The sequence below is a fragment of the Phenylobacterium sp. genome (genome assembly GCF_004299445.1).
Lineage (GTDB): Bacteria > Pseudomonadota > Alphaproteobacteria > Caulobacterales > Caulobacteraceae > Phenylobacterium.
Genome location: NZ_SCTC01000004.1, coordinates 1 through 53,500, shown reverse-complemented (window position 1 = coordinate 53,500; position 53,500 = coordinate 1). Strand labels below are relative to the sequence as shown.

At 68.6% G+C, this 53,500-nt stretch carries 63 protein-coding genes (1 of these 63 cut by a window edge); 42 read left to right on the top strand and 21 right to left on the bottom strand.

The genetic code is table 11. The features are described 5' to 3' along the window. From EPN98_RS02090 to EPN98_RS02065, 6 genes are all read left to right on the top strand, one after another. Positions 1-73, top strand: partial view of an anhydro-N-acetylmuramic acid kinase gene (locus tag EPN98_RS02090; protein WP_293359616.1) — the 3' portion only. Its footprint begins 1,052 nt before the window's first position; 73 of the gene's 1,125 nt are visible here — the last part of the coding sequence; its start codon lies beyond the left edge, outside the window; it ends in the stop codon at positions 71-73. Positions 74-84: 11 nt separating this feature from the next. Continuing rightward, the gene (locus EPN98_RS02085) at positions 85-1,377 is read left to right on the top strand and encodes an amidohydrolase (protein WP_293359613.1); all 1,293 of its coding nucleotides are present in this window, start codon (positions 85-87) and stop codon (positions 1,375-1,377) included. Between the two features lie 222 nt (positions 1,378-1,599). Next, positions 1,600-3,417: an NAD(P)/FAD-dependent oxidoreductase gene (locus tag EPN98_RS02080; protein ID WP_293359610.1), complete on the top strand. Its 1,818-nt coding sequence runs from the start codon at positions 1,600-1,602 to the stop codon at positions 3,415-3,417. 50 nt (positions 3,418-3,467) lie between these two features. Then, positions 3,468-5,009 (top strand): AbgT family transporter, encoded by a 1,542-nt coding sequence (locus tag EPN98_RS02075; RefSeq protein ID WP_293359607.1) that lies wholly within the window; start codon positions 3,468-3,470, stop codon positions 5,007-5,009. A 208-nt stretch (positions 5,010-5,217) separates the two neighbouring features. Beyond that, a complete protein-coding gene (locus tag EPN98_RS02070) occupies positions 5,218-5,940 on the top strand; it encodes a response regulator transcription factor (protein WP_293359604.1) in 723 nt (240 codons plus the stop codon). Between the two features lie 5 nt (positions 5,941-5,945). Continuing rightward, positions 5,946-7,529, top strand: a complete 1,584-nt coding sequence (locus tag EPN98_RS02065; RefSeq protein WP_293359601.1) for a HAMP domain-containing sensor histidine kinase — start codon at positions 5,946-5,948, stop codon at positions 7,527-7,529. Positions 7,530-7,788: 259 nt separating this feature from the next. Here EPN98_RS02065 and EPN98_RS02060 read toward each other — a convergent pair whose 3' ends face one another. Continuing rightward, the gene (locus tag EPN98_RS02060; protein WP_293359598.1) at positions 7,789-8,160 is read right to left on the bottom strand and encodes a nuclear transport factor 2 family protein; all 372 of its coding nucleotides are present in this window, start codon (positions 8,158-8,160) and stop codon (positions 7,789-7,791) included. A 7-nt stretch (positions 8,161-8,167) separates the two neighbouring features. Beyond that, on the bottom strand, positions 8,168-8,818 hold the full coding sequence (locus EPN98_RS02055; protein WP_293359595.1) for an alpha/beta hydrolase: 651 nt from the start codon (positions 8,816-8,818) through the stop codon (positions 8,168-8,170). A 149-nt stretch (positions 8,819-8,967) separates the two neighbouring features. Between EPN98_RS02055 and EPN98_RS02050 the strand changes: the two genes are divergently transcribed. The 11 genes from EPN98_RS02050 to EPN98_RS02000 are packed head-to-tail and all read left to right on the top strand — an operon-like array spanning position 8,968 to position 16,849. Then, positions 8,968-9,402 (top strand): Rrf2 family transcriptional regulator, encoded by a 435-nt coding sequence (locus tag EPN98_RS02050; protein WP_293359592.1) that lies wholly within the window; start codon positions 8,968-8,970, stop codon positions 9,400-9,402. Continuing rightward, on the top strand, positions 9,399-10,550 hold the full coding sequence (locus EPN98_RS02045; protein WP_293359589.1) for a cysteine desulfurase family protein: 1,152 nt from the start codon (positions 9,399-9,401) through the stop codon (positions 10,548-10,550). Before EPN98_RS02050 ends, EPN98_RS02045 begins: the two co-directional genes overlap by 4 nt. Then, complete coding sequence (gene sufB / locus EPN98_RS02040; protein ID WP_293359586.1) at positions 10,550-12,019, top strand: Fe-S cluster assembly protein SufB; 1,470 nt, start codon at positions 10,550-10,552, stop codon at positions 12,017-12,019. Before EPN98_RS02045 ends, sufB begins: the two co-directional genes overlap by 1 nt. Further along, positions 12,016-12,327: a hypothetical protein gene (locus EPN98_RS02035; RefSeq protein WP_293359583.1), complete on the top strand. Its 312-nt coding sequence runs from the start codon at positions 12,016-12,018 to the stop codon at positions 12,325-12,327. The genes sufB and EPN98_RS02035 overlap by 4 nt, the downstream gene beginning before the upstream one ends. Further along, positions 12,324-12,728 carry a hypothetical protein gene (locus tag EPN98_RS02030; protein WP_293359581.1) on the top strand — a complete coding sequence of 135 codons (405 nt, stop codon included), beginning with the start codon at positions 12,324-12,326 and terminating at the stop codon, positions 12,726-12,728. The genes EPN98_RS02035 and EPN98_RS02030 overlap by 4 nt, the downstream gene beginning before the upstream one ends. A 4-nt stretch (positions 12,729-12,732) precedes the next feature. Then, positions 12,733-13,482 carry a Fe-S cluster assembly ATPase SufC gene (gene sufC / locus EPN98_RS02025; RefSeq protein ID WP_293359579.1) on the top strand — a complete coding sequence of 250 codons (750 nt, stop codon included), beginning with the start codon at positions 12,733-12,735 and terminating at the stop codon, positions 13,480-13,482. Next, positions 13,479-14,510, top strand: a complete 1,032-nt coding sequence (gene sufD, locus EPN98_RS02020; protein ID WP_293359576.1) for a Fe-S cluster assembly protein SufD — start codon at positions 13,479-13,481, stop codon at positions 14,508-14,510. Before sufC ends, sufD begins: the two co-directional genes overlap by 4 nt. 2 nt (positions 14,511-14,512) lie before the next feature. Beyond that, entirely contained in the window at positions 14,513-15,727 is a 1,215-nt protein-coding gene (locus tag EPN98_RS02015) for a cysteine desulfurase (protein WP_293359573.1), read from the top strand. Positions 15,728-15,740: 13 nt separating this feature from the next. After that, positions 15,741-16,118 (top strand): SUF system Fe-S cluster assembly protein, encoded by a 378-nt coding sequence (locus EPN98_RS02010; protein WP_293359570.1) that lies wholly within the window; start codon positions 15,741-15,743, stop codon positions 16,116-16,118. A gap of 12 nt (positions 16,119-16,130) precedes the next feature. Further along, on the top strand, positions 16,131-16,526 hold the full coding sequence (locus EPN98_RS02005) for an iron-sulfur cluster assembly accessory protein (RefSeq protein ID WP_293359567.1): 396 nt from the start codon (positions 16,131-16,133) through the stop codon (positions 16,524-16,526). Positions 16,527-16,570: 44 nt separating this feature from the next. Continuing rightward, positions 16,571-16,849: a 2TM domain-containing protein gene (locus EPN98_RS02000; protein ID WP_293359564.1), complete on the top strand. Its 279-nt coding sequence runs from the start codon at positions 16,571-16,573 to the stop codon at positions 16,847-16,849. A 4-nt stretch (positions 16,850-16,853) separates the two neighbouring features. On the opposite strand, the gene EPN98_RS01995 is transcribed toward EPN98_RS02000, so the two are convergent. From EPN98_RS01995 to parE, 5 genes are all read right to left on the bottom strand, one after another. Continuing rightward, positions 16,854-17,519 (bottom strand): glutathione S-transferase, encoded by a 666-nt coding sequence (locus EPN98_RS01995; RefSeq protein WP_293359561.1) that lies wholly within the window; start codon positions 17,517-17,519, stop codon positions 16,854-16,856. A gap of 137 nt (positions 17,520-17,656) precedes the next feature. Next, a complete protein-coding gene (locus tag EPN98_RS01990; protein ID WP_293359559.1) occupies positions 17,657-18,463 on the bottom strand; it encodes an enoyl-CoA hydratase/isomerase in 807 nt (268 codons plus the stop codon). A gap of 68 nt (positions 18,464-18,531) precedes the next feature. Beyond that, on the bottom strand, positions 18,532-19,596 hold the full coding sequence (locus EPN98_RS01985; protein WP_293359557.1) for a GGDEF domain-containing protein: 1,065 nt from the start codon (positions 19,594-19,596) through the stop codon (positions 18,532-18,534). 49 nt (positions 19,597-19,645) lie between these two features. Further along, the gene (locus EPN98_RS01980) at positions 19,646-21,238 is read right to left on the bottom strand and encodes a DEAD/DEAH box helicase (RefSeq protein WP_293359554.1); all 1,593 of its coding nucleotides are present in this window, start codon (positions 21,236-21,238) and stop codon (positions 19,646-19,648) included. 166 nt (positions 21,239-21,404) lie between these two features. Continuing rightward, positions 21,405-23,456, bottom strand: coding sequence for a DNA topoisomerase IV subunit B (gene parE, locus EPN98_RS01975; RefSeq protein WP_293359551.1), 2,052 nt, complete (start codon positions 23,454-23,456; stop codon positions 21,405-21,407). 280 nt (positions 23,457-23,736) lie between these two features. On the opposite strand from parE, the gene EPN98_RS01970 reads away from it, so the two are divergent. Next, positions 23,737-24,645 (top strand): alpha/beta hydrolase, encoded by a 909-nt coding sequence (locus EPN98_RS01970; protein WP_293359548.1) that lies wholly within the window; start codon positions 23,737-23,739, stop codon positions 24,643-24,645. 6 nt (positions 24,646-24,651) lie between these two features. On the opposite strand, the gene EPN98_RS01965 is transcribed toward EPN98_RS01970, so the two are convergent. The 3 genes from EPN98_RS01965 to EPN98_RS01955 all read right to left on the bottom strand — a co-directional run bounded on the left by EPN98_RS01965 (position 24,652) and on the right by EPN98_RS01955 (position 28,517). Beyond that, a complete protein-coding gene (locus EPN98_RS01965) occupies positions 24,652-26,583 on the bottom strand; it encodes a peptidase M61 (protein WP_366558448.1) in 1,932 nt (643 codons plus the stop codon). Positions 26,584-26,736: 153 nt separating this feature from the next. Next, positions 26,737-28,146, bottom strand: a complete 1,410-nt coding sequence (glnA, locus tag EPN98_RS01960; RefSeq protein ID WP_293359542.1) for a type I glutamate--ammonia ligase — start codon at positions 28,144-28,146, stop codon at positions 26,737-26,739. A 32-nt stretch (positions 28,147-28,178) separates the two neighbouring features. Then, positions 28,179-28,517, bottom strand: coding sequence for a P-II family nitrogen regulator (locus tag EPN98_RS01955; RefSeq protein ID WP_293359540.1), 339 nt, complete (start codon positions 28,515-28,517; stop codon positions 28,179-28,181). A gap of 240 nt (positions 28,518-28,757) precedes the next feature. Between EPN98_RS01955 and EPN98_RS01950 the strand changes: the two genes are divergently transcribed. Beyond that, a complete protein-coding gene (locus tag EPN98_RS01950) occupies positions 28,758-30,299 on the top strand; it encodes an acetyl-CoA acetyltransferase (RefSeq protein ID WP_293359537.1) in 1,542 nt (513 codons plus the stop codon). A gap of 6 nt (positions 30,300-30,305) precedes the next feature. Further along, positions 30,306-30,875 (top strand): histidine phosphatase family protein, encoded by a 570-nt coding sequence (locus EPN98_RS01945; protein WP_293359534.1) that lies wholly within the window; start codon positions 30,306-30,308, stop codon positions 30,873-30,875. Here the strand turns inward: EPN98_RS01945 and EPN98_RS01940 are convergent. Continuing rightward, positions 30,872-31,672, bottom strand: a complete 801-nt coding sequence (locus EPN98_RS01940) for a phytanoyl-CoA dioxygenase family protein (RefSeq protein WP_293359531.1) — start codon at positions 31,670-31,672, stop codon at positions 30,872-30,874. The genes EPN98_RS01945 and EPN98_RS01940 overlap by 4 nt on opposite strands. A gap of 112 nt (positions 31,673-31,784) precedes the next feature. Here EPN98_RS01940 and EPN98_RS01935 point away from each other — a divergent pair, with 112 nt between their 5' ends. Both EPN98_RS01935 and EPN98_RS01930 read left to right on the top strand, forming a co-directional pair. Next, a complete protein-coding gene (locus EPN98_RS01935; RefSeq protein WP_293359528.1) occupies positions 31,785-33,230 on the top strand; it encodes an NAD(P)H-hydrate dehydratase in 1,446 nt (481 codons plus the stop codon). A gap of 2 nt (positions 33,231-33,232) precedes the next feature. Continuing rightward, complete coding sequence (locus tag EPN98_RS01930; RefSeq protein ID WP_293359526.1) at positions 33,233-33,523, top strand: DUF1330 domain-containing protein; 291 nt, start codon at positions 33,233-33,235, stop codon at positions 33,521-33,523. A gap of 10 nt (positions 33,524-33,533) precedes the next feature. On the opposite strand, the gene EPN98_RS01925 is transcribed toward EPN98_RS01930, so the two are convergent. Continuing rightward, on the bottom strand, positions 33,534-34,364 hold the full coding sequence (locus EPN98_RS01925) for an HAD family hydrolase (RefSeq protein WP_293359524.1): 831 nt from the start codon (positions 34,362-34,364) through the stop codon (positions 33,534-33,536). Positions 34,365-34,689: 325 nt separating this feature from the next. Next, the gene (locus tag EPN98_RS01920) at positions 34,690-35,721 is read right to left on the bottom strand and encodes a lysylphosphatidylglycerol synthase domain-containing protein (protein WP_293359521.1); all 1,032 of its coding nucleotides are present in this window, start codon (positions 35,719-35,721) and stop codon (positions 34,690-34,692) included. Positions 35,722-35,831: 110 nt separating this feature from the next. On the opposite strand from EPN98_RS01920, the gene EPN98_RS01915 reads away from it, so the two are divergent. The 3 genes from EPN98_RS01915 to EPN98_RS01905 are packed head-to-tail and all read left to right on the top strand — an operon-like array spanning position 35,832 to position 37,031. Then, complete coding sequence (locus EPN98_RS01915; RefSeq protein ID WP_293359518.1) at positions 35,832-36,323, top strand: BON domain-containing protein; 492 nt, start codon at positions 35,832-35,834, stop codon at positions 36,321-36,323. Between the two features lie 55 nt (positions 36,324-36,378). Next, positions 36,379-36,696: a polyhydroxyalkanoic acid system family protein gene (locus tag EPN98_RS01910; RefSeq protein ID WP_293359516.1), complete on the top strand. Its 318-nt coding sequence runs from the start codon at positions 36,379-36,381 to the stop codon at positions 36,694-36,696. Positions 36,697-36,755: 59 nt separating this feature from the next. After that, positions 36,756-37,031 (top strand): hypothetical protein, encoded by a 276-nt coding sequence (locus EPN98_RS01905; RefSeq protein ID WP_293359513.1) that lies wholly within the window; start codon positions 36,756-36,758, stop codon positions 37,029-37,031. A 4-nt stretch (positions 37,032-37,035) separates the two neighbouring features. On the opposite strand, the gene EPN98_RS01900 is transcribed toward EPN98_RS01905, so the two are convergent. Further along, the gene (locus tag EPN98_RS01900; protein WP_293359510.1) at positions 37,036-38,913 is read right to left on the bottom strand and encodes an ABC-F family ATP-binding cassette domain-containing protein; all 1,878 of its coding nucleotides are present in this window, start codon (positions 38,911-38,913) and stop codon (positions 37,036-37,038) included. A gap of 240 nt (positions 38,914-39,153) precedes the next feature. Between EPN98_RS01900 and ndk the strand changes: the two genes are divergently transcribed. Both ndk and EPN98_RS01890 read left to right on the top strand, forming a co-directional pair. After that, complete coding sequence (gene ndk / locus EPN98_RS01895) at positions 39,154-39,573, top strand: nucleoside-diphosphate kinase (RefSeq protein ID WP_293359507.1); 420 nt, start codon at positions 39,154-39,156, stop codon at positions 39,571-39,573. A gap of 75 nt (positions 39,574-39,648) precedes the next feature. Further along, positions 39,649-40,014, top strand: coding sequence for a DUF6481 family protein (locus EPN98_RS01890; RefSeq protein ID WP_293359504.1), 366 nt, complete (start codon positions 39,649-39,651; stop codon positions 40,012-40,014). On the opposite strand, the gene EPN98_RS01885 is transcribed toward EPN98_RS01890, so the two are convergent. The 4 genes from EPN98_RS01885 to nthA form a co-directional block, all read right to left on the bottom strand. Then, on the bottom strand, positions 40,011-40,223 hold the full coding sequence (locus tag EPN98_RS01885; RefSeq protein WP_293359501.1) for a hypothetical protein: 213 nt from the start codon (positions 40,221-40,223) through the stop codon (positions 40,011-40,013). The genes EPN98_RS01890 and EPN98_RS01885 overlap by 4 nt on opposite strands. 65 nt (positions 40,224-40,288) lie before the next feature. Next, on the bottom strand, positions 40,289-40,624 hold the full coding sequence (locus EPN98_RS01880) for a nitrile hydratase accessory protein (protein WP_293359498.1): 336 nt from the start codon (positions 40,622-40,624) through the stop codon (positions 40,289-40,291). Next, positions 40,611-41,261 (bottom strand): nitrile hydratase subunit beta, encoded by a 651-nt coding sequence (gene nthB, locus EPN98_RS01875; protein ID WP_293359495.1) that lies wholly within the window; start codon positions 41,259-41,261, stop codon positions 40,611-40,613. The genes EPN98_RS01880 and nthB overlap by 14 nt, the downstream gene beginning before the upstream one ends. After that, on the bottom strand, positions 41,258-41,869 hold the full coding sequence (nthA, locus tag EPN98_RS01870; protein ID WP_293359492.1) for a nitrile hydratase subunit alpha: 612 nt from the start codon (positions 41,867-41,869) through the stop codon (positions 41,258-41,260). Before nthA ends, nthB begins: the two co-directional genes overlap by 4 nt. 92 nt (positions 41,870-41,961) lie before the next feature. On the opposite strand from nthA, the gene EPN98_RS01865 reads away from it, so the two are divergent. The 4 genes from EPN98_RS01865 (at position 41,962) to EPN98_RS01850 (ending at position 44,547) form a co-directional block, all read left to right on the top strand. After that, the gene (locus EPN98_RS01865; RefSeq protein WP_293359490.1) at positions 41,962-42,600 is read left to right on the top strand and encodes a DsbA family protein; all 639 of its coding nucleotides are present in this window, start codon (positions 41,962-41,964) and stop codon (positions 42,598-42,600) included. 16 nt (positions 42,601-42,616) lie between these two features. Then, positions 42,617-42,757, top strand: a complete 141-nt coding sequence (locus EPN98_RS01860; RefSeq protein ID WP_293359488.1) for a hypothetical protein — start codon at positions 42,617-42,619, stop codon at positions 42,755-42,757. A gap of 122 nt (positions 42,758-42,879) precedes the next feature. After that, a complete protein-coding gene (locus EPN98_RS01855) occupies positions 42,880-43,500 on the top strand; it encodes an ATP-dependent Clp protease proteolytic subunit (RefSeq protein WP_293359485.1) in 621 nt (206 codons plus the stop codon). 105 nt (positions 43,501-43,605) lie between these two features. Next, positions 43,606-44,547: a glycosyltransferase gene (locus EPN98_RS01850; protein ID WP_293359482.1), complete on the top strand. Its 942-nt coding sequence runs from the start codon at positions 43,606-43,608 to the stop codon at positions 44,545-44,547. A 24-nt stretch (positions 44,548-44,571) separates the two neighbouring features. Here EPN98_RS01850 and EPN98_RS01845 read toward each other — a convergent pair whose 3' ends face one another. Continuing rightward, positions 44,572-45,213, bottom strand: a complete 642-nt coding sequence (locus EPN98_RS01845) for an HAD-IB family hydrolase (protein WP_293359479.1) — start codon at positions 45,211-45,213, stop codon at positions 44,572-44,574. Between the two features lie 222 nt (positions 45,214-45,435). Between EPN98_RS01845 and clpX the strand changes: the two genes are divergently transcribed. From clpX to EPN98_RS01830, 3 genes are all read left to right on the top strand, one after another. Next, positions 45,436-46,698 (top strand): ATP-dependent Clp protease ATP-binding subunit ClpX, encoded by a 1,263-nt coding sequence (gene clpX / locus EPN98_RS01840; RefSeq protein ID WP_293359476.1) that lies wholly within the window; start codon positions 45,436-45,438, stop codon positions 46,696-46,698. A gap of 82 nt (positions 46,699-46,780) precedes the next feature. Beyond that, positions 46,781-47,245: a hypothetical protein gene (locus EPN98_RS01835; RefSeq protein ID WP_293359474.1), complete on the top strand. Its 465-nt coding sequence runs from the start codon at positions 46,781-46,783 to the stop codon at positions 47,243-47,245. Between the two features lie 6 nt (positions 47,246-47,251). After that, complete coding sequence (locus EPN98_RS01830; protein ID WP_293359472.1) at positions 47,252-47,638, top strand: VOC family protein; 387 nt, start codon at positions 47,252-47,254, stop codon at positions 47,636-47,638. Between the two features lie 52 nt (positions 47,639-47,690). Here the strand turns inward: EPN98_RS01830 and EPN98_RS01825 are convergent, their stop codons facing one another. Next, positions 47,691-47,945: a DUF2164 domain-containing protein gene (locus EPN98_RS01825; RefSeq protein ID WP_293359469.1), complete on the bottom strand. Its 255-nt coding sequence runs from the start codon at positions 47,943-47,945 to the stop codon at positions 47,691-47,693. 12 nt (positions 47,946-47,957) lie between these two features. Here EPN98_RS01825 and EPN98_RS01820 point away from each other — a divergent pair, with 12 nt between their 5' ends. Continuing rightward, positions 47,958-48,305, top strand: coding sequence for an ArsC family reductase (locus EPN98_RS01820; RefSeq protein WP_293359466.1), 348 nt, complete (start codon positions 47,958-47,960; stop codon positions 48,303-48,305). Here EPN98_RS01820 and EPN98_RS01815 read toward each other — a convergent pair. Then, a complete protein-coding gene (locus EPN98_RS01815) occupies positions 48,302-49,387 on the bottom strand; it encodes an alkene reductase (RefSeq protein ID WP_293359463.1) in 1,086 nt (361 codons plus the stop codon). The two genes, EPN98_RS01820 and EPN98_RS01815, sit on opposite strands and share 4 nt — an antisense overlap. Before the next feature lie 151 nt (positions 49,388-49,538). Between EPN98_RS01815 and EPN98_RS01810 the strand changes: the two genes are divergently transcribed. The 7 genes from EPN98_RS01810 to panB all read left to right on the top strand — a co-directional run bounded on the left by EPN98_RS01810 (position 49,539) and on the right by panB (position 53,104). Further along, a complete protein-coding gene (locus EPN98_RS01810; protein WP_293359460.1) occupies positions 49,539-49,988 on the top strand; it encodes a hypothetical protein in 450 nt (149 codons plus the stop codon). Then, positions 49,985-50,524 (top strand): RNA polymerase sigma factor, encoded by a 540-nt coding sequence (locus tag EPN98_RS01805; protein WP_293359458.1) that lies wholly within the window; start codon positions 49,985-49,987, stop codon positions 50,522-50,524. The genes EPN98_RS01810 and EPN98_RS01805 overlap by 4 nt, the downstream gene beginning before the upstream one ends. Continuing rightward, complete coding sequence (locus EPN98_RS01800) at positions 50,511-50,822, top strand: hypothetical protein (RefSeq protein WP_293359455.1); 312 nt, start codon at positions 50,511-50,513, stop codon at positions 50,820-50,822. Before EPN98_RS01805 ends, EPN98_RS01800 begins: the two co-directional genes overlap by 14 nt. 96 nt (positions 50,823-50,918) lie before the next feature. After that, positions 50,919-51,299 (top strand): DUF6249 domain-containing protein, encoded by a 381-nt coding sequence (locus EPN98_RS01795; RefSeq protein WP_293359452.1) that lies wholly within the window; start codon positions 50,919-50,921, stop codon positions 51,297-51,299. A 24-nt stretch (positions 51,300-51,323) separates the two neighbouring features. Further along, positions 51,324-51,908: a sigma-70 family RNA polymerase sigma factor gene (locus EPN98_RS01790; RefSeq protein WP_293359450.1), complete on the top strand. Its 585-nt coding sequence runs from the start codon at positions 51,324-51,326 to the stop codon at positions 51,906-51,908. Continuing rightward, positions 51,901-52,275, top strand: a complete 375-nt coding sequence (locus EPN98_RS01785) for a hypothetical protein (RefSeq protein WP_293359448.1) — start codon at positions 51,901-51,903, stop codon at positions 52,273-52,275. The genes EPN98_RS01790 and EPN98_RS01785 overlap by 8 nt, the downstream gene beginning before the upstream one ends. A 1-nt stretch (position 52,276) precedes the next feature. Beyond that, positions 52,277-53,104 (top strand): 3-methyl-2-oxobutanoate hydroxymethyltransferase, encoded by an 828-nt coding sequence (gene panB / locus EPN98_RS01780; protein ID WP_293359445.1) that lies wholly within the window; start codon positions 52,277-52,279, stop codon positions 53,102-53,104. Positions 53,105-53,500: the final 396 nt, after the last annotated feature.

The following is a 53,500-nucleotide window of genomic DNA, read 5'->3' as shown; positions in this document are numbered from 1 at the left end:
CCTTCCGATCACCTTCCCGAACACCACCGGCGTGGCCAGCCCCACGACCGGCGGGCGCATCATCAGACCTTGAGGGGCAAGACCATGGGCAAGCGAATGTGGATGGCGGCGGTCGCCGTCGTAGCGATGGCCGCTGCGGCGCCCGCGGGCGCGCAGTCGTTCGACAAGCCCGTGTTCGACGCGGCCAAGGCGCTGCAGCCCAAGGTCGTCGCGTGGCGGCGCGATATCCACGAGCACCCCGAGTTGGGCAACAGCGAGGTGCGGACCGCAAAGCTGGTCGCCGACCACCTGCGCAGCCTGGGGATCGAGGTGCGCACCGGTGTCGCCAAGACTGGCGTTGTGGGCGTCCTGAAGGGCGGCAAGCCCGGCGGCGTGGTGGCCCTTCGCGCCGACATGGACGGGCTGCCGGTGAAGGAGGACACGGGCGTCCCCTTCGCCTCCAAGGTCACCGCGACCTACAACGGCGCGACCGTCTCGGTGGCGCACGCCTGCGGCCATGACGCGCACGTCGCGATTCTGATGGGCGCGGCCGAAGTGCTCGCCAAGATGAAGGACCAGATCCCCGGGACAGTGGTCTTCCTCTTCCAGCCCGCCGAGGAGGGCCCGCCGGTCGGCGAGGAGGGCGGCGCCCCGCTGATGATCAAGGAGGGCGCCCTCGACAATCCGAAAGTCGACGCCGTCTTCGGCCTGCACGTGGTGCCCGGCGAGCCGGGCTCCCTCATGTGGCGGCCGGGCCCGATGATGGCGGCGTCGGACCGCTGGCAGATCAAGCTGAAGGGCCGGCAGACCCACGGCGCCAATCCCTGGTCCGGCATCGACATCGCCTCGATGCAGGCTGAGATCGTGCTGGCCTTCAACCAGATCGCCGCGCGCCAGATCAACGTCACGCGCACGCCCACCATCCTGACGGTGGCCACGGTGCACGGCGGAGTCCGCTACAACATCATTCCTGACGACTTTGAGCTGTCGGGAACGCTGCGCACCTTCGATCCCGAGCTGCGCAAGGACATCATCGCCCGCGCCGAGAAGGCCGTGGAGAGCATCGCCGCCCGCTACGGCGGCTCGGGCCGGATGGAATGGGGCAATCCCAATCCGGTGACCAGCAACGACCCGGCGCTGACGGCGAAGATGAAGCCTACCCTCAGCCGCGCAGCCAAGGGCCGGATCAAGGACGACATCGACTTCATCACCGGCGCCGAGGACTTCTCGTACTACCAGTTGAAGGTCCCGGGCGTGTTCTACGATCTTGGCATCGGCTTCCCCAAGGGCGTGAACCACTCGCCGTTCTTCAATGTGATGGACGAAGGCGCCCTGGAGGTCGGTGTCCGGGCCCAGGCCCTGACCGCGCTGGACTACCTCGCCAGCCGCAAGAGGTGATTTCCCTCCCCTTCATGGGGAGGGACAGACCGCGCGGCGGTCAGGGTGGGGAAGTGGAGGCCGGAGTGCTGATGTTGGGGAGGATCGTGACTTGCCCACCCGTCTCGGCTTCGCCTCGCCACCCTCCCCATGAAGGGGAGGGAAAAGTGACCCAAGGTCATACTTGTCGGTCAAACGGATGTTCGGCACGCTGAACGCCGATAATGAATGCGGGAGGACGCTATGGCCGACGACAAGCCGGAGATCTCGGGCGCTGACGACCTGGGCTTCGATCCGAAGGCGCTCCTCGAGAAGTATCGCGCCGAACGGGACCGCCGGGTCCGTAGCGAAGGCAACGAGCAGTACGTCGAGATCGCCGGGCAGTTCGCGCACTACCTGGAAGACCCCTACGTCGCGAAGATCGAGCGCGCCCCCATCACCGACGATACTGAGGTGGTGATCATCGGCGGCGGGTTCGGCGGGCTCCTGGCCGGCGCGCGGCTGCGCGAGGCCGGCGTGCAAGACCTGCGTGTGATCGAGAAGGGCGGCGATTTCGGCGGCACCTGGTACTGGAACCGCTATCCTGGCGCGGCCTGCGACATCGAGAGCTACGTCTACCTGCCGCTGCTGGAAGAAGTGGGCTTCATGCCCGAGCGGAAGTACTCCCGCGCGCCCGAGATCATGCAGTACAGCCGCAAGATCGCCGAGAAGTACGACCTCTATCGCAACGCCTGTCTCCAGACCGAGGTGAAGGCCGTCCGCTGGGACGCCGATGCGGCGCGCTGGATCATCGAGACCAACCGCGGCGACGCCATGAAGGCGAAGTTCGTGATCATGGCCAACGGCCCGCTGCACCGGCCCAAGCTGCCGGGCATCCCGGGTGTCGAGAGCTTCAAGCGCCACAGCTTCCACACCAGCCGCTGGGACTACGACTACACCGGCGGCGACTCGCTGGGCGGTCTGGTCAACCTGAAGGACAAGCGGGTTGGCATCATCGGCACCGGCGCGACCGCCGTTCAGTGCGTGCCGCACCTGGGTGAATGGGCCAAGGAACTCTACGTCTTCCAGCGCACGCCGTCGTCGATCGACGTGCGCAACGATCGTCCCACCGACCCCAACTGGGCCGCCAGCCTGCAGCCGGGCTGGCATCAGCACCGGATGGACAACTTCAACATCCTGGTGTCGGGCGGTTTCGCCGAAGAGGACCTGGTCAACGACGGCTGGACCGACATCATCGGCAACATCCTGCTGCTAGCGCGCCGCAAGGCCGAGCGGGGCGAGCCGGTGGACAACCCGGCGGCCCTGATGCAACTGGCCGACTTTAAGAAGATGGAGCAGGTCCGCGCCCGCGTGGACCAGGAGGTCAAGGACCCTGCCGTCGCCGAGGCGCTGAAGCCCTGGTACAACCAGTTCTGCAAGCGGCCGTGCTTCCACGACGAGTATCTGGCGACGTTCAATCGCCCGAACGTCCACCTCGTCGACACGCAGGGTCGTGGCGTCGACCGGATCACCGAAACCGGGATCGTGGCCAACGGCCAGGAGTTCGAAGTCGACTGCCTGATCTACGCCACCGGCTTCGAGGTGGGCACCGACTACGCCCGCCGCGCGGGCTATCAGGTCTACGGCAAGGATGGGCAGACCCTGTCGGGCAAGTGGGCGAACGGCATGGAGACCTTCCATGGCTTCCACGTTCGCGGTTTCCCCAACCTGTTCGTCGTCTCGACCGGACAGTCCGGCTTCTCGGCCAATTTCCCGCACATGCTGAACGAGCAGTCCCAGCACCTGGCCTACATCGTTCGCCATGCCCTGGATCGCCAGGTTCGGACCCTGGAGGCGTCGGCAGAGGCCGAGAGCGCCTGGGTCGACACGATCGTGAAGCTGTCGGTGATGCGCGACGCGTTCCTGAAGGAATGCACCCCCGGATATTACAACAACGAGGGGAAGGTCGAGCTGATGAACAAGAAGAACACCTCGTACGGCGCGGGCCCGGTGGCCTTCGCCAAGGTGCTCGAGGATTGGCGCGCCGAAGGCTCGCTAAAGGGGCTCGAACTCAACACCTAAAGCCCAGCTTGCGCATGGACGCCCGTGACCGGGCGTGCTGACATGCAGGCATGGGGGATGTACCGGCGGGGACGAGGCGTCGAGGCCTGCTCGACGTGGTCGAGCGGGTCGGCAATGCGTTGCCGGATCCGGTCTTTATCTTCATCGGGCTGATCGTCGCCCTCGCGGCCGTCTCAGCCCTCGGCGCGGCGCAGGGATGGTCGGCGGTCAACCCCGCCACCGGCGAGACGCTGGTCGCGCAGAGCCTCTTCAGCGCCGCGAACATCGAGCGCCTTTTTGTCGAGATGCCACGGACCTACACCGGGTTCGCGCCGTTCGGGATCGCGCTGACCATCATGCTGGGCGCGACCGTGGCCGAGCGGAGCGGGCTGATGGCCGCGTTGATCCGCGCCAGCCTGCTCGGGGTCAGTCGGCCCGTGCTCGTTCCGGTCATCTTCCTGGTCGGCTGCATGACCTGCCACACGGTGGATGCGGGCTTCCTGGTCTATGTGCCGCTGGCCGGCCTGGTGTTCGCCGCCGCCGGACGCCATCCGGTGCTGGGCCTGCTGGTGGGTTTCGCGGGCGTCGCCGTGGGCCTGGCGGGCAACCTGTTGCCGGGACAGGTCGACGTGCTGCTGCTCACCATCACCGAGGTCGGCGCGCGTCTCCTCGTGCCCGACTACACGATGAACCCTCTGGGCAACTGGTGGTTCGCCGCGGTCCTGACGCTGATCTGCACGGGCCTGGTCTGGATTGTGGGCGAGCGGGTGATGGCTCCGCGCCTGGGCGAATGGACGGGGGAGGGTGAGCAGTTGAGCGCCGGCCCGCTCGCGCCGGACGAACGCCGCGGCCTGATCGCGGCCGGCCTCGCGGCTCTGGCTGTGGTCGGCCTCATGGTGAGCCTTGCCGTCTGGCCCGGCTTTACGCCGCTCTATGACGAAAACGCCGCGGGATCGGCCCGGATGACGCCGCTGTTCCGCAGTCTGGCGGGCGGACTGGCGCTGCTGTTTTTCGCGACTGGCTGGGCCTACGGGACCGCCGTCGGGGCGATCCGCTCGCACCGGGACGTGGTCACATCGATGGTGGAGGGGCTCGAGCCGCTGTTGCCCTACATCGTGCTGATGTTCTTTGCGGCGCACTTCGTCGCCATGTTCGGCTGGTCCAATCTCGGGCCCATCACCGCGATCCGCGGCGCCGAACAGCTTCGTGCGCTCAACGCGCCGCCGATGCTGCTGCTGCCGATCCTCACGACCATGTCGGCCTGGCTGGACTTCCTGATCGCGTCGGCGTCGGCGAAGTGGAGCGCGGTGGCGCCGGTGGTCGTGCCGATGCTGATGCTGCTGGACGTCTCGCCCGAGATGACCACCGCCGCCTACCGGATCGGCGACGTGGTGACGAACCTGATCTCGCCGATGAACCCCTACTTCGTCCTCACCCTGACGTTCTGCCGCCGCTGGGTTCCGGGCTTCGGGCAGGGGACGATGCTGGCGCTAATGCTGCCGCTGGCCGCGTCATTCTACATCGGCGGCATGGCGCTCACCGCCGCCTGGGTGGCGCTCGACCTGCCGGTGGGTCCGGGCGCATCGGTCGGCTACAGTCTGCCGCAGCGCTGAGCCTGCACGAAATCTGCACATGATCAGCTTCGCCTCAGCGCGCCAGTCACCTATTGCCGACACCGCCTGGGCCTGAAAGTCGCCTCGAACAGGGGACTTCCGCGGATGCGCGCGCGACGGCCGATACTCTGGACGATGGCGGTGGCCGCTGACGCGACGGGCGCCTGTTCGCAACCCTTCCATTGACCCCAGCTGCGAACCCCGGAACATGACCTTCATGCCTCAGGTCCTCGTCGTCGACGACGATCCCCATATCCGCCAGCTCCTGGTTTTTGCGCTGGAGAAGGCCGGCCTCAGCGCCCGCGAGGCCGAGGACGGGGAGGCGGCGCTGAGCGCCGTCGCCGAGCTGGCCCCCGACCTCGTGGTCCTCGACATCAACATGCCCAAGCTGGACGGACTGGAGGTCTGCCGGCGGCTGCGCGCAAAGGGTGATCTGCCGATCCTGTTCCTGTCGTCGCGCGACGACGAGATCGACCGGGTGCTGGGGATCGAACTGGGCGGCGACGACTATGTCGTGAAGCCCTTCAGCCCGCGCGAGGTGGTGGCGCGGGTCCAGGCCATCCTGCGGCGCGCCCGGGCGTCCAAGCCCGCCGAGCCCGCCGCCGCGGCGCTCACTCATGGCCGCCTCACGCTGGACGGCGACAGCTGGATCGCCCGCTGGTCGGGCGTCGAGGTCCCGCTGACCGTGACTGAGTTCGGCATCCTCAAGATCCTGATGAGCGGGCCCTCCCGGGTGTTCAGCCGCGATGCGATCATCGACCGGCTGCACGGCCCCGGGTTTGCGATCACTGACCGCACCATCGATAGCCACGTCCGCAACCTGCGAGGCAAGTTCGCCGCGCTTGGCGGCCACGACGTCGTCGAGACCCGCGCGGGGGTCGGCTACCGCCTGGGGCCCTGCCAGGGGCAGCCCGCGCCGCCGACCAACTGAAGCGCGTGATCGAGCGGCTCAAGGACCTGATCGCGCCGTTCTGGCCGAAGCTGCGCCTGCAGGTGATCCTGTTCGGCGTCCTGCTCTTTGCCGCCGTGATGCCGGCGATCGGGGCCATCGCGCTGCGGGTTTTCGAGAACACCCTGGTGCGCCAGACCGAGGCTGAGCTGGTCGCGCAGGGCGCCGCGCTGGCCGCGGTCGCCTCGGTGGAGTGGCCGGGTGCGCCGCCGCCGGTCCCGCGCCCGGTGAAGCCGCCCGATGGTTACTACCGGCCCGAGTTCACCACGATCGACCTCAGCCGCGGGCCGGTGCTGGGTGAGCGCCCGCCGCCCCGCCCTGCGCGCCGGGCGCCCGATCCGGACGCCCTGGTGGTTGCGCGCCGGATCACGCCCATCATCGACCGCACCACGCGCACGACCCTGGCCTCGGTGATCATGCTGGACCGGCAGGGAATCGCCGTGGCCGGGCCGGGGCGAGGGGGCGATTTCTCGCGACTGCCCGAGGTGCAGACGGCGCTGACGGGGCGTCCGCGCACCGTGTTGCGCGTCAATGGCGACTACCGCCCGGTGGCCAGCTTCGAGTGGCTGAGCAAGGCCTCTGGCATCCGGCTGCACCACGCGCGGCCCATCGTCGTCGCGGGACGGACGCAGGGCGTACTGCTGCTCTCGCGCTCGCCCCGCGCGCTGTTCCGGGGGCTGTATGAGGATCGCGGGAAGTACGCCCTGGCCGGCGCGGTGATCCTCGGCATGGTGATGATCATGGCAGGCCTCATCGCGCGCGGCGTGACCGGGCCGATCCTGACGCTCAGCGCCGCCACGCGCCGGGTGGCCCAGGGCGACGGCCGCATACCCCGCACGCCGCGCACCGCCGCCATCGAGATCCGCGATCTTTACGCCGACTTCCGGGTGATGGCCGAGGCGATCGACCGGCGCTCGGGCTATCTGCGCGACTTCGCCGCCGCCGTGAGCCACGAGTTCAAGACGCCGCTGGCGGGGATCACCGGAGCGGTCGAGCTGTTGCAGGACCACTACGAGACCATGTCGCCGGATGAGCGGCAGCGGTTCCTGGACAACATCGCCGGCGACTCCGAGCGGCTGTCGCAGCTGGTGACCCGCCTGCTGGACCTGGCCCGGGCCGACATGGCCACGCCGGAAGCGGGCGTCGCCACAGACCTGGCCGAGCCGATCCGTCGCGCGGTCGATGGCCAGACCCGGCCCGACTTCGCGGTCGAGGTGCAGGCGCCGCGCGACGTGCCGCCGGTAGCGGCCCCGGCCACCACGATCGAGAGCGTGCTTACGATCCTCCTGCAGAATGCCCGTCAGGCGGGCGCGACCCGTGCCTGGCTCACCAGCGCGCTGGAGGGCGACGAGGTCGTTCTGACCGTGTCCGACAACGGCCCAGGTGTGCCCGAGGCCGATCGCGAGCGCCTGTTCGAACCGTTCTTCACCAGCCGCAGGGCCTCGGGCGGCACCGGTCTGGGCCTGCCGATCGCCCGGTCGCTGCTGCAGGCCAGCCTGGGGCGCGTTGAGCTGGTTGATGCCGGCGCAGGGGCGGCCTTCCGGGTCAGCCTGCCTAGGGCAGAGCGCTAGCGTCTGCACGAAATCTCGACACAGGCCGCCGGACCGGCTGCATGGCCGGGCGGCATGATGGTCGAATGGACAGGCCGCTTCTCCCCACCCCAGACGGTCTCCGCCTCGCTCTAGAAGGCGAGGCCTGGTCCTGGCGGCTGACCACTCCAGAGGGCGCGAGCGTTGCGGGCCTTGCCCCCGACCCCAATGCAGCGCGCCGGTCAGCCGCCTTCGCCGGGCTTGTTGTCTCGGCCCTGCATCGGACCCACCGGCGCCGGTTCTAGGTCAGGGTGACGTAGAGCTCGCTCTCGATCACCCATTGGCCGGTGACCTTGCGCCAGACGGCTAGATAGGCGCCGCCCATCTCGCGATCCTTCCAGCGCCCGGTCCAGCGGCCGTGTTCGGCCGCGCGCGCGGCGTCTGCGTCCGCCTCGACCGATGCGGTCTCGCGCACGTAGGTGACGAAGTCCGGCTCCGCGAACTGGGCGGCGAACGCCTGGATCACCGCGGCGACGCCCAGGATCAGCTCCCCGTCGCCCACGATCAGCTTCACGTCCGGCGCGAAGAACGGGCGCAGGCGCGCCGCGTCGTGGGCTGCGATCAGCTTGTTGGTCAGGCGCCGGCGGGCGCGGACGGCGGCGTCGGGCGCCATCGCGCGGCTAGGCCGGGTTGGCTTCCAGACGCTTGTCGAGATAGTCGCCGACCCGCTTTTCCACGTCGGGCAGGTTCTCCATCCAGAAGTGGCTGGCGCCATCGACAACGTCGTAGTCGATCACGATGCCCTTCTGGGTCCGCAGTTTGGAGACGACGCGTTCCACATCGATCGGCGGGACCACGGTGTCGTTCTGGCCGTGCAGGATCAGGCCCGAGGCCGGGCACGGCGCCAGGAAGCTGAAGTCGTAGGCGTTGGTCGGGGGCGAGACCGAGATGAACCCGTCCGTTTCCGGGCGCCGCATCAGGAGCTGCATGCCCACCCAGGCGCCGAAGGAGTAGCCGGCGACCCAGCACTGCGAGGCGGCGGGATTGGTCGACTGGAGCCAGTCCAGCGCGGTGGCCGCGTCGGCCAGCTCGCCGATGCCGCCGTCGAACTCGCCCTGCGAACGGCCCACGCCGCGGAAGTTGAATCGCAGGACCGAGAAGCCGCGCTTCATGAACAGGTGGAAGAGCTGAACCGCCACCGGATTGTTCATCTGGCCGCCGGCCTTGGGATGGGGATGCAGGATCAGCGCGACCGGTGCGGTCTCGCTTTTGCCCTGGGAATAGCGTCCCTCGATCCGCCCGGCTGCACCGGTCAGAACCACCTCTGGCATTCGAACCCTCTTCTCAGCCCAGAATACTTGACTGCTGTACTCGGTCTTCCTAAGTCGCAGCCATCCGGCGCGACCCCGCTTCGAGCGAGGCCGGGCTCATAACATAGGACGCTCCGGATGCGCGCGAAAACTGCATTGGGCATCTGACCATGCGACTCTCCACGAAAGGCCGCTACGCCGTGATGGCCATGGCCGACCTCGCGCGCCGTGAGCACGAGGCGTCGCGCGCGGTCGCCCTGGCCGATATCGCCGCCCGGCAGGAGATCTCGCTGTCGTATCTGGAGCAGCTGTTCGCCCGCCTGCGTCGCAAGGGGCTGGTGAAGAGCGCCCGGGGCCCCGGCGGCGGCTATCGCCTGGCCCGCACCGCCGACACCACGACCATCGCGGAAATCGTGCACGCCGTGGACGAGCCGCTGCGCGCCACCCGCTGCACCTCGGGCAATGGCTGCATGATCAAGGGCGAGCGCTGCCTGACCCACGACCTGTGGGCCGACCTGGGTGACCGGATCGAGGACTACCTGGCTTCGGTCAGCCTGGCTGACGTCGTCGGCGGGCGCCTCCGGCAAAATCGGCAGGCGGCATGAGCGTCTATCTGGACCATAACGCCACCGCCAAGGTGCGCCCCGAAGCCATCGCAGCGATGACGCAGGTGCTGGAGAACGTCGGCAATCCGTCGTCCATCCACGCCGCCGGCCGCACCGCACGCGCGGTGATGGAGCAGGCTCGCGCCGACGTGGCCGCCCTGATCGCCGCGCCCGCCTCGACCGTCATCTTCCTGAGCGGCGGCACCGAGGCCAATGCGTTGGCTATGGAGAGCGCGATCGCCGGCGGGACGCGCCGCCTCATCGTCTCGGCGATCGAGCACGACAGCATCCGCGAGACCGCCGCGGCCAGTGGCGTCGCGGTCGAGATCCTCCCGGTGGATGCGAACGGCGTGGCCGACATGGCCTGGCTGAAGGACCGTCTGGCCCGCTGGGACGCCGCCGACGGCCGCCCGTTCGTGGCGCTGATGCTGGCCAACAACGAGACCGGCGTGGTCCAGCCGGTGGCCGAGGCGGCGGAGGCCGTGCGCGCCGCCGATGGCTGGCTGCATGTCGACGCCATCCAGGCCGCCGGCAAGATCGCCGTCGACAGCCGCGCGCTGGGCGCCGACACCCTCAGCGTCTCGGCCCACAAGATCGGCGGCCCGCAGGGCATCGGCGCGCTGACCTTCGGCCCGCGCGCCAACCTGTTCCGGCGTCAGCACGGCGGCGGGCAGGAGCGCGGCCGGCGTGGCGGCACCGAGAACCTGCCGGGCATCGCGGGCTTCGGGGCGGCGGCGCGCCAGGCGCTTGCGGGCCTCGACAGCTATCAGGCGCAGGCGGCGTTCCGCGACGCGGCGGCCGAACGGATGAAGTCTGAAGGCTGCGTCGTCATGGGCGAGGCCGCCCCGCGGCTACCGAACACCCTTTGCATCGCCGCGCCGGGCTGGACGTCGGACCTCCAGGTCATGGGCCTGGATCTGGCCGGGGTCATGGTCAGCGCCGGCGCTGCCTGCTCCTCGGGCAAGGTCAAGGCGTCGCCGGTCCTGGAGGCCATGGGTCAGGGCGATCTGGCGGCCTGCGCCATCCGCGTCAGCGGCGGGTGGTGCTCGACGCAAGCCGACTGGGAGGCATTCACCACGGCGTGGCTGCAGGCCTACGCCCGTCATTCCGCGCGCCGGCCAAACTCTTCACTGGGACAAGTCGCCTGATGGCCGCCGTCAAACAGACCGTCGAACACGTCGCCTCGCTTGAAAAGTACAAGCACGGCTTCGTCACCGACATCGAACAGGACTTCGCGCCCAAGGGCCTGAACGCCGACACGGTGCGCTTCATCTCGGCCAAGAAGAACGAACCCGAGTGGATGCTGCAGTGGCGCCTCGAGGCCTTCGAGCGCTGGCTGGCGCTGGACGAGCCCGACTGGGCCAAGGTCAGCTTCCCGCCCATCGACTACCAGGACAGCTACTACTACGCCGCGCCCAAGGAGAAGACGGGCCCCAAGAGCCTGGACGAGGTCGATCCGGACCTGCTGGAGACCTACAAGAAACTGGGCATCCCGCTGCGCGAGCAGGAGGTCCTGGCCGGCGTCGTGGGCGCACCCAAGTACGCCGTCGACGCCGTGTTCGACAGCGTCAGCGTGGTCACGACCTTCAAGAAGGAACTGGCCCAGGTGGGCGTGATCTTCTGCTCGATGAGCGAGGCGATCCGCGAATACCCCGAGCTGGTGAAGCAGTACCTGGGCACCGTCGTGCCGGTCAGCGACAACTACTTCGCCTGCCTCAATGCCGCGGTCTTCTCGGACGGCAGCTTCGTCTATGTCCCGCCAGGCGTCCGCTGCCCGATGGAGCTGTCGACCTACTTCCGGATCAACGCCGAGAATTCTGGCCAGTTCGAACGCACCCTGATCATCGCCGACAAGGGCGCTTACGTCTCATACCTGGAGGGCTGCACGGCCCCGATGCGCGACGAGAACCAGCTGCACGCCGCCGTCGTCGAGCTGGTCGTCCTGGACGACGCCGAGATCAAATACTCGACCGTCCAGAACTGGTACCCGGGCGATCCCGAGACCGGGAAGGGCGGCATCTACAACTTCGTCACCAAGCGCGCCGACTGCCGGGGCGACCGTTCGAAGGTGAGCTGGACCCAGGTCGAGACCGGTTCGTCGATCACCTGGAAGTACCCGTCCTGCGTCCTGCGCGGCGAGGGGAGTTCAGGCGAGTTCTACTCGATCGCCATCACCAACGGCCGCCAGCAGGCCGACACCGGCACCAAGATGATCCATCTGGGGGCGAACACCCGCTCGCGGATCATCTCGAAGGGCATCTCGGCGGGGAGGAGCAGCAACACCTACCGTGGCCTGGTTTCGGCCCACCCGAAGGCCAAGGGCGCGCGCAACTTCACCCAGTGCGACAGCCTGCTGATCGGCAAGCACTGCGCCGCCCACACAGTGCCCTACATCGAGGCCCGCAACGGCCAGTCCAAGTTCGAGCACGAGGCGACGACAACGCGGTTGTCCGAAGATCAACTCTTCTATGCGATGCAGCGTGGACTCACCCAGGAGGAAGCTGTGCAGCTCCTCGTGAACGGGTTCGTGAAAGACGTACTGCAGGAGCTCCCCATGGAATTCGCTGTCGAGGCTCAGAAGCTGGTGGCGATCAGCCTCGAAGGGAGCGTCGGATGAGCCGACCGACCTACGACGGCGAGCAGACGGCGCTGGATGCCGACGGGGCGATGCTCCGCGAGTGGGACGGCGTGGTTCTGGTGCGCGAGCTGGCGGCCACGGCGCAAGGCAACTGCGAGGCCATGCCGGCCACGATCCCGGCCGGCACGCGAGCGACGGCCATCACCCTGCTCGACCCCGAAAAGGGCGTCTTCGATCTCGAGTGCTACCTCGACGCCACCGGCGACCTTTATGCGTTCGCGCACGGGGTCGGCGCCGATGTCCGGGTGGTCGAGAGGATCGAGGACAAGAAGGCGGTGGAGATTTGAGCGTACGCGCCCAGACGCCGAAGGTTTTGACGCTGCGCGACGCGTTCGAGACGGAATTCGCGCGCCGCGAGGCGGAACGCCGCGCCCGCGAGGACGCCGAGCGCCGCCAGCAGGAGCAGGACCTGGCCAGCGCCGAGGCGCTGCTCGCGGCGGTCAGCGCGGACCGCGGCTTCCTGGAGGAGCGCGGCCTAATCGCCGACCTGCGCCGGTATACGGTTTCGCTCGATCACACGAACTACCGGGTGGCGGCCTACTTCGAGGCCGGCAAGGTCAACATCACCCTATCCGACAAGCGCACGACCAGCCCCGGTTCGGCCGCGCCCCGTAAACAAGAGACCGTCGAGACCGTCGAAGACGCGCTCAAGGTCATGGCCCAGTTCCTCGCCGACGAGACCCGATAACCGAATGCTGTCCGTTTCCAATCTGCACGCCACCGTCGACGAGAAGGAGATCCTGAAAGGGCTCTCGCTGGAGGTTCCGGCGGGCGAAGTGCACGCGATCATGGGCCCGAACGGGGCGGGCAAGTCGACGCTCTCGTACGTGCTCACCGGCCGTTCTGGCTACGAGGTGACCGCCGGCTCGGCGACGCTGGACGGCGAGGACCTGCTGGCTCTCGAACCCAACGAACGGGCGGCCAAGGGCGTCTTCCTGTCGTTCCAGTATCCGCTGGAAATTCCGGGCGTTCCGGCGCTGACCTTCATCCGCACCGCGCTCAACGCCCAGCGCAAAGCGCGCGGCGAGGCCGAGATCACCGCGCCCGAGTTCCTGAAGCTGGCGCGCCAGAAGGCGGGCGAGCTGAAGATCGACTTCGAGATGCTGAAGCGCGCGCTCAACGTCGGCTTCTCCGGCGGCGAGAAGAAGCGGATGGAAATCCTTCAGATGGCGATGCTTTCGCCCCGCTTCCTCATTCTGGACGAGACGGACTCCGGCCTCGACATCGATGCCCTGCGCATCGTGGCCGACGGCGTGAACGCCCTGCGCTCGCCCGACCGAGGCATGTTGGTGATCACGCACTATCAGCGTCTTCTGGACTACATCAAACCCGACCGCGTTCACGTGCTGTCGGCTGGTCGCATCGTCGCTTCGGGTGGTCCCGAGCTGGCGTTGGAGCTGGAGCGGGAAGGTTACGACAAGTACGCGAGGGCGGCGGCTTGACCGTCGCCGCCGCCATCCGTGAGCGCGACGTCTCGCAGCTCCCCGGCAAGCGCGACGAGGACTGGCGCTGGACCGACCTGCGCGGCCTGATCCGTCAGGCGCCCGAGCCGTCGGCCGTGATCGATCCGGGGTCCCTGGGCTCCGGCCCCTTCGATGCCTTGGCCGAGGACGTCATCGTCGTCGCCAACGGCCGTGGCGCGGCGCACATCGGCGTCGAGCCCGGCGAGACCAAGGTCGTGGCCTTGCGGGTCGTCTCGCGCGGCGACGGCGCGCATGCGGCCCGGGTCTCGATTGACGTCGAGACGGGCGGCCGGCTGGTCCTGCTGGAAACCTACGAGGGCGATGCCGGCGGCTACCTGGGGCAGGTGGGTCTCCTGATCAGCGTCGCGGAGAATGCGGCGATCGAACGGGTCGTCCTGGCGTCGGACGGCGCCGAGGGCGTGACCGTCAGCGAGGCGCTGGTGGAGCTCTCGCCCGGCGCGGCGTTCGCCCAGACCGTTCTGACCAGTGGGGCGCGTCGCCAGCGGCTGCAGACCACGGTCCGCCATCCCGGCGGGCACGCGGCCCTTCGCCTCGACGGTGTGTACCTGCTGGCCGACAAGCGGCATGCCGACCTCACGACCGTGGTCACCCACGCCGCACTCCACGGCGCCACCGAGCAGCTCACCAAGGGCGTCGTGCGCGATCAGGCCCGTGGCGTGTTCCAGGGCAGGATCGTCGTGGCCGAGGGCGCCGATCACACCGATGCGCGTATGGGCCATCACGCCCTGATCCTGTCCGATCGCGCCGAGGTCGACGCCAAGCCCGAGCTGGAGATCTACGCCGACGACGTCTCGTGCGCGCATGGCAATACGGTCGGCGCGCTGGACGACGAGGCGCTGTTCTACGCCCGGCAACGCGGCATCCCCGAGCCTGAGGCCCGGGCGATGCTGACCGAGGCCTTCATCGGCGAGGTCGTGGACCGCATCGTCCACGAGCCGGCCCGTGAGATCGCCCGGGCCTGGGCCGCCGAACAGCTGAGGGCCTGAACATGGCCTTTGACGTCGAAGCGGTCCGGGCCGAGTTCCCGATCCTGCAACGGCAAGTCCACGGGAAGCCTTTGATCTATCTGGACTCGGCGGCATCCGCGCAGAAGCCGCGGGCCGTGATCGCGGCGATGACGCACGCGATGGAGCACAGTTACGCCAACGTCCACCGCGGCCTGCACACCCTGGCCAACGAGACGACCGACGCGTACGAGGCCGCCCGCAAGACGGTGGCGGCCTTCATCAACGCCGATCCGACCGAGATCGTGTTCACCAAGGGCGCCACCGAGGCGGTTAACCTGGTCGCCCACGGGATCGGAGCCTCACTGCAGGCCGGCGACGAGGTGGTGATCTCCCAGATGGAGCACCACGCCAACATCGTGCCCTGGCACTTTCTGCGCGAGCAGAAGGGCGTCGTGCTGAAGTGGGTTCCGGTGACCGACGACGGCCGGCTGGATCTTGAGGCGTACCAGCGCCTTCTGGGCCCGAAGACTCGGATGGTGGCGCTCAGCCACATGTCGAACGTGCTGGGCACGATCAACGACGCCAAGGCGCTGGCGCGGATGGCCCATGATGCCGGCGCGCTGGTTCTGTTCGATGGCTGCCAGGCGATCGTCCACAAGCCGGTGGACGTGAAGGACCTCGACGCCGACTTCTACGTCTTCTCGGGCCACAAGCTGTACGGCCCCACGGGCATCGGAATTCTCTACGGCAAGGCCGACAGGCTGGCCGCGCTGCCCCCGTACCAGGGCGGAGGAGAGATGATCGGCTCGGTCTCGGAGGACGAGATCACATACGCCGACCCGCCGCATCGCTTCGAGGCCGGCACACCGCCGATCCTGGAGGCCATCGGCCTGGGCGCCGCCATCGACTGGATCACGAGCCTCGACCGCCAGGCTGCGGCTGAGCACGAGCACGCGCTCTACGCCCACGTTCGCGAGCGGCTCAAGGGCTTCAACTGGCTGCGCGTCATCGGCGACGCGCCAGGGAAGGGGGCCATCCTGTCGTTCACGATGGAGGGCGCCCACGCCCACGACGTGGCCCAGATCCTGGATCGCTACGGTGTGGCCGTCCGCGCCGGAACCCACTGCGCCGAGCCTCTGATGCGGCGTTTCGGCGTGACGTCGAGCGCTCGGGCCTCCTTCGCCCTATATAATACGATCGAGGAGGCGGACGCTTTCGTGGACGCCTTGACCAAGACCCAAGCCTTTTTCGCTTAAGCCCATGAGCCCGATGGACGACGCAACCGCCCCGAACCCTGTCGTAGGGGAGCCCACCCAGACGCCGCCGCTGAGCCAGGCGGAACTGGATGCGATCACCGATCAGCTCATCGAGAAGCTGAAGACGGTCTTCGACCCGGAAATCCCGGTCGACATCTACGAGCTCGGCCTCATCTACAAAGTCGACGTGTCGGACGACAAGGATGTCGCCATCGACATGACCCTGACCGCGCCCGGTTGTCCGGTGGCCGGCGAAATGCCCGGCTGGGTCGAGGATGCCGTCCGCGAGATCGAAGGCGTCCGCAACGTGACCGTCGATCTCGTGTTCGATCCCCCGTGGGACCCCTCGCGCATGAGCGACGAGGCCAAACTCGCCCTGAATATGTTCTAGGGTCCGACCCTGATGACGCACCTCGACATCACCCCCACGCCCCGCGCCCGACGCCCCCGGCCCAAGGTGGTCACGCTCAGCGACGCCGCCGCCCAGCGGGTGCGCGAGATCATGGGCAAGGCCGAGAAGCCTTACGCCGGCCTGCGCGTCGGAGTTAAGAACGGCGGCTGCGCGGGTCAGGAATACGTCCTGGAGTATGCGGACGCGGCGAATCCCCTCGACGAGGTCGTCGAGGACAAGGGCGTGACCATCCTGATTGACCCCAAGGCGGTGTTGTTCCTGATCGGCACCGTGATCGACTATGAGGTGAGCCGGCTCTCGGCGAAGTTTGTCTTCCGCAACCCCAACGAGACTGACGCGTGCGGCTGCGGCGAGTCCGTAACCATTACACCAGCGAAACTCGACTGACGGATCGAACGGGGTATCCTGTGGCCAGCAACTCGGGACCGGACATGACCGACGACGTCGAACTGCGCCGACTGGCGACCCGCCGGGCGGATATGAAGCTGGCCTTCCGCAGCCACCTGATGGCTTACGTCATCGTCAACGCCGGTCTCGTGGCCATCTATCTGATGACCGGTGGCTTCGGAGACTACTTCTGGCCCATCTGGCCGATGCTGGGCTGGGGCGTCGGCCTCGCGGCTCATGCGTTCACGGTCTACATGGACGGCGAGGGCATGCGCGACCGACTGATCGAGCAGGAGCTCGAGAAACTGCGCCGCAAGAACTAGCTAGCTAGTCGCCGGCGTAGGCGTAGGGCCCGCCGCGCTCCAGGGCGCGACGGTAGGCGGGCCGCTGGTGGATCTTCTTCAGGAAGGCCGCGAGCTTCGGGCGGCCCACCCGCGCCGCGCCGCGTTCGGCCGCCGCCTCCGCGGGGAAGCTCATCATGATATCGGCCGCGCTGAACTCTGCGCCGGCGAACCACTCGGCCTTCTCCAGTTCGGCTTCCCAGTAGTCGAAGTGCAGCTTGAGCTGCGGGTCGATGAAGCCGCTCTGGGCGCGCTTGGCGATGGCGTTCACGAACGGACGCATCAGCGACGGCGCCCGCTCGGGGAGGGCGCCGAACACCAGCTTGAGCAGCAGCGGCGGCATGGCCGAGCCCTCGGCGTAGTGCAGCCAGTAGCGGAGGCGCTGTCGGTCGCCTGGACCCGCGCCGAGCCGGCCCTGGCCATAGCGCTCCAGGATGTACTCGACGATCGCCCCGGTCTCGGCGATCGCCTCGCCGTCCTCCGTGATCACCGGCGACTTGCCCAGCGGATGGATGGCGCGCAGCGACTCGGGCGCCAGCATGGTCTGCGGGTCGCGGTCGTAGCGGATCATCTCGTAAGGGACCTCGAGCTCCTCCAGCAGCCAGAGCACGCGCTGCGACCGGGAGTTCTCGAGATGGTGGACGGTGAGCACGAAAGGACCCTCGCAAGCTGTCTTGCGAGGGTCCTTACACTGTGAAGCCGGAATCGTATCGGGTGAGAGCGCATTGAGCGCTCTCTTCTGACGCTCGCGAGCCGGCTTGATCGGGTTCGACGCGAACCCGGAGGATTCTAGCGGCCCTTGAACTCGGCCTGGCGCTTCTGGACGAAGGCCATGATGCCTTCCCGGGCGTCCTCGGTGCGGCCGGCTTCGCCCTGAGCGTAGGCTTCGGCCTCGACCTGATCGTGCCAGGCCGCGTCCAGCGAGTCCCAAACCAGGTTACGGGTGAGGCCCAGCGACTTGGGCCCGGTCGCCAGCGCCTTGGCCAGCTCGGTGGCCTTGGCCAGGACTTCGCCGTCGGGGACGCAGCGGTTGATCAGACCCCACTGTTCGGCGGTCGCCGCCGGCAGCTTCTCGCCCAGCAGCATCAGCTCCATGGCCCGGGCCTTGCCCACCAGCCGGGGCAGCAGCCAGGTCGCGCCGCCGTCGGGCACCAGGCCGATGCGGCGGAACGCCAGCAGGAAGTAGGCGCTCTCGCCGGCCACCACGAGGTCGCAGGCCAGCGCCAGCGACACGCCGACGCCCGCGGCCACGCCGTTCACCGCCGCCACCAGCGGCTTGGGCGACTTGCGGATGCGGCTCACGAAGGGATTGTAGACGTTGAGCAGGGCCTGGTTCGGACCCTCGCCGCTGTCGGTGGCGCGACCGGCCGACCCGCCGCCCGAGAGGTTGGCGCCCGAGCAGAAGCCGCGGCCTTCGCCGGTCAGGATGATGGCCCGGACGTCCTTGTTGGCGATCGCCGCGCTGACGGCGGCGTCAAGGTCGGCCATCAGTTCCAGGCCGGCGGCGTTCAGGGTGCCGGGATCGTTCAGGGTGATGGTCGCGACGCCGTCTGCGACGCTCGTCTTCACCTTGGCGGGGGCTTGTGCGCCGTCCATGGCGTCCTCCTTCAAACTCTCGGGAGAGAGTGAAGGCCAGATACCCCGGCGTCAGCCAAGACGAATGATCAGGCCGCCCGGGTCTGCTCGTTGGCCGGGGCGATCGAGGTCTGGTTGCGCCCGCCATTCTTCGAGGCGTAGAGCGCGCCGTCGGCCCGATCGAGCAGGCTGGTGGTGTGCTCGTTGCCGAGATGGTCGGCGATCCCGATCGAGATCGTGATGGCGCCCAGGTCCTCGTTGGTCGAGCGGCGCTTCAGGATGCGCGAGCTGATCTCTTCGCGGACGGTCTCCAGGATCGTCATCGCCGAGCGGCTGGTCTCGCCCGGGAAGATCACCGCGAACTCCTCGCCGCCATAGCGGGCCGAGAAGCGGCGCCCCTCGCTGGCGGCGCGGCCGATCACGCTGGCGACGAAACGGATCACCTGGTCGCCCGTCTGGTGGCCCCAGGTGTCGTTGAACTTCTTGAAGTGGTCGATGTCGAGGATGGCCAGGGCCAGAGGCTCGCCGGTCGCCACCGCATGGGCGCAGGCGGACTCGAACGTCTCGTCGAACGCCTTGCGGTTGGCGAGCATCGTGAGCGAGTCGGTCATGGCCTCCCGGCGGGCCTGCTCGAGGTGCTGCTTCAGGCGGCCCAGTTCGTCGTTGGTGTCGGCAAGTTGGCTCTCGAGGGTCTTGTTCTCGTCGCGGACCTTGGCGGTGGCGACGCTCAGGGTCTCGACCATGGCCCGGACGGCGTCGGAATTCTCGTCGTGCTCCAGCGAGGCGGACGCGCTGGCCAGTTGCTGGCCGTAGGCCTCGCTGCTCTCGCGCGCCGACTCCAACGCCCGGCTGACGCTTTCCAGTTCCTGGGTCAGGCTCTTCCCGGCGTCGAGGATCTCGCCCGACAGCTTGGCGTGAGGCAGATGCTTCTCCGCGATCTTCTCCGCCACCTGCTCGGTGAAGTGCTGGCCCGAGGACAGCACGGAGTCGATCTCGTTCGCGACTTCGCCGTCCTTGGCCGCAACGTAGTGCAACCACAGCTCGAAATTGAGCGTGGTGGGCCAGACGCGATTCGACTCCATGGCTTCGATGGCCTTGCGGGCCCAATCGTACGCCCTGGGGCTGCGTAGGATAGTATCGAGGTCCTTCGACATGCGGCCGAAAATATCGGCCCGACCCCAAACGACGGGTTAAAGCGCCAGATTAATCTTGAGAGGTTTTCGGGGTGGCGCGCGTCAGGAATGCGGGCGTGTCGCCGCCGAAGCCGACGACGCGCTCGTTGTCCTCCTGGTCACGACCGCGGGCGCCTCGATCGTCCCGCGGGCGATCGCTGCGCGCAGGGCGTTCGTCGCGGCGCGGCCGCGATTCGCGGTCCGGACGGGGCTCGCGCGCTTCGGCTTCGGGGCGGGCTTCCCGGGGTGCGCGCTCCTCGCGCTCACGACGGGGGCGTTCACGACGGACGCGGGCAGGGGCCTCTTCGGCGGCGGGGACGGGCGCCTCGGCCTGAACCTCGGCGGGCGCTTCGGCCTGCGGCGGGCGGGTGTCCCGTGGCGGACGTTCGCGGTCGCGGCCTCGGGGACCGCCCGGACCACGGTCGCGGCCGCTGCTGCGCTCACGGCCGCCGCTGCGCCCGGCGCGCGGCTCGTCCTTGATGCTGCCCCAGTCGATCCCCTCGATGACGATCTCTTCCGGAACCTTGCCGATCAGCTTGAGCACCTTGTCCAGGTTCCGGCTGTCGGCGGGCGTCACGATCATGAACGCCTGACCCAGGCGGCCCGCGCGGCCCGTCCGGCCGATGCGGTGCACATAGTCGTCGGCGTGGTGCGGCACGTCGTAATTGAAAACGTGGCTGACGGCCGGGATGTCCAGGCCGCGGGCCGCGACGTCCGAGGCGCACAACAGGCGCAGCGCGCCGCTGCGGAAGCTCTCCAGCGTGCGCATCCGGGTGGCCTGGTCCAGGTCACCGTGGATCGGCGCGGCGTCCAGGCCGTGCTTCTTCAGCGACTTGGCGACGATGTCGACCTCGGACTTGCGATTGCAGAAGACGATGCCGTTCTTCACGTCCGCCCGGCCGATCAGCTCGCGCAGCGCCGTGCGCTTGGCCTTGGGGTCAGCGGTCGGGATCCGCACCAGGTTCTGGGTGATCGTGTCGGCCGTCGTCGCTGGCTTCGAGGCCTCGACGCGGATCGGATCGTTCAGGAACTGCTTGGTGAGCCGCGTGATCTCGGGCGGCATGGTCGCCGAGAAGAACAGCGTCTGCTTCTTGGGCGGCGTCAGCTTGAAGATGCGCTCGAGGTCGGGAATGAAGCCCATGTCCAGCATGCGGTCGGCTTCATCGACCACCATGATCTGCACGCCCGTCATCAAGAGCTTGCCGCGCTCGAAGTGGTCCAGCAGGCGGCCGGGCGTGGCGATCAGCACGTCGACGCCGCGATCCAGCTTCTGCTCCTGGTCCTTGAACGACACGCCGCCGATCAGCAGGGCCCACGAGAGCTTCTGGTCCTTGGCGTACTTTTCGAACGAGGCGGCGACCTGGTCGGCCAGTTCGCGGGTCGGCGCGATCACCAGGGCGCGCGGCATCCGCGCCTTCGCGCGGCCGGCGGCCAGCCGATCGATCATGGGCAGGGTGAAGGCGGCGGTCTTGCCGGTGCCCGTCTGGGCGATGCCCAGAACGTCGCGCCCGTGCAGGGCATAGGGGATCGCCTCGGCCTGGATCGGCGTGGCGGTGGTGTAGCCGGTGTCGGCGACGGCCTTCAGGGTCGCAGGCGACAGGCCAAGATCGGAGAATTCGGTCATTCGTGTCCGGGTGGGCGGCGCCCACTCAAGTGAGGCTGGCGCAACGCGGCTGCGCAGGCGGAGATCGCCACGCGCGCGGAACATACGGTCAACCTGCGTCAAGTCAACGCGTGCTGAACAGTGAAGTTCACGGCGCCTCTCGGCGCAGCCCCCCGGCCCGGGTGTTCTAGATGTCCAGATCGGCCACGGCGAACTCGGCGTTCTCCTGGATGAACTGGAAGCGCGCCTCGGGCTTGCGGCCCATCAGGCGCTCCACCAGGTCCTCCACCAGTTCTTCCGCCCGGGGCAGGGTGACCCGCGCGAGCGTGCGGGTCTTGGGGTCCATGGTGGTTTCCTTGAGCTGGCCCGGCATCATCTCGCCCAGGCCCTTGAAGCGGCTGATCTCGGGCTTCTTGCCCTTGAAGTCGCTGGCCAGCAGCTGGTCGCGGTGCTCGTTGTCACGGGCATAGACCGCCTTGCCGCCATGGCTCAGCCGATAGAGCGGCGGGAGCGCGAGATAGAGCCGGCCCGTCCGGATCAGGTCGGGCATCGTGCGGTAGAAGAAGGTGATCAACAGGCTCGCGATGTGGGCGCCGTCGACGTCGGCGTCCGTCATGATGATGATGCGATCGTAGCGCAGGTCTTCGTCCCTGAACTTCGACCCCGTCTGCGCGCCCAGCGCCAGCAACAGGTCCGACAGCTCCTTGTTGCCGCCGAACTTGTCGGCTGTAGCGGATGCGACGTTCAGGATCTTGCCCCGCAGAGGGAGGATCGCCTGGGTCTTGCGGTCGCGGGCCTGCTTGGCCGAGCCGCCGGCCGAGTCACCCTCGACCAGGAACAGCTCGGTGCCCGTGGTGGACGAACCCGCGCAGTCCGCCAGCTTGCCGGGCAGCCGCAGCTTGCGGGTCGCTGAGGCGCGGGCGACTTCCTTGTCCTTGCGCCGCTTCAGCCGCTCCTCGGCGCGTTCGACCACGAACTGGAGTAGCGCGCTGGCGGCCTTGGGCTGGGCGGTCAGCCAATGGTCGAACGGGTCGGCCAGGGCCTTCTCGACCAGGCGCTGGGCCTCGGATGACGACAGCTTTTCCTTGGTCTGGCCCTGGAATTCGGGGTCGCGGATGAACACGCTGACCAGAGCGCCGGCCTGGGAGACCACGTCGTCGGCGGTGATCAGGGCGCCGCGCTTCTCGCCCACCAGTTCGGCGTATTGCTTGAGCCCGCGCGTCATCGCCGCCCGCAGGCCGCTCTCGTGCGTTCCGCCTTCGGGCGTGGGAACCGTGTTGCAGTACGACTGCATGAAGCTGTCGGCCTCGCCGAATCCGGCCGGCGTCCAGGCCACGGCCCACTCGACCTTGCCGGCCTCGCCGGGGCGTTCATAGCGGCCGGTGAAGGGCTCGGGCGTCACCGTCTCCAGCCCCTTGATCCGCTCGGCCAGGAAGTCGGCCAGGCCGTTGGGGAAGCGGAAGACGGCCTCAGGCGGCGTCTGGTCCTGGATCCGTGACTGATCGCATTTCCAGCGGATCTCGACCCCGCCGAACAGATAGGCCTTGGAGCGCGCCATCCGGTAGAGCCTGGCCGGCTTGAACGCCACGCCGTCGCCGAAGATCACCGGGTCGGGCGTGAAGCTGATCTGGGTGCCCTTCTTGCGCGTCGGCCCCAGCTTCTCGATCGGAGCGACCGACTTGCCCCGCGTGAAGGCCTGGCGCCACTCGAAGCCGTCCTTCCAGGCGGTGACCTCGACGCGCTCGGACAGGGCGTTCACGACCGAGACGCCGACGCCGTGCAGGCCGCCGGAGGTCTCGTAAGCCTTGCCCGAGAATTTCCCGCCCGAGTGCAGGACGGTCATGATGACTTCCAGGGCCGACTTGCCCGGGTACTTGGGGTGCGGGTCGACCGGGATGCCGCGGCCGTCATCGGTGACAGTGAGGGCGCCGTCAGCGTCCAGGCTCACCGTGATCACCTTGGCGTGGCCGGCGACGGCCTCGTCCATGGCGTTGTCCAGGACTTCGGCGAACAGGTGGTGCAGCGCGCGTTCGTCGGTGCCGCCGATATACATGCCCGGCCGCTTGCGGACCGGCTCCAGCCCCTCGAGGACCTCGATATCCTTGGCGGAATAGCCGCCCTTGCTCGTGGCCACGTCCGGGCGTGGCTCGTGGCTCTCGGCCAGCGGCGCGGCTGGCACGGGATTGAGGGCGTCGTCGCCGAACAGATCTGATGCGGGCTGGGAAGAGGACTTGGACATCTTGGACTGAAGTTGCGTCGATTCTCGGCGGGCCACCCTATGGGCGCGTGGGGGTGGTCGGGTCAAAGGAAAGCGAAATTCTCCCAAGGGGCGAGCGCGGGTCGCCTCCTGCGCCGGGTGCGTCGAGGTCACCAGCGCGGCGCCCGACGATCTGCGGACTTACGATGCCCGCTCGGTGGAGTCGGGACGCTGGACACCGTCGCCTGGGCGGCCGCGCGCGGGGGCTGTCCCAACCCGATGATTCTAGGGCACGATCCGGGTGCGGCTGTCGGAGGGCGTCTTGGCGAGCTGGCGGGATCCGGAGATTGCGGGTGTTCGCGCGCTGATGGCGGCCCGCCGCCCTGATCCCGGCGCACCACCCCCCAGCCACGCGGAGCGCCGCGCCGCGATGGACGCCATGGGCGAGGCGGGCGCGCTCCCCACCGGTTGCTGGCACGAGCCGCTGACGCTTGGCGGCGTCCGGTGCGAGCGGGTCACGCCCGAGGGCGCGTTGGGCGAGCGACGCATGCTCTACCTCCACGGCGGCGCCTACACGGCCGGCAGCCCGCGCAGCCACAGGCCGCTGGTGGCCCGTCTGGCGGCGGCGGCGCGCACACGCGCGATCGCCGCCGACTATCGGCTGGCGCCCGAGCATCGCTTCCCCGCCGCGGTGGACGATGCCGAGGCGGTCTACCGCGCCTTGCTGGAGGAAGGCGTGGCCCCGGCGAGCATCGTCGTGGCCGGCGACTCGGCCGGAGGCGGCCTCACCATGGCGCTCGCGCTGCGCCTCAAGGCTCAGAGCCTGCCACAGCCCGCCGGGTTCTTCGTAATCAGTCCCTGGGTCGACCTCAGCCAGTCCGGCGCCAGCTATCGCACCAAGGCCGACACGGATCCGATGATCAGCAAGCCGGGCCTGGACGCCAGCGCACGCGACTATCTCGGCGGCCTGGAGGCGTCCGACCCGCTGGCCTCGCCGATCCTGGGCGACTTCGAAGGCGTCGCCCCGGTGCTGATTCAGACCGGCTCGGAAGAGGCGCTGCTCAGCGACAGCGTCACCCTGGCGGACGTCCTGGCCCACGCCCGCGTCGACGTACGCCTCGAGGTCTGGCCCGAGATGATCCACGTCTTCCACGCCTGGGGCGCCGCCCTGCAGGCCGCCCGCCGGGCCATCCATGTGGCGGGCGGCTGGATGGACGAACGGTTCGCCTGACCCGGCCTACTTCGCCCGGTAGATCTCGCTCAGCAGGTCCGGCGCGCCGGGGATGCGCTCCAGGCGCGGGTAGCGCAGGCCGCCCTTGTAGGTGATGGCGATGGTCTGGAAGTGGTCGCCGTTCTTGACGAGCAGGCTGATCGGCCGTCCGTCCTTGGCCGCCGTGATCGCGGTCTTCAGGCGTTCGGCGTCATACGCGATGCCGTCGACCGCCAGAATCCGGGTCGAGACCGTCAGACCGGCCTCGAACGCCGGGCTGTCCCACAGCACGCTCGTGATCTCGCCCTCACGGTTCAGCACCACGCCCAGCGAGTAGGTGAGATTGGTCTGCTTGTTGGCGGTCTCGCCCGCCTTGAAGAAGCTCGTCGGCGTCTCGGTGTAGACGAGCTTCCAGCCCCCGCGGGTGATGCCGTCCAGGGGCGGCTTCACGGCCACGTCCTTGACGCGCACCTTGAGGAACTCGGCCCAGTCGTAGGGCTCGACCGCGGTCAGGGTGGCGACCACGTCGTCGAAGGTATAGGGCCGCACCGTACGGTCGCCGTCCTTGCCGCCGAAGAAGGCGCGGGCGAAGTCGTCCAGCGAACGCTTCCCGCCCGACCGCTCGCGGATGAGGGTGTCGGCGTCCAGCCAGATCAGCTGGCCCTCGGAGTAGTAGTCCTCGCTGCGCTGCCAGCTCACCCACGGCTGCGGGCGGCGGGCCGACATCACCGGGTCCTGGCCGGTGTCCTCCATCTGCCGCCAGCGGCGCCCGATGCGGGTCTCGAAGGTGGCGGCCGTGGCGGCCAGCGCTTCCAGGCTCTCGTCCTTCGAGAACATCCCCGAGCGGCCGCCCAGGACATAGCCCCAGTACTGGTCCTGACCCTCGTAGACCCACAGCAGCTGGCCGCGCATCGGCACGTTGAAGTTGGGCGTCCACAGCTCGGCCGGGCGGCGGGACTTGCCGTCCCACGTGTGGGTGTACTCGTGCGGCAGCAGGTTGCGGTCGGTCACCGCCTTGTCGAAGTCGGTGAAATAGCCGGGCTCGACCTGATTTTCGCTGGACCGGTGATGCTCCAGCCCGATGCTGCCGAGGCGATCCGATATGGCCACCAGGAATTCGTAGCGGTCGAACGGCCGCGAGCCGAACAGCTTGTCGGCCTGGCGGATCAGGTTCCTGTGCCGCTCGACGACCTGGGCGCTGACCTCGAGTTCGCCCGCGGTGTCGCCCACCACGTTCAGGCGGACGGGAAATCTGGCGCCGGGGTCGAGGTCGATCTGACGGAAGTAGCGGCCGGCGAACATCGGGCTGTCCACCAGGGTCTCGAAGTCCACCGGCTTGAAACGCACCGAGTCCGCCTCACGGCTCACAGTGTCCAGCGCGACGCCGTAGCCCCAGCCGGCCGGCAGCTTGATGCGCGGCTCCACCATCACCCGGCGGCTGAAGTGACCGGCCGGATAGAGGGCCACCGCCTCCCACTGCAGGTTCAGCATCTCGGGCGTCACCATCACCCGCCCCTGGTTCGGCGCCGTGGGGGTGAGGAACTGGAACTCGGCCGTGATCTCGCGCACGCCCGCGGGCACGTTCAGGTGGAAGGCGTAGACGTCGACGGTGTCTCGCACCCACGGAATGACCTTGCCGTCGGCCTTGATGACCAGCCCGGCCAGCTTGTCGATGGCGCCGCGCGGGGCGTGCTTGCCCGGGAGCCACTGCGGATAGAGCAGGGTGAGGGGCCCCGACTGAGCGACGGGGATCGTCTGCTTCACGCGCCAGATGCGTCGCGCCGTGTCGGTGAGGTCGACATCCAGCCTGATCGTCCCCGGATAGGCCACGTCACGCGGCGCGGGGATCGCGGGCGGCATCGGGGCGGGCTGGGGCCCTTCGGACGGCTGTGCGACGGCAGGCGCGGCGACCGCCAGCACCACGGCGGCGGCAAGGAACGCAGATTTCAAGACGACCACTCGATGACGGATTTCCGGACGTTCTAGAGCGGTATGGCGGTGGGCCTCAACTGCCGCACGCCGCATCGTTGCGCTCGCGTGACGGGCCGGATCGCCGCAAACGAAAAGGGCCGCGGATCTCTCCGCGGCCCCACTCACATCAGCTTTCGCTGATTAGCACTTGTAGTACATATCGAATTCCACCGGGTGCGGATGGAGCTGGAGGCGCATGACCTCTTCCATCTTCAGCTCGATGTAGCTGTCGATGAAGTCGTCATCCATGACGCCGCCCTTCTTGAGGAAGGCCCGGTCCTTGTCGAGGTTCTCGAGGGCTTCGCGCAGCGAGCCGCACACTTCCGGGATCTTCTTCTGTTCGCGCGGCGGCAGGTCGTAGAGGTTCTTGTCGGCGGGCGCGCCCGGATCGATCTTGTTCTCGATGCCGTCGAGGCCGGCCATCAGCAGGGCCACGAACGTCAGGTAGGGGTTGCCCATCGGGTCGGGGAAGCGGGCTTCCAGGCGCTTGGCCTTAGGGCTGTCCACGTGCGGGATGCGGATCGAGGCCGAGCGGTTGCGGGCCGAGTAGGCCAGCTTCACGGGGGCTTCGTAGCCGGGCACCAGGCGCTTGTACGAGTTCGTCGTCGAGTTCGAGAACGCGTTGATCGCCTTGGCGTGCTTGATGATGCCGCCGATGTACCACAGGCACAGGTCCGACAGGCCCGCGTACTTGTCGCCCGCGAACAGCGGCTTGCCGTTGGCCCAGATCGACTGGTGCACGTGCATGCCCGAGCCGTTGTCGCCGAACATCGGCTTGGCCATGAAGGTGGCGGTCTTGCCGTAGGCGTGCGCCACGTTGTGGATCACGTACTTATAGAGCTGAAGGCGGTCGGCCATGGTGATCATGGTGTCGAACTTCAGGCCGAGCTCGTGCTGGGCCGGCGCCACTTCGTGGTGGTGCTTCTCGGGCTTCATGCCCAGCTCGCCCATGACGGCCAGCATTTCGCCGCGCAGGTCCTGGCCCGAGTCGACCGGGTTCACGGGGAAGTAGCCGCCCTTCGGGCCCGGGCGGTGGCCCATGTTGCCCTCGGGGTAGGTCTTGCCGCTGTTCACCGGCAGCTCGACCGAGTCGAACGAGTAGCGGGTGTCCTGCGGCGAGGTGTTCCACTGCACGTCGTCGAAGATGAAGAACTCGGCCTCGGGGCCGAAGTAGACCGTGTCGCCGATCCCCGCCGACTTCACGTAGTTGAGCGCCGCCTTGGCGATCGAGCGCGGGTCACGGTTGTAGGGCGTGTTGGTATCGGGGTTCACGATGTCGCAGAACAGCGCCAGCGTGGTCTGCTGGTAGAACGGGTCGATGATCGCCGTGTCCAGGTCGGGACGCAGCTTCATGTCGCTCTCGTTGATGGCCTTCCAGCCGGCGATCGAGGAGCCGTCGAACATGGTGCCGTCGGTGAGGAAGTCCTCGTCGACCAGGTCGATGTCGAAGGTCACGTGCTGCATCTTGCCGCGCACGTCGGTGAAGCGGACGTCGACGTATTTGACGTCTTTCTCCTTGATCATGTTCAGGATGTCTTTGGCGGAAGCCATGGCGGTTATCCCCTTCTTGAAACGCTCGATGATCAGATAGCGATGGTTCCGGTCTCGCCGGTGCGGATCCGCACCACGTCGAGGACCTCGGAAATGAAGATCTTGCCGTCGCCGATGCGGCCCGTGCGGGCGGCGCCCGCGATCGCCTCGACGGCGCGATCGACCTGGTCGTCGGCCAGGACGACCTCGATCTTGATCTTGGGCAGGAAGTCCACGACGTACTCGGCGCCGCGGTAGAGTTCGGTCTGGCCCTTCTGGCGACCGTAGCCCTTGGCCTCGACCACGGTCATGCCCTGCACGCCGAGTTCCTGCAGGGCCTCTTTCACCTCGTCCAGCTTGAACGGCTTGATGATGGCTTCGATCTTTTTCATGGACCCAACTTCAGGAACCGGTGGGAAGACGCCCCGGCGATCGCCGGCGACCCAGCACGCACCGGCCACGGGCGACAAGCAGGCTTTGGTTGCCTGCCGTTGCGGCTGCCTGGGAAACTGATCGGGCGCCTAGAAAATAGGCGCCATAAGGTCAGAAAATGATCACGTCGGAAATCGCCTTGTTGGGGCGGGTTCGGCGCCTAGGATCGCGTTGAAACAAGGTTTGGGAGACGGGTTGAGATGGATGAACGGACCCCGGTGCTCATCGGAGCGGGCCAATTCACATACCGGGGCGATCCGGCCGCTTCCCCGTCGCCGACCACGTTGCTGAAGATTGCAGCGGAAAGGGCGGCCGCCGACGCCGGAATAGGCGCCGAAGGGCTGGCCGCGATCGACACCCTTGCCGTCGTGGGCTTCACGATCGATGCGCCCGGCTCGAAGCGCGGGATGATCCCGCACTCCACCAACCCGCCCGCGCTGCTGTCGTCGATGATCGGCGCCAGCCCGCGCTGGAGCGTCTATTCCGAGATGGGCGGCAACACGCCCCAGTACCTGATCAACATGCTGGCCGAGCGTGTCGCCAAGGGCGAGGCCGAGCTGGCGCTGACCGTCGGCTGCGAGTTTCTGGGCTCGGCGATGAAGCGGGCCGGCAAGGGCCTGTCGTTCGACGACTGGAAGGCGGTCGAGGACGAGACCCTCGAGCTGCCCAAGCGCGTCGGCGATCCGCGGCCGGGCAACACGGCCTACGAGGCGCGCCACGGCCTGAACCGGCCGATCAACATCTACCCGCTTTTCGAGAACGCGCTGCGGGCGCGCGACAAGCGCTCGCTGGCCGACCACCAGAAGCAGATGGGCCGGCTGTTCTCGTCGTTCAGCAAGGTGGCGGCGCAGAACCCCGAGTACGCCTGGTTCCCGACCGAGCGGACGCCCGAGGAGCTGGTCGAGGTCTCCGATAAGAACCGGATGATCGGCTATCCGTACCCCAAACTGTTGAACGCGATCATGGAGGTCGACCAATCGGCCGCCGTCTTCGTCTGCAGCGTCAGGAAGGCGCGCGAGCTGGGCGTGCCGGAATCGAAATGGCTCTACCTGCACGGCTGCGCCGACGCGGCCGACCTTTGGCATCCCCTGGACCGCCAGAACTTCCACTCCAGCCCCGCCATGCGGCTCACGGGCAAGCGGGCGTTCGAGATGGCGGGGATCGGCCTGGATAAGGTCGACTTCATCGACCTCTATTCGTGCTTCCCCGTGGCGGTCGAGGTCGGCGCCGAGGAGCTGGGCCTTTCGCTGGACGACCCGCGCGGCCTGACGATCACCGGCGGGCTGCCCTACATGGGCGGGCCGGGAAACAACTACGTCATGCACTCGGTGGCGGCGATGCACCGCAAGCTCACTGAGAACCCCGGCAAGTACGGCCTGATCACCGGCAACGGCTGGTACCTGACCAAGCAGTCGACCGGCGTCTATTCCACGAAGGCGCCGGACAAGCCGTTCGAGCGCGAAGACCCAGCGGTGCTCCAGCGCGAGATCGACGCCCTGCCGCATCCCGAGATCACGGAATCGCCGCAAGGCCCGGCTACGATCGAGACCTACACGGTCGTCCACAAGCGCGAGGGACCGTTCATGGCGATCGTGGTCGGCCGGGACGCCAACGGCCGCCGCTTCGCCGCCAACACGCCCGACGATCCGGCCCTGCTGGCCGGCATGGAAACGTCGGAACAGGTTGGCCGGACGGGCACGGTGGTCCAGAAGGGCGACCTCAACATCTTCACTCCGGACTGATCCCTCATGGCGCGTCTCTACCTGATCCGGCACGGCCGGCCGTCCTCCACCTGGGGTGGCCACGACGACGATCCGGGTCTCGACGAGACGGGCCAGGAACAGGCGAGGGCGGCCCGCGACTGGCTGCTCTCGCGTCCGGAGGCCGAGCGTCCGACCCTGGTCGTGAGCTCGCCGCTCCGCCGCTGCCGCGAGACCGCCGAGCCGACCGCCCAGACCCTGGGCGTCGCCGCCGAGATCGATCCGGTGGTGGGCGAAATCCCGACGCCCAGGGCGCTGTCGGCCGAGGCCCGGCCGGGTTGGCTGCGCGAGGCGTTCCAGGGGACGTGGGGGGCGATTCAGGGCGACATGGACTACGACGCCTGGCGCGGCGAGATCATCGCCTCGCTGGCGCGACGCGGAAACACGGCGGTCTTTTCGCACTACGTCGCGATCAACGCGGCGGTCTCCAAGCTGCTGGGCGTGGACCAGGTGCTGGCCTTCCGGCCCGACCACTGCTCGATCACCATCCTGGAGACCGACGGCGAGACGGTCCGGCTGGTCGAAAAGGGCGCCGAGGCGGCGACCAGCGTCCTCTAGCGGTCCCAGATCGATCGGAACGATCCGCCGCCGTTCAGGCGTTGCGCGGGGCTCGACTTGTCGATGTGGCCGATCAGGCCCTGGTAGACGCCGTAGCCCACCAGCTCCTGGAGACGCGGGGAGAAGCCGCGCACCAAGTCGGGCGACAGGCCCAGCTGCTGGTTCTCCTGCTGGCGGATGAAGCCCGCGCAGTAGTTCATGGCGATGCCCGTCCGGCGCGTGTCGGTTCGGTTGGCCCCGCCGCCGTGCCAGAGCGACCCCTCCCAGATCAGCACGCTGCCCTTCGCCATCTCGGCGGGAATGGTGTCATAGGCGCCGCCGTACTCGGGGTTGCCCTTCAGGTGACTGCCGGGGACCAGCCGGGTCGCGCCGTTTTCCTCGGTGAAGTCGGTGAGCGCCCACATCGAATTGCAGACGATCGGCCGGTGCGGCTTGTCCAGGGGGATCACCATGTCGTCCGCATGGATCGGCTGGGCCGTCTCGCCGGGATCGATGGCGATGGACGAGAGCGACGAGATCAGACAGCCAGGGTCGAGCACGCCCTCGATCACGGGCAGCACCGCCTCATGGGTCGGGATCTGGTCGAACGGGGCTCCGTGGGCCAGCAGGTTGTAGATGCGCACCGTGCGGTGGCCCTCGAAGGCGTTCATCGCGGGCTTGGCGTCCAGGTCGCGTTCCAGGCGGGCCAGCGCGTCGTTCAACGCCTCGATCAGGTCGGGTGCGATGGCGTTCTCGACGATCGTGTAGCCGTCGCGTCGGACGCGTCCGATGTGGTCAGCGCGGGCGGCGTCGTCCATCCGGTCATACTCCTGTCCAGAGGGCATGCTAGCCGAGGCGCAGCGCAGGTGCGAAGGGCTTGAACCGGCGCGCCCGGCGTTGGAAGACAGGCCGTTGGCCCAGGAGTTCAGCTTGACCGCCCGTCCCATCCTCACCGTCGCCGAGATGGGCGCGGCCGATAAGGCCGCCATCGCGGCCGGAACGCCCGGCGTCGAGTTGATGGAACGCGCCGGCCTGGCCGTGGCCGACGCGGTCACCCAGCGCTTCGATGTCCAGCCCGTGCTTGTGCTCTGCGGCCCCGGGAACAATGGCGGCGACGGCTATGTCGTGGCCCGGCTGCTGAAGGCGCGGGGATGGCCCGTGTCGGTCCGCGCGCTGGGCGAGCCCGCGACCCCTGACGCCCAGGCCATGCGCGCCCGCTGGGATGGCGAGACCCTGCCGCTGGACGGCGCCCTCGGCGAGGCCCTGGTCATCGACGCGCTGTTCGGCGCCGGCCTGTCGCGGGCCCTGGACGGCGCGGCCGCCCACGCCGCCGCCCTGCTGGCCAGCCGTCCCGAGACGGTGGTCGCCATCGACACGCCCAGCGGCCTGCCGGGCGACACCGGCCAGCCGTTGGGGCCATCGTTCATCGCCGGCCTGACCGTGACGTTCCACGCCCGCAAGCCGGCCCATGTGCTGGAGCCTGGCCGCAGCCGCTGCGGCGAGATCGTGGTCGCCGATATCGGCCTGGGCGCGACGCCGTCCACGCTGTTCGAGAACGGCCCCGAACTCTGGCGCGCCCGGTTTCCCTGGCCCTCGGCGTCCTCGCACAAGCACCAGCGTGGCCGCTTGATCGTGGTCAGCGGCGACGCCTGGAGCACGGGGGCGGCCCGGCTCTCCGCCCGCGCGGGCCTGCGCATCGGCGCCGGGCTGGTCACGATCTACGCCCGGGAAGAGGCCCTGGCCGCCAACGCCGCCCATCTCGAGGCGGTGATGCTGAAGCCCTACGCCAACGACCTGGAGCTGGAACAGGCCGCCGACCAGGCCGACGCCGCGGTCATTGGCCCGGCCGCCGGCGTCACCGAGACCACGCTGCTGAACGTCCTGGCGCTCGCCCGCACCGGCGCGGCGCTGGTCCTGGACGCCGACGCGATCACCGTCTTCCGCGACGATCCGGGCGAACTGTTCTCGGTGCTGGACCGCGACGACGTCCTGACCCCGCACCAGGGCGAATTCGAGCGCCTGTTCCCCGGCCTGCTCAAGGCCGCCCCAGAACGCATCACCGCCGCCCGTCGCGCCGCAGCCAAGGCCGGCGCCGTCGTGCTGCTCAAGGGCGCCGACACCGTGATCGCCGCACCCGACGGCCGCTGCGCGGTGAACATCAACGGCTCGCCTTGGCTGGCCACCGCGGGCTCAGGCGACGTGCTGGCCGGCTTCATCGGCGGCCTCGTCAGCCAGGGCATGGACAGCTTCGAAGCCGCCTGCGCCGCCGCCTGGATCCACGCGGAGGCGGCGGAACTACATGGCCCGGGCCTGATCTCGGAGGACCTGCCGGGTCTCGCGCCGACGGTGCTACGGCGGCTGTACGAGGAGCGGTGACGATGAAGGCCTACCTCGTGCTGGATTTCGCCGTCCACAACTTGCGGGGCTTCCTTCCCTACGTCTCGGCCATCCCGGCGTTCATCGAGAAGCACGGCGGCCGCTATATCGTTCGCGGCGTCGAGCCGACCGTGATTGAGGGCAATTGGTCGCCCCAGCGGCTGGTTATCCTGGAGTTCCCGTCGCAGGACAACGCGAGGGCGTTCCTGGACGACCCGGAGGCGCAGGGTCTCTTCGCGGTCCGGCACGGGACCACCGACAGTAAACTGATCCTGGTCGACGGTTGCGACTGAGGTCGCGGCCCTACCCGAACATATCGCTGGTCACGCCCCGCGCCATCTCGCGCAGGATCTCGTCGGCCAGGGTGTCCAGCGGCGAGCCCTCGCGGTAGTCGCCGCCGGCCGCCAGGCGCGCGCGGCCGTCCTTCAGCAGCTTCTCGGCCGCGGCCTCGGTGATCTCCTTGTCGGGGTCGTAGACCGCCACCGGGTGGCCGCCGTGGTCGGTCATCACCCGCATCACCGGGATGTCCGTCAGCCCGTCGCCGAAGAAGGCGATGCGGTCGAAGGGCACCGGGCGGTCGCGGTCGGCCTGGACGGCGTTGATGCCGTCGTTGTCCCACTCGTCCAGCGTCCACTTGTTGATGCGGAACAGGTACTGGGTCTTGCCCGTGTAGTTGATCGCCAGCGCGATCCCCATCGCGTCGTCGTCCTCGTCGAACATGAAGCCGGAGGCGTAAATCCGGTCAAACCACTTGGCGATCGGCGAGCCCTCGATCAGCTCGCGATTGCCCGACGAGATGATGAAGTGGCGCAGGTCCAGGCCCAGCGCCTCGGCCCGCGCATTCTGGCGGGCGAACCAGTCCTCGACGCCGGGAAACAGGGGCAGGGCGGCGCCTCTGCGGCGCCAGCTGTCGTGGCTGAGCTCCAGGCCCTTCTCGCGGGCCTTGGCCAGCATCAGGTGCATGTAGGCCAGGATGCCGTCGCCGCGCTGCTCGCGCGCCAGCTTGCCCGCCTCGGCCCAGAAATCAGCGTGCGCCATCCCCAGCTCGTCGGGGATGAAGGCGTGTTCCTGCATGTTGCCGGGCGCAAGGGTGCCGTCGAAATCGTAGGCGAAGACGGCGAGAGGGCGGCTCATGGCCGGTTCCAGTAGCAGTGTTGGGGGAGCCCGACGAGGGTGGCGCTTGTTCCGGTCAAGCGCAGCCCAGTCTGTAAGGGTCACCCCCCAACCTAAGCAAACAGACCGGGGCGACCTGTAAGGGTCGCCCCGGTCCCGCGACGGGAGGCGGGGACCGGGGCGCACGGTGGCGGTTGTCGGGGAACAGGGCCGCCGCCGCGTTTCTGGTGTCCGATGCTTGTGGGAGATGCGCGGACAGGGGAGTTACGTCGGCGGATCCCCCCCGGATGCGGAAAGATGCACCTCTGCGTAGAATTTTTTTCGGGAGCCCGAATTTTCTTCGACGTCAGGCCGGGCGGCGCGCGCGCTCGCGCACCGTGTCGATCGCGAGGGCCAGGCCGGCGATCATCAGCGGCAGCACGAAGAAGAACAGCCGATAGCCGAGGAAGGCGGCGGCCAGGGCGGCGCTGTCGATCCCCTTCAGCAGGGTCGAGACCGAGCTCTCGAACACCCCCACGCCGCCGGGAACATGGCTGATCAGGCCTACAACCACCGATGGCGCGTACGCCCCTACGAAGGTGAAATAGCCGACGGCGCCGGCCGGCAGCAGGATCCAGAGGATGGCCGCGGCCACCGCGTTGTCGACCGTGCCGATGGCCAGCTGCGCCAGCGCGACGCGGACAGAGGGCAGCTTCACGCTGTGGCCGAACGCCCGCAGCGGCTTGTGCAGCACAGCGCAGAGAACGACGTAGCCGACGACGCCGGTGATCAGGAGGCCGCCCAGGACATCGGCCACCGGATTTGCGATCCGGCTGACGGCGGCGATCTCCTTGCTGCCGGCCAGCAGCAGGCTGGCGCCCGCCAGGGTGCAGATGCCCACGGCGAAGGTGAAGCTGTTGAAGACCGTCGCGGCCGCCACCTGGCGCAGGGTGATACCGTGCTTGCCGTAGAACCGGGCCCGCACCGCGCCAGCCACCAGCAGGTTGGCGCCCAGGCTGTGCGAGATGGCGCAGGCGATGAACCCGCCCGCCAGGGCTTGCCCGGCGCCGATCTTTGCCCCCGCCCAGCGGAGGCCCATCAGCTCGACCACGCCCATCAGCAGGAAGCTCAGCGCCGAGAAGACGATCGCCAGCAGAGTGGAATCCCAGCCCCAGGCCCGGATCGCCGCCGCAAGGTCCTGCGGACTGAGGTCATGGAACTCGCGCCACAGGATGAACGCCGCCGCCGCCAGCAGCAGGACGGCCACGAAGTGCCACACCGCGCTCCGCAGGAACCGGCCGAAGCGCGAGCCCTGCGTCTCTGGGAGCACCGCAGCCAGCTCCTCTTCCACATCCTCGGGGAGGGGCTCGGGCCTGGCGGTAGGGTCGGGCGTCAGCAAGGGCCGGATATCCGCAGGGAATCGAGGGCGCGCCCATGGTCCCTTCCTGGAACCGAAGTGCAAGGCGGAGGTTCTTTCCCCACTTCCCGACGAAATTGAGGAGATGGCCGATGGAACGCGAAGACTGGCGCAATCGGGAGGCCGATCGTCTGCGGCGTCTGCGCGACCCGGCGCGCGACGACTACGGCCAGGCCGACTATTCCAACCTCTATGGCTACGACCCCCGGACCCGCTCGGGTTACCGGGCCTACGACGACGGCCGGCCGCACCCGGGCGAACCGCCGCTGCCGCCCGTCGATGAACCGCGGCGCTACCGCGATGACGGGGCCGCCCATGACCGCGACCCTCGGACCGTCCGCCGCGACGGCCCTTCGGACCGCGTGCTGTGGGCGGTGATCATGGAGCGGTTGGAGGACGAACGCCGCCTGGACCTGCGCGAGGTGAAGGTCGAGGTGCACGACCGCGAGGTCACCCTCTTCGGCACGGTTCGCCACAAGGGCGACAAGCGGCGCATCGAGGACGTCGCCGACATCGACGGCGTCCGCAACGTGCAGAACAACCTCCGCGTCCGCGAGCGCGGACGATGGACGTTCTTCTCGTGAATGACGAGCCAGGGGGCTGCGGAACCGCGCCGGGCATCCCAACTGTTGTCGCATCATGAGCAAACCTGTCGTCGTCAACATTCCCCATGAACTCGGTCGCGCCGAGGCCCGCCGCCGGATCGACGAGGGCGCCGCCCGGCTGACCGGCCAGATCGGCGCGGTGGGCGACCTCGAGAAGACCTGGGACGGCGACACGCTGCATTTCTCGCTGGTCGCGATCGGCCAGACCGTGTCGGGCAAGATCCTCGTGCAGGAGCGCGAGGTCTGCCTGGAGGTGAACCTGCCGGGCATTTTCGCGATGATCGCCGGCAAGGTGAAGGGCCGGTTGCGGGAGCAGGGTCAGATCCTGCTGGAGGGGCCCAAGCGGGGCTGATCCGAGCAACCTAAACCGCAGGCGGACGTTCTTCGGGGGACAGTTTTCAGGAGCCCCACATGCCCGACAACCAGACCCGCCCCGACGCCGACGAGGCCCCGATCCGCAACCCAACCGACGCGCCCTCGACCGAGGCTGCGAAGGCGCTGGAAGAGCACCGCAACTTCGAGGCGGCGCACGTCCGCGCGGTCGAGCCGCCGCCCGAAGGCGAGAAGATCGACCACATGGCCGAGCGCGAAGCCAAGGCCGAGGACCGTCAGGAGGCCCTGGTCGACGAGGCGCTGGAAGAAACCTTCCCGGGCTCGGATCCGATCAGCCCCAAGCACATCACCTGACGCCTTACTGGATGAGCGCCTCGTAGGCTTCCTGGGCCTCGATCCATTCGAGCTCGGCGGCCTCCAGGGCGCTCTGGGCGGCCTCACGCCGGCGGCCCAGGTCGGCGGCCTTCGCGGGGTCGCCGGCAAAGGTCGCCGGGTCGCTCAGCGCCCGGTCGATCGACGCGACCAGTTCGTTCGCCTTCGCCAGAGCCGCTTCCGCCGTCTCGGCGCGGCGGCGCGCCGTGCCGGTGGGAACCTTCACCCGCGGCGCTGGCGGGGGCGGCGCGACGACCGGCTCAGGTTCGGCCTTCACCTGCGTCGGACTGCGCGCGGCCACGCGGGCGCGCTCCAGCACGAACGCCGCATAGTCCTCCATGTCGCCATCGAACGGCTCGATCTTGCCGTCTGCCGCCAGCCACAGGCGGTCGGCCACAAGCTCCATCAGCGAACGGTCGTGGGTGATGAGGATCACCGCGCCCTCGTAATCGTTCAGGGCGTCCAGCAGGGCGCGGCGCGAGTCGATGTCGAGGTGGTTGGTCGGCTCGTCGAGGATCAGCAGGTGCGGCGCCTCCATGGCCACCATGTTCAGCAGCAGGCGCGCGCGCTCGCCGCCCGACAGGTTGGCGACCGTCGTCTCGCACTTCTCGAAGCTGATCCCGAACTGCGCCAGGCGCGACCGGCGCGAGGCCTCGGTGGACCCGGGCATCAGCCGCCGGATGATGTCCAGCGGCGTGTCTGTCGGATCCATCGCCTCGATCTGGTGCTGGTGGAACCAGCCCACCTTCAGCCTCGGACTGCGATGCAGCGCGCCGGCCCCGGTGGTCAGCGCGCCCGCCACCAGCTTGGCGAAGGTCGACTTGCCGGCCCCGTTCACGCCGAGGAGGCCGATGCGGTCGTCGATATCGAGTCGCAGGTTCAGCTTCTTCAGGATCGGCGCGCCGCCGTAGCCGACCGAGGCGTCCTCCAGCCGCAGCAGGGGCGGGGCCAGGGGGCGCTCGGGCGAGGGCAGCGAGAACGGGGTCACCCGCTCCTCGATCACCGCCGAGACCGGCGGCAGCTTGGCGATCATCTTCAGGCGCGACTGGGCCTGGGTGGCCTTCGAGGCCTTGGCGCGGAAGCGATCGACGAACGACTGCAGGTGGGCCCGGTGGGCCTCGACCTTCGCTCGGGTCGCTTCCTGCAGGCGCAGCTTCTCGGCAAGCTGGCGCTCGAAGTTGTCGTAGCCGCCGGGGTACAGGTTCAGCTTGCCGTCCTTCAGATGAAGGATGTGGTCGCAGGAGTTGTTCAGCAGCTCGCGGTCGTGGCTGATGACGATGGCCGTGTGCGGGTACTTCTTGAGCCGCGCCTCCAGCCAAAGGGCGCCTTCCAGGTCCAGGTAGTTGGTAGGCTCGTCCAGCAGCAGCAGATCTGGTTCGGAGAACAGGCTGGCCGCCAGCGCCACGCGCATCCGCCAGCCGCCCGAGAACTCCGCCATCGGCCGCGCCAGATCCTCTTGCGAGAAACCCAGGCCGGCCAGGATTTCCGCGGCGCGCGAGGGCGCGCGGTCGGCGTCGATCTCGATCAGCCGCGCATAGATTTCGCCCAGCTCCTCCGGCGGGGCGGTATCCAGGTTTGAGAGCAGGGTGTGTCGCTCGACATCCGCCTCGAGCACCGTGTCCAGCAGGGTGACCGGCGTGGCGGGATGCTCCTGGTCCACTGAGCCGATCCGGGCATGCCGGGGCAGGCCGATCTCGCCGCCGCCCGCATGGAGCTGGCCCAGGATCACCTTGAACAGCGTCGACTTGCCCACGCCGTTGCGGCCCACGAGGCCGACCTTGGCGTCCTTGGGCAGGGTGACCGTGGCCTGGTCGAAGAAGCGGCGTCCCCAGGCGTCGAGGACAAGGTCTTTGATTTGCAGCATGGGAGGATCCGTGGGCGCCGCGTCTAGCAGACATGGTGCGCTGCGTCATGGGCGGGCCGCGCATCGGCGGAAATCGGCCCGGTTCGGCGCCGGGAAGCACGGGGCGAAACGTCGCGAGCCTGTGCAGGCCGGCTCTAGCGGGTTGATCCGCGACGGCGGTTGGCGATATAGACCGCGCCGACGCGCGAAGGGTCCGCCCTTGCGCACCTCCCCATTTCCATCAGAGCCCCAACGGAGCCCATGACCGAACGCACCTTCTCGATCATCAAGCCGGACGCCACGCGTCGTAACCTGACCGGCAAGGTCAACGCGGTGATCGAGGATGCCGGCCTGCGCATCGTGGCCCAGCGTCGCATCAAGATGACCGAGGCCCAGGCGAAGAAGTTCTACGAGGTTCACGCCGAGCGCCCGTTCTACGGCGAACTGGTCGAGTTCATGACCTCCGCCCCGGTGGTCGTGCAGGTGCTGGAAGGCGAGAACGCCGTGGCCCGCTACCGCGAAGTCATGGGCGCGACCAACCCGGCCCAGGCCGCCGACGGCACGATCCGCAAGCTGTACGCCGAGAGCGTCGGCGAGAACTCGGTGCACGGCTCGGACAGCATCGAGAACGCCAAGATCGAGATCGCCCAGTTCTTCACGGACGCCGATATCGTCGGCTGAGCCTCAGGGCGCATCGTCAGGCTCCGCGGGGATCGCTCCGCGGAGTTGTTCGTTTCCACCTTTGCACAAGTGAACATGAGAGAATCCAAGGTCATGCCTGGCTTCTCCGATCGCCTCGCCGCTCAGGCCGAGGCCCGGAAAGCCCTCCTGGCGAAGTTCAAGCCGAAGCCCGCGGTGCCCGCCGCAGAAGGCGCATTCGAAACCACCGCCCAGAAAAAGGCCCGCGAACTCGAGGAAGTGCGTGCGAAGCGCGCCGCCGAGAAGGAAGCCGCCCGCCTCGCCAAGGAGAAGGCCGAGGAAGAGCGCCGCCTCGCAATCGAGAACGACGAAGAGCTGATGCTTCAGCTGAAGCGCGAAGAGCGCAAGGCCCGCAAGGCCGCCGAGAAGGAAGCTGCTCGCCTCAAGCGTGAGATGAAGGCCCAGATGCGGCGGACCGGCTAATCCCCGGTCGAGCCGGTCACGCGCCGGCTCAATTCGCCGTAGTAGCCCTGGATCAACAGCTCGACGGCCTCGCCACGCGCCTCGGCCTCGAAGGCCAGGTCCTTGGCCATCTGCACCGCGGCAGACCTTGAGAGGTCGCCGGCGAGAGGCTGTCCGTCCCTGAAGACGGTCCAGTCCCGGTCCTTCTGCGCCACAGCGTACTGCACCATGTCGGCCTCCCGCACCCGCTCAGCGCGTCAGTACGGTGAAGGTTCCCGAGGCCCGCCAGATCCGGTCACAATTCGACGGGGCGACCGTGCGGCGTGTGCAGGTAGGCGTTCTTCCAAGCCGCCTTGCGCGAGATGAGCTCATCGGTGGCGGCCAGCTTGCGCCCTGTCACCAGACCCTCCAGCGCCGCGACCCAGTGTTCGTAGTAGCGTGAGCCGTCGTCCTCGGGATCGCGCTTGAGCTCCGTCGACAGCGCGTCGGCCCATTCCGTCCAGGTGAAGGCGCCGCCCTCATGCAGTTTCAGGGTCAGGGCGAAGGCCTGCGCCTGCCAGGGCTCGGCGAAGACCGGCCCCTCGGCGTCGCGCGGCAGCCGCGGAAGGTTCAGGACGTCAGGCGCGCTCAAGGTAGGGCTCCCACAGATCGAGCCGGACGCTGTCGCGGGCCGGAGCCTCGGGGCCCCACAGCTCGCGCGCCTCGAACCGGACGCAATAGAGGTGGTGCGGATCCTCTCCGTGGCCGTGGGCGTGGCGATCGGGGAAGACGTGGCCGCCATGCAGCCGGTCGATCACGCCGACGCGGCCGCGCACGTACCGGGGCAGGCGGGTGTGGCCGGGCGGGTTCATCACCCTGGCGCGGACACGGTCGCCCACGGCGAACGCCGCGGGCGGCACGTCGCGAACGTACGAATAGGGGCTGGTGAGAGCGGCGTGGACGCTGGCGGCCGGCCGGAACGGCGTCGACTTCGGCGCGCCCGGCGCCGCGCGGCCCGACGCCAGCTCGTCTGCGGTGATGTAGCCCGCTTCCAGCAGCAACTGCTCCACCCGGGCCAGCCACTTCTCGTAGTAGCTCATGCGCAGGTAGTCGGCCGGAGGCATCCGTTCGATCTTGTGCCGTCCGGCGTCGATGTTGCCGCGGGTCGGCGAGGCGAGGTTCAGAGCGTGGACGCGCCCCTCCCAGGCATGATGGAAGGCGATCCCCTCGGGCTCGGGCGTGATGGGACCCATGCCGTGCATCCCGCCCATGTCGTGCACGCCGTTCACAGCCGCGCCGTCCCGATCATGCCGTCGCGGGTCACCAGGTCGGCGAGCTCGGCCTCCGACAGCCCCTCGGTCCCGGCCGGCCGCTCGGGGATCACCAGGTAGCGGACCTCGGCGGTGGAATCCCAGACGCTGACCTCGACGTCGTCAGGCAGTTCGGTCCCGAAGTCCGCCAGCACGCCGCGCGGATCGATGACGGCGCGCGCGCGGTAGGGCGCCGACTTGTACCAGACCGGCGGCAGCCCCAGCACTGGCCACGGGTAGCAGGAGCACAGGGTGCAGACGACGAGGTTGTGGGTTGTCGGCGTGTTCTCGACCGCGATCATGTGCTCGCCCTGCCGGCCGGTGAATCCGAGCTCGGCGATGGCTGCGGTGGCGTCGGCGCGCAGCCGTTCCAGGTAGGCCTGGTCGCTCCAGGCCTTGGCGACCACCCGGGCGCCGTTTCGCGGGCCCACCTTGTGCTCGTAGTGATCGACGATCGCATCCAGCGCCGCCGGGTCGACAAGCCCCTTCTCGATCAGGAGGGACTCCAGCGCCTTCACCCGCAGCGCGATGTCCGAGGGCGGCTCCTGCTCATGGTCGTGGTCGTGGTCGTGATGATCGTGCGCCATGACCGACAAGGTGGCCCAACCCGGCGCTGGGGTGAAGACCGCGCGTGACCCCGATGCGATCCGCTGCAATGCTGGCCGGGCAGGAGGCGTGCATGGTCGAACCCCACCTCATCTACTTCGCCGACCCGATGTGCTCGTGGTGCTACGGCTTCTCGCCGGTCATCGAGCAGGTGCGTCAGGCCTACGGCCGCGCTCTGCCGATCCGCGTGGTGATGGGCGGCCTGCGCCCGGGAACCGACAAGCCGATGACCGACAAGGCCAAGACCGAGATCGCCGGGCACTGGTATCACGTCCACGAGGCCTCGGGCCTGCCGTTCGATGCGGCGGTCCTCCAGCGCGAGGGCTTCATCTACGACACCGACCCGGCCGCCCGCGCCGTGGTCGTGGTCCGCCGCGAGGGCGAGGAACTGGCCCTTCGCTACCTGGCCGCCGCCCAGCGCGCGTTCTACGCCGAGAACCGCGACGTGACCTCGGGCGAGGTGCTGGCTGACCTGGCCGCCGAGTTCGGGCTGGACCGCGCAGCGTTCCTGGCGGCTTGGTCCACCGAAGAGGCCAAGAGCGAGACCTGGCGCGACTACGCCATGTCCCAACGCGCCGGGGTCACGGGCTTTCCGACCCTGGTGGGCGGTCCCAACGATCAAGGCGTCTACGGCGTCGTGACCCGCGGCTATGCCCCGCCCGAGCAGGTGCTGGCGGTGCTGCGCGACTGGATATCGGGCATCGCCGCCTAGGTTCGCAGCGAACGATATGCTCGTCACCGACACGAAGGCCGTCGGCGCGAAGAGGCTGCTCTCTCTATCGGCGACGGCGATGGGCGCGATGGTCCAGATCCTGGGCTTTGCGGGCGTCGGGGCGGCTCTGCGCCGCCGCGCCGTCGTGGTCGCCTGATCGGTTCGGGTGGTGTTCCTGGCGGGAGCGCCACCCTGCCGCCTTGCGCCGGGGCGCGGGGCACGCGATATCGGGAGGGAGAGCGCGGGCCTGTTGTCGCCCGCCACGAAAGAGGACTTCCCATGCGCGATCCCGTGACCACCGCCCTTGGCCTCGTGCCGATGGTCGTCGAGCAGACGAGCCGTGGCGAGCGCGCCTACGATATCTTCTCGCGCCTGCTGAAGGACCGGATCATCTTCCTGGCCGGTCCCGTCGAAGACGGCATGGCCAGCCTGATCTGCGCCCAGCTGCTGCACCTCGAGGCCGAGAACCCCAAGAAAGAGATCCAGATGTACATCAACTCGCCGGGCGGCGTGGTGACGTCGGGCCTCGCGATCTACGACACCATGCAATACATCAAGAGCCCGGTGATCACGCTCTGCCTGGGCATGGCGGCCTCGATGGGCTCGTTCCTGTTGATGGCGGGCGAGAAGGGCCAGCGCATCGCCCTGCCGAACAGCCGCATCATGGTTCACCAGCCCTCGGGCGGTTACTCGGGCAAGGCGCAGGACATCCGTCGCCACGCCGAGGACATCCTGAAGACCAAGCGCCGGCTCAACGAGATCTACGCCAAGCACACCGGCCAGCCGATCGAAGTGGTCGAAGAGACCCTCGACCGCGACCACTTCATGACCGCCGCCGAGGCCCGCGACTGGGGCCTGGTGGACCACGTCTGGGAAAAGCGCGACGGCGACGACGAATAGTCACAGGTTTCGCATCCGCGAATTCAGGGCGTCGGCGAGAGCCGGCGCCCTTTTCGTTTGCGCCGGATCGTTTCACGTTCGGCCCGGGGAGTATGGGGTCGGGGCTTGCGGATATTCTACGTCACCCAGGGCGTGCACCGGACGGGCGGACAGCTGGTCAACCTGGATCACGTCGCGGCGCTGCGCGTGCGGGGCTACGACGCCCGCTTCCTGTTCGTCCGGACGGACGGGACGCCACCCGAGACGTTTCCGGCAGGCTATGACGCGCCCTGGCAGGCCGGGGTCGATGGGCTGACTTCGGAGGACGTCGTCGTCGTGGGCGAGATGTTCGGCGCCGGGGCCCAGGCGGTGATGTCCACGCCGGCCCGCAAACTCATTCACAACCAGGGCCCGTACTACAGCTTCATGGCCTTCTCCGATCTGGACGCCATGCGTCGCTGGGGGGCCGAGGCGATGATCCTGCCCAGCCATTTCGCAGCCGGAATGTTGATGCAGATGGGCTGGGACCGTCCGGCCCATGTGGTGCGTCCGGCGCTCGATCCGGTCTTTGCCGCCGCAGCGGGCGGGCCGCGTGAGCTGCGAATCGCCATGATCCCCAATCGACGCCCACAGGAGTGGCGTCTGATCCGCGGCGCGCTGCGGTCCCGGCGTCCCGATCTCGCCGGGATCCCGTGGATCGAGATCAAGGGCCTGCCGCGCGCCGAGGTCGCCCGGGTCATGGCCGGCAGCGAGATCTTCCTGGCCACCGGCCTGCTGGAGGGACTGGGCCTGCCGCCGCTCGAGGCGATGGCGACCCGCGCCCTGGTGGTCGGCTTCCACGGCGGGGGCGGGCGCGAGTACGCCACGCCGGAGAATGGCGACTGGTTCGATGACGATGGTCACCTGGATGTCGCCGAGACCCTGGCCCGCCGGATTGACGAGCTGAGGGCCGGCGAGACGTTCGAGACCCGGCGGGCGGCGGGTCAGGCGACCGCGTCGGCCTTCAGCCGGGCTGCGTTCGAGGCGGACCTTGCGGCGGCCTGGGCCGCGATCGCCGGCCCGCCCTGAGCGGCCTTCAAGGCCGCGTCTCCGTCAGGGCCGGCCGGTGAACACGCGATAGTAGGGCTCGTCGGCCATCGCCAGCATCTCGGTGTCGCCCGAGGTGTCGCCATAGGCGGCCCGCACCCGCAGATCGCCATAGGCCGCGCGAATCCGCGCCACCTTCTCATCCGCCCGGCAGTTGGGAGAGGCGAAGACTCCGGTCACCCGGTCGCGATCGTCGAACGCCAGCTGGGTGCCCAGGAGGTCGTCGGCGCCCAGGCCCCGGGCGAACGGCGCCACCACGATGTCGGGCGACGCGGTGACGATGATCAGCCGCACCCGCTCCTTGCGCCACCGCTTCCAGGCGATCACGGCGTCGGGCCGCAGCAGGCTGCGCGAAAGTTCGGCGAATCGGCGCGCGTCGGTCTCCAGCTGGGCGCGCGACACGCCGCCCAGGTAGATCCTCGTGGCCGCCGCCTTGATACGCCCACGATCGTGGTCGACCAGGTAGCGGACGCTCGCGGGGATCAGTCGCAGCAGGCCCAGCCACCATTTTACAGCTGGCGTCCGCCATTTGAGGAACGCCGTGTAGCTGTCGCGCACTGTAAGGGTGCCATCGAAATCGAAGGCGACGATGGGCCGTTCGGGACCGTCCGGAATGTCCGTGTCGTCGACGTCACGCTCTTGTGCCATTTCGGCGTGTTTCCCATTTGGTAAGGCGAGGCGCCCAAGGTTCCGGCTCCGCGCCACACATTGTCGCTCCGGTGAGCGAAGGCTTGTGATCCCGGCGCGGATCGGGGAATGTCAAGACTTGGACAACCCGCGGCGCGTATCCTGCAAGGCTAGGGCGCCACATGCCCGGGTCGAGGCGATCCAGAACACCGGCCCGCCTCGTCGAAAGAGTGAGATGAGACCATGACCAAGGCCGCCAGCGGAGATTCGAAGAGCACCCTGTATTGCTCTTTCTGCGGCAAGAGCCAGCACGAAGTCCGCAAGCTGATTGCGGGTCCGACCGTGTTCATCTGCGATGAATGCGTGGAACTGTGCATGGACATCATCCGCGAGGAGCACAAGATCTCCTTCGTGAAGTCCAAGGACGGCGTGCCGACTCCCAAGGAGATCCGCGAGGTCCTCGACGATTACGTGATCGGCCAGGACCACGCCAAGAAGGTCCTCTCGGTTGCGGTCCACAACCACTACAAGCGGCTGAACCACGCGACGAAGAACAACGACGTCGAACTGGGCAAGGCCAACATCCTGCTGATCGGCCCTACCGGCACCGGCAAGACGCTGCTGGCCCAGACGCTGGCCCGAATCATCGACGTGCCGTTCACCGTCGCCGATGCGACGACGCTCACCGAAGCCGGTTATGTCGGCGAGGACGTCGAGAACATCATCCTCAAGCTGCTCCAGTCGGCCGACTACAATGTCGAGCGGGCCCAGCGCGGCATCGTCTACATCGACGAAGTCGACAAGATCAGCCGCAAGTCGGACAACCCGTCCATCACTCGCGATGTGTCGGGCGAGGGCGTCCAGCAGGCGCTGCTGAAGATCATGGAAGGCACCGTCGCCTCCGTGCCGCCGCAGGGCGGGCGCAAGCATCCGCAGCAGGAGTTCCTGCAGGTCGACACCACCAACATCCTCTTCATCTGCGGCGGCGCGTTCGCGGGACTGGAGAAGATCATCTCGGCGCGCGGCCAGGGCACGTCCGTGGGCTTCGGCGCCAAGGTCTCCGACCCGGACGCTCGCCGGACGGGCGAGATCTTCCGTCAGGTGGAGCCCGATGACCTGCTCCGCTTCGGCCTGATCCCCGAGTTCATCGGCCGTCTGCCGGTGATCGCCACCCTGGACGACCTGGACGAGAAGGCCCTGGTGAAGATCCTCACCGAGCCCAAGAACGCCTTCGTGAAGCAGTACGTCCGGCTCTTCGAGATGGAGAACGTGGGCCTCACCTTCACCGACGACGCGCTGAACGCGGTGGCCCGCAAGGCCATCCAGCGCAAGACCGGCGCCCGCGGCCTGCGCTCGATCCTGGAGGGCGTGCTGCTCGACACCATGTACGAGCTGCCCACCTACGACGGCGTCGAAGAGGTGGTGGTGAACCAGGAGGTCATCGAGGGCCGCGCCCAGCCGCTGATCATCTACGCCGAACGCCGCGACAAGGGCGGCGCGGCCTAGGCGTTTCTGCGAACGGAAATCGAAGGGCCCCGCAGGCGACTGCGGGGCCCTTGTCGTTTATGGATCGGCCGGGGAGGGCCCAATGCGCCGACTGATGATCGTTGCCGTCGCCGCGAGCCTGGGTATGGCTCAGCCGGTCCTGGCCGCCGATCCTGCCCCGTCGGCCTCGCTGGCCAGGGGCTGCACGGCCAAGGCGGCCAAGGCCGCCGAGCCGGCGGAGGTCGCGGCCAACCCCGCCGAGTTCGCGGGCAAGTGCGTCAGCCTGGAGGGGTGGTGGCGCGACATCGCCCTCTATCCCAGCCGGGCCGAGGCCGCGCAGACCGACGCGCTCTCCATCGTGATCCTCGATCAGCGCCGTGTAGGTCTCTACCTGCCCAAGGCGCAGCTTGATGCCGCGCCTCAGACGGCGCCCCGGCTGGTGAGGGTCGTCGGCCGGGTAGGCGGCGCCTGCGCCACGGTGGCGGCCGAGGTTCGCGACAAGGACGACGGCTACTGTCACTACAAGCCCGGCGTCTGGCTGGCGGTCGCCAGCGTCACGCCGAAGTAGCGCGACATGAGCCTCATCCGCGCCCTCGATCACATCAACATCCGCACCGCCGACCTTGCGGCGACCAAGGCATTCCTGGTCGACGTCCTGGGCCTCGCTGAGGGCTGGCGGCCGCCGTTCCCGTTCCCGGGCGCCTGGCTCTACGCGGGCGACAAGGACGTCGTGCACCTGGTTCAGGTCGACAAGCCCGCCGCCGATAGCGCCGGCTCGTCGCTGGATCACTTCGCCTTCGACATCGCCGACTACGACGACGCCCTGGCGCGGATCGAGAAGACCGGCCTGCCGTTCCGCGCCACGGCCACGCCCGGAACTTCAGTGCGGCAGATCTTCGTCCGCGACCCCAACGGCGTGACCATCGAGCTCAACTGGAAGGGCCCGACGCCGCGGGGCTGAAGACGCGGGTCAGCCGATCCAGAGTCCGCCCCGACGCCGGCGCCCGCTCTTCCTAGCGCCGCAGCTTCGCCCGCTTCTCCAGATGCCAGATGCTCTCGCTCAGCTCGTCCAGCTTCTTGGACAACAGCGCGTGGGTGTCAGCGAGGCCCTGGTTGTAGACGTGCGGCCCGATGGTCTCGATGATGAAGTCGAGGAGGAAGTGGGCGTCGAATCCCGTCACCTCCACGTCGTGCTCGTCCTTGAGATACCGCGACAGCGCCACGGCCAGGGCGTCGCGGGTGTCCTTGGGGAGTTCGATCTTCGACATGCGGAGGCCACGATGGCGGCTGTGCTCTACGGCATCAAGAACTGCGACACGATGAAGAAGGCCTGGACCTGGCTGGACCAGCACGGCGTCGCCTACGACTTCCACGACTACAAGAAGGCCGGCATCGACCGCGCCACCCTGGAAGGCTGGGTGCGGCAGCTGGGCTGGGAGGTCCTGCTGAACCGCGCCGGGACCACGTTCAAGAAGTTGCCCGACGCCGACAGGCAGGGGATCGACGCGGCCAAGGCCATTGACCTGATGCTGGCCCAGCCCTCGATGATCAAACGCCCGGTGCTGGACCGAGGCGGCAAGCTTACGGTGGGCTTCAAGCCCGAGGTCTATGCGGCCCTGTCAGACTAGCCGGCCTCGGTCTCCAGCGTCGGGAAGTCCGTGTAGCCCCGCGCGCCGCCGCCGTAGTAGCTGCGGGGGTCGGCCACGTGCAGCGGGGCGTTGCGGCGCAGGCGCTCGACCAGGTCGGGGTTGCCGATGAACGGGCGGCCGAAGGCGATCATGTCGGCGGTGTCGGCCGCGCGGGCGGCGATGGCCAGGTCGCGGTCGTACATGTTGTTGGCGATCGTCACGCCCTTGAACAGCCGCCGCAGCTTCTGCAGGTCGAACGAGGGCTCGGCCGTGCGCGAGATGCCCGTGTCGCCCTCGACCATGTCGAGCCAGCCCACCTTCAGGTCGTTCAGCCGCTCCACGACATAGGTGAAGAGGGGTTCGGGATCTGAGTCCCAGGCCTGGTAGGCGTGGCCGATGGGCGCCAGCCGCACGGCCGTCCGCTCCGGCCCCCACACGCCGATGATCGCCTCCAGAACCTCGACCAGCAGCCGGGCGCGGTTTTCGATGGAGCCGCCGTAGGCGTCGGTGCGCTTGTTGGTCATGTCGCGCAGGAAGGCGTCGATCAGGTAGCTGTGGGCCGCGTGCAGCTCGACGCCGTCGAACCCTGCCGCCTTGGCGCGCACGGCAGCGGCGCGGAACATCCCGACGATCCCCGGCATCTCGTCGAGGCGCAGCGCCCGGGCTTCCTCGTAGTCGTGGGGGCCCGACAGCGTGAAGATTTGCCCCGGCTGGCGGTAGGCCGAGGGTGCGATCGGCGGCTCGCCGCCGCCGAGCGAGGAATGGCTGAGCCGCCCGGCATGCCAGAGCTGGCTGAAGATCACCCCGCCCTTGGCGTGGACCGCGTCGGTCACCTGCCGCCAGCCGGCGATCTGGTCGTCGTTCCACAGGCCGGGGATGTTGGGCCCGCCGCGCCCGCCCGGCGCCACCGGCGTCGCTTCGGTGATCAGGAGGCCCGCCGAGGCGCGCTGGGCGTAGTACAGCGCCTGCAGCTCTCCCGCCTCGCCGGCGTCGTTCGAACGGGTCCGGGTCAGCGGCGACAGCGCGATGCGGTTCTGCAGCCTGAGGCCGTTGAACTCGCAGGGGTCGAACAGGTCGGTCATCCGGGGCTCCATCGTCACCGCGCGACGTTGGCCGGCCCGACGCCGCGTCAGTCCAGTGCGTCGGCCGCCGCATCCGATCGCCCGGGCGGCGGCGACTAGGGGGTGATGCGCGGTCGGAGAAGGCTCCGCCGCCGGGTCGGAGCGACGCAAGATGGAAGACTTCTTCTCGAGTTACTGGTGGCTGCTGTTTCCCCTGGCCTTCTTCGTGTTCGGGGCCTGGGACCGCTGGCTGTCCTACAAGCGCAGCCAGGATCGGCTGGACCTCCTGCGCAGCTACACCAACCAGGGCAAGGACCCGCCTCCGGAACTGCTGCGCGCGCTGCAGGACGAGGAGGATGACGAAGACGACCTCATGTATGGCCGTCTCGGCCGTCGCACCGCGCGCCGCATGCGCCGCCGCTACTGGCGCTACACGCCCTATTGGGCCTGGCGCACGGCGATCATCACCGGCGCAGTGGCGGCGGGCTTCTGGTTCGCTTCGGAGTACGCCGATATCCCCGGCGTCGACTGGCCGTTCCGGCTGGTCGCGATCATCATGACCTGCGTCGCTGCGGGGCATCTGGTGGCCGCCATCTTCACCTCGACCTTCCGGAGCCGATGAGCCCCGAAGGCCTCGATAACGAGCTGGTCGAGGCCGCTAGAGCCGGCTCGACCGCCGCCTTCGCGCGCCTGGTGGAACGCCATCAGGCGCCGTTGCGCGCCTTCCTGCGGCGCACCTGCGGGAACTGGGCCCAGGCGGACGATCTGGCTCAGGAGACGTTCCTGGCGGCCTGGTCCGCGATCGGAAAGCTGGAGTCCGGGGCCAGCGTCCGGGCCTGGCTGTGCGGCATCGGCTACAACAAGCACCTGAGCGCGACGCGCAGCGCCGGGCGCAGCCGCGCCCGCGAGGCCAGCTACGAGGCCCATCGCCCCGCGTCCGCCCGCCCGCTCTCTGACGAACGCCTGGCGCTCGAGGCGGCGCTCGCGGAACTGCCGCCGGACCAGCGGGCCTGCGTGGCCCTGTGCCTGGCGGCCGATTTCAGCCACGCGGAGGCGGCGCAGGCCCTTGGCCTCCCGCTGGGTACGGTAAAGAGTCATGTCACGCGCGGCCGCACGCGGCTGCTGCAGGTTTTGGGAGGCTCCGATGACGGAAGCTGACGCGCGGCTGAAGACCCTCTTCGCCGAGGACGAACCGCCGGTTCGCGACCCCGCGTTCTCCACGGCCGTGATGGCCGAGGTGGCGCGCCGCCGCTTCGTGGCGGATGTGGGCTTGTTGGCGGTCGTGGCGGCGGCTGGCGGGTTCGTGCTGTGGGCGGCCTGGCCGGCGCTCTCGCCGCTGCTGACCACCACCTCTGCGGGGCTGGTCCCGGTGATGGCCTGCCTGACGCTGGCGGTCACTGCGGTGGCCGTGCTCGACGGGCGCCTGGTCCCGGGCGGCTTCCGGAATCATGACTAAGGTTTCATGCGCGGGTCTGCATCTGTCGGGCGTCGCCCGCGCCTCTAACCATCAGAAAGGGCGGAAAACCGCTCACCTGGAGAGGACTGCATCGAGATGGAAATTCTGATCCCCCTGGGCTTCTTCGCGATGATCGCCGCGCTGGTGATCGTCCCGCGCTACTTCAAGAGCATGGAACGGCAGCGGATGGCCGAGACCCTCAAGGTCGCCATCGAAAAGGGCCAGCCCCTGCCCACCGAGATCATCGACGCCATGTCGTCGAACGTGCGCACGCCCGGCCTGCCGCCGTCGCCGCAGCGCGACCTGCGCACCGGCATCATCTGGCTGGGCATCGGCGTGGGTCTGGCCGCCATGGGCGCGGCCGTCAGCTTCGAGGAAGCCGACGCGCTGTACCCGATCCTGGGCATCGCCGCGTTCCCGATCTTCATCGGCCTGGCCTTCGTCGCCCTGGCCACGCTCAACAAGACGAAGCCCTAAGCGCGCGATCGGGGGAAGATGCCCATGTCGGGCGCAACGATCTCGACCTACGCCAGTCTGCACGACGTGGAGCTTTGCGCCCACGCCGCGGCGGGCGAGCGGCGCGCCTTCGGGGAGCTGGTGCGTCGTCACGGCTCCGCGATCCGCGGTCTGCTGCGCCGCATGGGCGCGCAGGGCGCCGAAGCCGACGATGTCGCCCAGGACGCCCTCCTGGCGGCGTTCGAGCGGATCGCCGAGTTCCGCGGGGAGGGGACCTTCGCGGGGTGGGTGAAACGCATCGCGGCGCGGCAATACCTGCGCCGGCTGCAGCGCGAGAAGCGGCTGGCCGAGCTGGCGGTCGAAGGAACGGATGACGAGGCCGACGCCACGGCCGGGGACGCCGACCACCGCATCGACCTGGACGAGGCCCTGAAGGTCCTCAGCCCGGCCGAGCGGCTCTGCGTGTCCATGTGCTACGGCGCGGGTCTTTCTCATGGGGAGGCGGCTGAGGCCTTGAACCTGCCGCTTGGAACGGTCAAATCCCATGTCAAACGTGGTCTGGAAAAGCTCCGAGCGCGACTGGCGCCGGCCGAAAGCGCGACTGCTGAAGGGAGGCGGAGCAATGGCTGAACTCGATTTCGAGCGGCGTCTGGAACGCCTCTTCATGGACGCGCCGGAACTCCCGGACGCGGCCGCCTTCGCCCAGCGCATCGAGCGCAAGCTGGACCGCGGCTGGAACATGCGCCGCTGGCTGATCGGTGCCGCGGGCCTGACCGGCGGTGTGATCGGCGCCAGCCAGCTGTTCATGTCCAACCTGTTCGAGCGCGTCGAGACGGCGGAGCAGTCGGCCCGGCTGGTCGGTCAGGGCCTTTCGCGCGTTTCCCCCTCGACCGACATGGTGTCGGCCCTTTCGGGCGGCTATGGCGTGTGGGTCGCCGTCGCCCTGGCGCTGGCGGCCATGGCCTATTTCGCATCGCGGCTGATCGAGGAAATGTAATTTGTCGAGCCATCGGGAAGCGCCGGTCCGTCGTGTCGCTGCGCCGGATATCCTGGCGCGCAAGAGCGGGACGCCCATCGTCTGCCTCACCGCCTACACCGCCCCGATGGCCGAGCTGCTGGACGAGCACTGCGACCTGCTGCTGGTGGGCGACAGCGTCGGCATGGTGGTCCATGGCCTGCCCAACACCGTCGGCGTCACGCTGGACATGATGATCCTGCACGGCCAGGCGGTCATGCGCGGATCGCGTCGGGCCATGGTCGTCGTCGACCTGCCGTTCGGCAGCTACGAAGGCTCGGCCGAGGTCGCCTACGACAACGCCGCCCGAGTCATGAAGGAAACCGGCTGCAGCGCCGTAAAGGTCGAGGCCGGTCCCACGGTGGCGGCCAACATCGAGTACATGGTCCGCCGGGGCATCCCGGTGATGGGCCACGTGGGCCTGCGGCCCCAGGCGGTGATGGTTGAGGGCGGCTTCAAGGCCAAGGGCAAGGGTGGCGAGGAGCGCCGGCTTATCCTGGAAGAGGCGCGCGCCGCCGCCGACGCCGGCGCCTTCGCCGTGGTGGTCGAGGGCGTGGCCGAGGGCCTGGCCCGCGAGATCACCCAGGACATCGCCGTGCCCACCATCGGCATCGGCGCCTCGGCCGGCTGCGACGGTCAGATCCTGGTCACCGACGACATGCTGGGCCTGTTCGACTGGACGCCCAAGTTCGTCCGGCGCTATGGCGACATCCGCGGCGAGATCGCAAAGGCGGTGGCGGCCTACGCCGAAGACGTCCGCAATCGCACCTTCCCGGGCCCCGCCGAGATCTACTACGCCAAGGCGGGGTAGGGCTCCCGAAGCCCTGAACCCCCCTCATCCCATCCCCAAGAACGCCATGGCCGGGCCCGTCCCGGCCACCCAGATACGAGGCGCTGGCCGCAAGGCGCACCGCATCACCGCCGCGTCCTCTCCGGAAACGGCGGCGCTTCTGGGTGGCCGGGACAAGCCCGGCCATGACGTTCCAAAAAAGTGGAACGAAGAGCGCTTCTACGACCGTTTCTGTCGTACCCCCATGTTCCACTCGCGATCATGTCCGAGCCCGCGCCCGACATCTTCGAAGAGGACCAATTGCTGGCCCAGACGGCCCGCATGGACTTCGCCTTCGCCCGCCACGTGCAGCAGAAGGCGCTCGCCACCGAAGAGGTGGCCGAACTCTCCGACCTGGCCCGCGCCTACACCCGGCTC

What these genes read in the sequence shown, in the direction of transcription:
- EPN98_RS02085 (WP_293359613.1), top strand. Translation starts at nt 85, where the DNA reads ATGGGCAAGCGAATGTGGATGGCGGCGGTCGCCGTCGTAGCGATGGCC.
- EPN98_RS02080 (WP_293359610.1), top strand. Translation starts at nt 1,600, where the DNA reads ATGGCCGACGACAAGCCGGAGATCTCGGGCGCTGACGACCTGGGCTTC.
- EPN98_RS02075 (WP_293359607.1), top strand. Translation starts at nt 3,468, where the DNA reads ATGGGGGATGTACCGGCGGGGACGAGGCGTCGAGGCCTGCTCGACGTG.
- EPN98_RS02070 (WP_293359604.1), top strand. Translation starts at nt 5,218, where the DNA reads ATGACCTTCATGCCTCAGGTCCTCGTCGTCGACGACGATCCCCATATC.
- EPN98_RS02060 (WP_293359598.1), bottom strand. Translation starts at nt 8,160, where the DNA reads ATGGCGCCCGACGCCGCCGTCCGCGCCCGCCGGCGCCTGACCAACAAG.
- EPN98_RS02055 (WP_293359595.1), bottom strand. Translation starts at nt 8,818, where the DNA reads ATGCCAGAGGTGGTTCTGACCGGTGCAGCCGGGCGGATCGAGGGACGC.
- EPN98_RS02050 (WP_293359592.1), top strand. Translation starts at nt 8,968, where the DNA reads ATGCGACTCTCCACGAAAGGCCGCTACGCCGTGATGGCCATGGCCGAC.
- EPN98_RS02045 (WP_293359589.1), top strand. Translation starts at nt 9,399, where the DNA reads ATGAGCGTCTATCTGGACCATAACGCCACCGCCAAGGTGCGCCCCGAA.
- sufB (WP_293359586.1), top strand. Translation starts at nt 10,550, where the DNA reads ATGGCCGCCGTCAAACAGACCGTCGAACACGTCGCCTCGCTTGAAAAG.
- EPN98_RS02035 (WP_293359583.1), top strand. Translation starts at nt 12,016, where the DNA reads ATGAGCCGACCGACCTACGACGGCGAGCAGACGGCGCTGGATGCCGAC.
- sufC (WP_293359579.1), top strand. Translation starts at nt 12,733, where the DNA reads ATGCTGTCCGTTTCCAATCTGCACGCCACCGTCGACGAGAAGGAGATC.
- EPN98_RS02015 (WP_293359573.1), top strand. Translation starts at nt 14,513, where the DNA reads ATGGCCTTTGACGTCGAAGCGGTCCGGGCCGAGTTCCCGATCCTGCAA.
- EPN98_RS02010 (WP_293359570.1), top strand. Translation starts at nt 15,741, where the DNA reads ATGGACGACGCAACCGCCCCGAACCCTGTCGTAGGGGAGCCCACCCAG.
- EPN98_RS02005 (WP_293359567.1), top strand. Translation starts at nt 16,131, where the DNA reads ATGACGCACCTCGACATCACCCCCACGCCCCGCGCCCGACGCCCCCGG.
- EPN98_RS02000 (WP_293359564.1), top strand. Translation starts at nt 16,571, where the DNA reads ATGACCGACGACGTCGAACTGCGCCGACTGGCGACCCGCCGGGCGGAT.
- EPN98_RS01990 (WP_293359559.1), bottom strand. Translation starts at nt 18,463, where the DNA reads ATGGACGGCGCACAAGCCCCCGCCAAGGTGAAGACGAGCGTCGCAGAC.
- EPN98_RS01985 (WP_293359557.1), bottom strand. Translation starts at nt 19,596, where the DNA reads ATGTCGAAGGACCTCGATACTATCCTACGCAGCCCCAGGGCGTACGAT.
- EPN98_RS01980 (WP_293359554.1), bottom strand. Translation starts at nt 21,238, where the DNA reads ATGACCGAATTCTCCGATCTTGGCCTGTCGCCTGCGACCCTGAAGGCC.
- parE (WP_293359551.1), bottom strand. Translation starts at nt 23,456, where the DNA reads ATGTCCAAGTCCTCTTCCCAGCCCGCATCAGATCTGTTCGGCGACGAC.
- glnA (WP_293359542.1), bottom strand. Translation starts at nt 28,146, where the DNA reads ATGGCTTCCGCCAAAGACATCCTGAACATGATCAAGGAGAAAGACGTC.
- EPN98_RS01955 (WP_293359540.1), bottom strand. Translation starts at nt 28,517, where the DNA reads ATGAAAAAGATCGAAGCCATCATCAAGCCGTTCAAGCTGGACGAGGTG.
- EPN98_RS01950 (WP_293359537.1), top strand. Translation starts at nt 28,758, where the DNA reads ATGGATGAACGGACCCCGGTGCTCATCGGAGCGGGCCAATTCACATAC.
- EPN98_RS01945 (WP_293359534.1), top strand. Translation starts at nt 30,306, where the DNA reads ATGGCGCGTCTCTACCTGATCCGGCACGGCCGGCCGTCCTCCACCTGG.
- EPN98_RS01940 (WP_293359531.1), bottom strand. Translation starts at nt 31,672, where the DNA reads ATGGACGACGCCGCCCGCGCTGACCACATCGGACGCGTCCGACGCGAC.
- EPN98_RS01930 (WP_293359526.1), top strand. Translation starts at nt 33,233, where the DNA reads ATGAAGGCCTACCTCGTGCTGGATTTCGCCGTCCACAACTTGCGGGGC.
- EPN98_RS01925 (WP_293359524.1), bottom strand. Translation starts at nt 34,364, where the DNA reads ATGAGCCGCCCTCTCGCCGTCTTCGCCTACGATTTCGACGGCACCCTT.
- EPN98_RS01915 (WP_293359518.1), top strand. Translation starts at nt 35,832, where the DNA reads ATGGAACGCGAAGACTGGCGCAATCGGGAGGCCGATCGTCTGCGGCGT.
- EPN98_RS01910 (WP_293359516.1), top strand. Translation starts at nt 36,379, where the DNA reads ATGAGCAAACCTGTCGTCGTCAACATTCCCCATGAACTCGGTCGCGCC.
- EPN98_RS01905 (WP_293359513.1), top strand. Translation starts at nt 36,756, where the DNA reads ATGCCCGACAACCAGACCCGCCCCGACGCCGACGAGGCCCCGATCCGC.
- EPN98_RS01900 (WP_293359510.1), bottom strand. Translation starts at nt 38,913, where the DNA reads ATGCTGCAAATCAAAGACCTTGTCCTCGACGCCTGGGGACGCCGCTTC.
- ndk (WP_293359507.1), top strand. Translation starts at nt 39,154, where the DNA reads ATGACCGAACGCACCTTCTCGATCATCAAGCCGGACGCCACGCGTCGT.
- EPN98_RS01890 (WP_293359504.1), top strand. Translation starts at nt 39,649, where the DNA reads ATGAGAGAATCCAAGGTCATGCCTGGCTTCTCCGATCGCCTCGCCGCT.
- EPN98_RS01885 (WP_293359501.1), bottom strand. Translation starts at nt 40,223, where the DNA reads ATGGTGCAGTACGCTGTGGCGCAGAAGGACCGGGACTGGACCGTCTTC.
- nthA (WP_293359492.1), bottom strand. Translation starts at nt 41,869, where the DNA reads ATGGCGCACGATCATCACGACCACGACCACGACCATGAGCAGGAGCCG.
- EPN98_RS01865 (WP_293359490.1), top strand. Translation starts at nt 41,962, where the DNA reads ATGGTCGAACCCCACCTCATCTACTTCGCCGACCCGATGTGCTCGTGG.
- EPN98_RS01860 (WP_293359488.1), top strand. Translation starts at nt 42,617, where the DNA reads ATGCTCGTCACCGACACGAAGGCCGTCGGCGCGAAGAGGCTGCTCTCT.
- EPN98_RS01855 (WP_293359485.1), top strand. Translation starts at nt 42,880, where the DNA reads ATGCGCGATCCCGTGACCACCGCCCTTGGCCTCGTGCCGATGGTCGTC.
- EPN98_RS01845 (WP_293359479.1), bottom strand. Translation starts at nt 45,213, where the DNA reads ATGGCACAAGAGCGTGACGTCGACGACACGGACATTCCGGACGGTCCC.
- clpX (WP_293359476.1), top strand. Translation starts at nt 45,436, where the DNA reads ATGACCAAGGCCGCCAGCGGAGATTCGAAGAGCACCCTGTATTGCTCT.
- EPN98_RS01835 (WP_293359474.1), top strand. Translation starts at nt 46,781, where the DNA reads ATGCGCCGACTGATGATCGTTGCCGTCGCCGCGAGCCTGGGTATGGCT.
- EPN98_RS01830 (WP_293359472.1), top strand. Translation starts at nt 47,252, where the DNA reads ATGAGCCTCATCCGCGCCCTCGATCACATCAACATCCGCACCGCCGAC.
- EPN98_RS01825 (WP_293359469.1), bottom strand. Translation starts at nt 47,945, where the DNA reads ATGTCGAAGATCGAACTCCCCAAGGACACCCGCGACGCCCTGGCCGTG.
- EPN98_RS01820 (WP_293359466.1), top strand. Translation starts at nt 47,958, where the DNA reads ATGGCGGCTGTGCTCTACGGCATCAAGAACTGCGACACGATGAAGAAG.
- EPN98_RS01815 (WP_293359463.1), bottom strand. Translation starts at nt 49,387, where the DNA reads ATGACCGACCTGTTCGACCCCTGCGAGTTCAACGGCCTCAGGCTGCAG.
- EPN98_RS01810 (WP_293359460.1), top strand. Translation starts at nt 49,539, where the DNA reads ATGGAAGACTTCTTCTCGAGTTACTGGTGGCTGCTGTTTCCCCTGGCC.
- EPN98_RS01805 (WP_293359458.1), top strand. Translation starts at nt 49,985, where the DNA reads ATGAGCCCCGAAGGCCTCGATAACGAGCTGGTCGAGGCCGCTAGAGCC.
- EPN98_RS01800 (WP_293359455.1), top strand. Translation starts at nt 50,511, where the DNA reads ATGACGGAAGCTGACGCGCGGCTGAAGACCCTCTTCGCCGAGGACGAA.
- EPN98_RS01795 (WP_293359452.1), top strand. Translation starts at nt 50,919, where the DNA reads ATGGAAATTCTGATCCCCCTGGGCTTCTTCGCGATGATCGCCGCGCTG.
- EPN98_RS01790 (WP_293359450.1), top strand. Translation starts at nt 51,324, where the DNA reads ATGTCGGGCGCAACGATCTCGACCTACGCCAGTCTGCACGACGTGGAG.
- EPN98_RS01785 (WP_293359448.1), top strand. Translation starts at nt 51,901, where the DNA reads ATGGCTGAACTCGATTTCGAGCGGCGTCTGGAACGCCTCTTCATGGAC.